53 protein-coding genes and 1 tRNA gene (2 of these 54 only partly in view) are annotated in these 56,514 nt (G+C 69.2%); 32 read left to right on the top strand and 22 right to left on the bottom strand.

What is annotated here, in order from left to right; genetic code table 11:
- The 3 genes in view from ACRWNM_RS01230 to ACRWNM_RS01240 are tightly spaced (at most 20 nt apart) and all read left to right on the top strand, a layout consistent with a single transcriptional unit that may run on beyond the window.
- Positions 1-847 carry the 3' portion of a ferredoxin reductase gene (locus tag ACRWNM_RS01230; protein WP_431962541.1) on the top strand. Its footprint begins 212 nt before the window's first position, so the window shows 847 of its 1,059 coding nt (coding positions 213-1,059); its start codon lies beyond the left edge, outside the window; it ends in the stop codon at positions 845-847.
- A gap of 20 nt (positions 848-867) precedes the next feature.
- On the top strand, positions 868-2,016 hold the full coding sequence (locus tag ACRWNM_RS01235; RefSeq protein WP_431962543.1) for a fatty acid desaturase family protein: 1,149 nt from the start codon (positions 868-870) through the stop codon (positions 2,014-2,016).
- Positions 2,017-2,325 (top strand): hypothetical protein, encoded by a 309-nt coding sequence (locus ACRWNM_RS01240; protein WP_431962545.1) that lies wholly within the window; start codon positions 2,017-2,019, stop codon positions 2,323-2,325.
- On the opposite strand, the gene ACRWNM_RS01245 is transcribed toward ACRWNM_RS01240, so the two are convergent.
- Complete coding sequence (locus ACRWNM_RS01245) at positions 2,326-2,856, bottom strand: DUF4254 domain-containing protein (RefSeq protein WP_431962547.1); 531 nt, start codon at positions 2,854-2,856, stop codon at positions 2,326-2,328.
- A 437-nt stretch (positions 2,857-3,293) separates the two neighbouring features.
- Between ACRWNM_RS01245 and ACRWNM_RS01250 the strand changes: the two genes are divergently transcribed.
- Positions 3,294-3,572: a hypothetical protein gene (locus tag ACRWNM_RS01250; protein WP_431962549.1), complete on the top strand. Its 279-nt coding sequence runs from the start codon at positions 3,294-3,296 to the stop codon at positions 3,570-3,572.
- Positions 3,573-3,607: 35 nt separating this feature from the next.
- Here ACRWNM_RS01250 and ACRWNM_RS01255 read toward each other — a convergent pair whose 3' ends face one another.
- The 4 genes from ACRWNM_RS01255 to ACRWNM_RS01270 all read right to left on the bottom strand — a co-directional run bounded on the left by ACRWNM_RS01255 (position 3,608) and on the right by ACRWNM_RS01270 (position 7,303).
- Complete coding sequence (locus ACRWNM_RS01255) at positions 3,608-4,864, bottom strand: MFS transporter (protein WP_431962551.1); 1,257 nt, start codon at positions 4,862-4,864, stop codon at positions 3,608-3,610.
- Complete coding sequence (locus ACRWNM_RS01260) at positions 4,861-6,117, bottom strand: PLP-dependent cysteine synthase family protein (protein WP_431962553.1); 1,257 nt, start codon at positions 6,115-6,117, stop codon at positions 4,861-4,863. Before ACRWNM_RS01260 ends, ACRWNM_RS01255 begins: the two co-directional genes overlap by 4 nt.
- 104 nt (positions 6,118-6,221) lie before the next feature.
- Positions 6,222-6,611 carry a hypothetical protein gene (locus ACRWNM_RS01265; protein ID WP_431962555.1) on the bottom strand — a complete coding sequence of 130 codons (390 nt, stop codon included), beginning with the start codon at positions 6,609-6,611 and terminating at the stop codon, positions 6,222-6,224.
- Between the two features lie 395 nt (positions 6,612-7,006).
- Entirely contained in the window at positions 7,007-7,303 is a 297-nt protein-coding gene (locus tag ACRWNM_RS01270; RefSeq protein ID WP_431962557.1) for an excalibur calcium-binding domain-containing protein, read from the bottom strand.
- A 205-nt stretch (positions 7,304-7,508) separates the two neighbouring features.
- Between ACRWNM_RS01270 and ACRWNM_RS01275 the strand changes: the two genes are divergently transcribed.
- Positions 7,509-8,198: a DUF4389 domain-containing protein gene (locus ACRWNM_RS01275; RefSeq protein ID WP_431962559.1), complete on the top strand. Its 690-nt coding sequence runs from the start codon at positions 7,509-7,511 to the stop codon at positions 8,196-8,198.
- Positions 8,199-8,240: 42 nt separating this feature from the next.
- On the opposite strand, the gene ACRWNM_RS01280 is transcribed toward ACRWNM_RS01275, so the two are convergent.
- From ACRWNM_RS01280 to ACRWNM_RS01290, 3 genes are all read right to left on the bottom strand, one after another.
- On the bottom strand, positions 8,241-9,107 hold the full coding sequence (locus ACRWNM_RS01280; protein ID WP_431963555.1) for an ABC transporter ATP-binding protein: 867 nt from the start codon (positions 9,105-9,107) through the stop codon (positions 8,241-8,243).
- A 128-nt stretch (positions 9,108-9,235) separates the two neighbouring features.
- Entirely contained in the window at positions 9,236-10,069 is an 834-nt protein-coding gene (locus tag ACRWNM_RS01285; protein ID WP_431962561.1) for an ABC transporter permease, read from the bottom strand.
- Positions 10,062-10,916, bottom strand: coding sequence for an ABC transporter permease (locus ACRWNM_RS01290; protein WP_431962563.1), 855 nt, complete (start codon positions 10,914-10,916; stop codon positions 10,062-10,064). The genes ACRWNM_RS01285 and ACRWNM_RS01290 overlap by 8 nt, the downstream gene beginning before the upstream one ends.
- Positions 10,917-11,063: 147 nt before the next feature.
- On the opposite strand from ACRWNM_RS01290, the gene ectB reads away from it, so the two are divergent.
- A complete protein-coding gene (ectB, locus tag ACRWNM_RS01295; protein WP_431962565.1) occupies positions 11,064-12,320 on the top strand; it encodes a diaminobutyrate--2-oxoglutarate transaminase in 1,257 nt (418 codons plus the stop codon).
- Between the two features lie 101 nt (positions 12,321-12,421).
- On the opposite strand, the gene hutG is transcribed toward ectB, so the two are convergent.
- Complete coding sequence (gene hutG / locus ACRWNM_RS01300) at positions 12,422-13,387, bottom strand: formimidoylglutamase (RefSeq protein WP_431962567.1); 966 nt, start codon at positions 13,385-13,387, stop codon at positions 12,422-12,424.
- Positions 13,384-14,583, bottom strand: coding sequence for an imidazolonepropionase (gene hutI, locus ACRWNM_RS01305; protein WP_431963557.1), 1,200 nt, complete (start codon positions 14,581-14,583; stop codon positions 13,384-13,386). Before hutI ends, hutG begins: the two co-directional genes overlap by 4 nt.
- Before the next feature lie 185 nt (positions 14,584-14,768).
- On the opposite strand from hutI, the gene ACRWNM_RS01310 reads away from it, so the two are divergent.
- The 4 genes from ACRWNM_RS01310 (at position 14,769) to ACRWNM_RS01325 (ending at position 19,295) form a co-directional block, all read left to right on the top strand.
- Positions 14,769-15,167 carry an NUDIX hydrolase gene (locus ACRWNM_RS01310; RefSeq protein WP_431962569.1) on the top strand — a complete coding sequence of 133 codons (399 nt, stop codon included), beginning with the start codon at positions 14,769-14,771 and terminating at the stop codon, positions 15,165-15,167.
- 345 nt (positions 15,168-15,512) lie between these two features.
- Positions 15,513-16,910, top strand: coding sequence for a lytic murein transglycosylase (locus tag ACRWNM_RS01315; protein ID WP_431962571.1), 1,398 nt, complete (start codon positions 15,513-15,515; stop codon positions 16,908-16,910).
- Between the two features lie 322 nt (positions 16,911-17,232).
- Positions 17,233-18,111, top strand: coding sequence for an ABC transporter ATP-binding protein (locus tag ACRWNM_RS01320; RefSeq protein ID WP_431962573.1), 879 nt, complete (start codon positions 17,233-17,235; stop codon positions 18,109-18,111).
- Positions 18,108-19,295, top strand: a complete 1,188-nt coding sequence (locus ACRWNM_RS01325) for an ABC transporter permease (RefSeq protein ID WP_431962575.1) — start codon at positions 18,108-18,110, stop codon at positions 19,293-19,295. The genes ACRWNM_RS01320 and ACRWNM_RS01325 overlap by 4 nt, the downstream gene beginning before the upstream one ends.
- Before the next feature lie 9 nt (positions 19,296-19,304).
- Here the strand turns inward: ACRWNM_RS01325 and ACRWNM_RS01330 are convergent, their stop codons facing one another.
- Positions 19,305-19,760, bottom strand: a complete 456-nt coding sequence (locus ACRWNM_RS01330; RefSeq protein WP_431962576.1) for a lytic transglycosylase domain-containing protein — start codon at positions 19,758-19,760, stop codon at positions 19,305-19,307.
- A 190-nt stretch (positions 19,761-19,950) separates the two neighbouring features.
- Here ACRWNM_RS01330 and ACRWNM_RS01335 point away from each other — a divergent pair, with 190 nt between their 5' ends.
- Positions 19,951-20,520 (top strand): TetR family transcriptional regulator, encoded by a 570-nt coding sequence (locus ACRWNM_RS01335; protein WP_431962578.1) that lies wholly within the window; start codon positions 19,951-19,953, stop codon positions 20,518-20,520.
- Positions 20,517-21,719 carry an NADH:flavin oxidoreductase gene (locus tag ACRWNM_RS01340; protein ID WP_431962580.1) on the top strand — a complete coding sequence of 401 codons (1,203 nt, stop codon included), beginning with the start codon at positions 20,517-20,519 and terminating at the stop codon, positions 21,717-21,719. The genes ACRWNM_RS01335 and ACRWNM_RS01340 overlap by 4 nt, the downstream gene beginning before the upstream one ends.
- 173 nt (positions 21,720-21,892) lie before the next feature.
- Here ACRWNM_RS01340 and ACRWNM_RS01345 read toward each other — a convergent pair.
- A tRNA-Arg gene (locus ACRWNM_RS01345) sits at positions 21,893-21,966 on the bottom strand.
- 102 nt (positions 21,967-22,068) lie between these two features.
- Positions 22,069-22,443 carry a DUF4345 family protein gene (locus ACRWNM_RS01350; RefSeq protein WP_431962582.1) on the bottom strand — a complete coding sequence of 125 codons (375 nt, stop codon included), beginning with the start codon at positions 22,441-22,443 and terminating at the stop codon, positions 22,069-22,071.
- Positions 22,444-22,534: 91 nt separating this feature from the next.
- Between ACRWNM_RS01350 and ACRWNM_RS01355 the strand changes: the two genes are divergently transcribed.
- The 8 genes from ACRWNM_RS01355 (at position 22,535) to ACRWNM_RS01390 (ending at position 37,705) form a co-directional block, all read left to right on the top strand.
- Positions 22,535-24,577 carry a cytochrome c oxidase assembly protein gene (locus tag ACRWNM_RS01355; RefSeq protein WP_431962584.1) on the top strand — a complete coding sequence of 681 codons (2,043 nt, stop codon included), beginning with the start codon at positions 22,535-22,537 and terminating at the stop codon, positions 24,575-24,577.
- A gap of 52 nt (positions 24,578-24,629) precedes the next feature.
- A complete protein-coding gene (locus ACRWNM_RS01360; protein WP_431962586.1) occupies positions 24,630-25,607 on the top strand; it encodes a serine/threonine dehydratase in 978 nt (325 codons plus the stop codon).
- Positions 25,608-25,713: 106 nt separating this feature from the next.
- Complete coding sequence (locus ACRWNM_RS01365) at positions 25,714-28,266, top strand: beta-glucosidase (RefSeq protein WP_431962588.1); 2,553 nt, start codon at positions 25,714-25,716, stop codon at positions 28,264-28,266.
- Between the two features lie 183 nt (positions 28,267-28,449).
- On the top strand, positions 28,450-28,965 hold the full coding sequence (locus ACRWNM_RS01370; RefSeq protein ID WP_431963559.1) for a single-stranded DNA-binding protein: 516 nt from the start codon (positions 28,450-28,452) through the stop codon (positions 28,963-28,965).
- Positions 28,966-29,078: 113 nt separating this feature from the next.
- Entirely contained in the window at positions 29,079-30,755 is a 1,677-nt protein-coding gene (gene ettA, locus ACRWNM_RS01375; RefSeq protein ID WP_431962590.1) for an energy-dependent translational throttle protein EttA, read from the top strand.
- Positions 30,756-31,217: 462 nt separating this feature from the next.
- Positions 31,218-36,167, top strand: coding sequence for an NAD-glutamate dehydrogenase (locus ACRWNM_RS01380; protein ID WP_431962592.1), 4,950 nt, complete (start codon positions 31,218-31,220; stop codon positions 36,165-36,167).
- A 401-nt stretch (positions 36,168-36,568) separates the two neighbouring features.
- Positions 36,569-36,994 carry an acyl-CoA thioesterase gene (locus tag ACRWNM_RS01385; RefSeq protein WP_431963561.1) on the top strand — a complete coding sequence of 142 codons (426 nt, stop codon included), beginning with the start codon at positions 36,569-36,571 and terminating at the stop codon, positions 36,992-36,994.
- Positions 36,995-37,039: 45 nt separating this feature from the next.
- On the top strand, positions 37,040-37,705 hold the full coding sequence (locus tag ACRWNM_RS01390; RefSeq protein WP_431962594.1) for a hypothetical protein: 666 nt from the start codon (positions 37,040-37,042) through the stop codon (positions 37,703-37,705).
- Between the two features lie 224 nt (positions 37,706-37,929).
- Here the strand turns inward: ACRWNM_RS01390 and ACRWNM_RS01395 are convergent, their stop codons facing one another.
- Complete coding sequence (locus tag ACRWNM_RS01395; RefSeq protein ID WP_431962596.1) at positions 37,930-38,241, bottom strand: AzlD domain-containing protein; 312 nt, start codon at positions 38,239-38,241, stop codon at positions 37,930-37,932.
- The gene (locus ACRWNM_RS01400; RefSeq protein WP_431962598.1) at positions 38,238-39,062 is read right to left on the bottom strand and encodes an AzlC family ABC transporter permease; all 825 of its coding nucleotides are present in this window, start codon (positions 39,060-39,062) and stop codon (positions 38,238-38,240) included. The genes ACRWNM_RS01395 and ACRWNM_RS01400 overlap by 4 nt, the downstream gene beginning before the upstream one ends.
- A gap of 80 nt (positions 39,063-39,142) precedes the next feature.
- Here ACRWNM_RS01400 and ACRWNM_RS01405 point away from each other — a divergent pair, with 80 nt between their 5' ends.
- Positions 39,143-39,709: a helix-turn-helix domain-containing protein gene (locus ACRWNM_RS01405; protein ID WP_431962600.1), complete on the top strand. Its 567-nt coding sequence runs from the start codon at positions 39,143-39,145 to the stop codon at positions 39,707-39,709.
- A 3-nt stretch (positions 39,710-39,712) separates the two neighbouring features.
- On the opposite strand, the gene ACRWNM_RS01410 is transcribed toward ACRWNM_RS01405, so the two are convergent.
- On the bottom strand, positions 39,713-40,429 hold the full coding sequence (locus tag ACRWNM_RS01410) for an HNH endonuclease (protein WP_431963563.1): 717 nt from the start codon (positions 40,427-40,429) through the stop codon (positions 39,713-39,715).
- A gap of 238 nt (positions 40,430-40,667) precedes the next feature.
- Here ACRWNM_RS01410 and ACRWNM_RS01415 point away from each other — a divergent pair, with 238 nt between their 5' ends.
- The 7 genes from ACRWNM_RS01415 (at position 40,668) to ACRWNM_RS01445 (ending at position 45,432) form a co-directional block, all read left to right on the top strand.
- Complete coding sequence (locus tag ACRWNM_RS01415) at positions 40,668-41,072, top strand: globin (RefSeq protein WP_431962602.1); 405 nt, start codon at positions 40,668-40,670, stop codon at positions 41,070-41,072.
- 85 nt (positions 41,073-41,157) lie between these two features.
- Complete coding sequence (locus tag ACRWNM_RS01420; protein WP_431962604.1) at positions 41,158-42,789, top strand: glycoside hydrolase family 13 protein; 1,632 nt, start codon at positions 41,158-41,160, stop codon at positions 42,787-42,789.
- A gap of 103 nt (positions 42,790-42,892) precedes the next feature.
- Positions 42,893-43,171 (top strand): aa3-type cytochrome oxidase subunit CtaJ, encoded by a 279-nt coding sequence (gene ctaJ, locus ACRWNM_RS01425; RefSeq protein ID WP_431962606.1) that lies wholly within the window; start codon positions 42,893-42,895, stop codon positions 43,169-43,171.
- The gene (locus ACRWNM_RS01430) at positions 43,158-43,622 is read left to right on the top strand and encodes a DUF5130 domain-containing protein (protein WP_431962608.1); all 465 of its coding nucleotides are present in this window, start codon (positions 43,158-43,160) and stop codon (positions 43,620-43,622) included. The genes ctaJ and ACRWNM_RS01430 overlap by 14 nt, the downstream gene beginning before the upstream one ends.
- 143 nt (positions 43,623-43,765) lie before the next feature.
- The gene (locus ACRWNM_RS01435) at positions 43,766-44,569 is read left to right on the top strand and encodes an NAD(P)H-binding protein (protein WP_431962610.1); all 804 of its coding nucleotides are present in this window, start codon (positions 43,766-43,768) and stop codon (positions 44,567-44,569) included.
- Between the two features lie 249 nt (positions 44,570-44,818).
- Positions 44,819-45,235, top strand: coding sequence for a hypothetical protein (locus tag ACRWNM_RS01440; RefSeq protein WP_431962612.1), 417 nt, complete (start codon positions 44,819-44,821; stop codon positions 45,233-45,235).
- Positions 45,232-45,432 (top strand): DUF6186 family protein, encoded by a 201-nt coding sequence (locus tag ACRWNM_RS01445; protein WP_431962614.1) that lies wholly within the window; start codon positions 45,232-45,234, stop codon positions 45,430-45,432. The genes ACRWNM_RS01440 and ACRWNM_RS01445 overlap by 4 nt, the downstream gene beginning before the upstream one ends.
- A 265-nt stretch (positions 45,433-45,697) precedes the next feature.
- On the opposite strand, the gene pepN is transcribed toward ACRWNM_RS01445, so the two are convergent.
- A complete protein-coding gene (gene pepN / locus ACRWNM_RS01450; RefSeq protein WP_431962616.1) occupies positions 45,698-48,304 on the bottom strand; it encodes an aminopeptidase N in 2,607 nt (868 codons plus the stop codon).
- A 632-nt stretch (positions 48,305-48,936) separates the two neighbouring features.
- Here pepN and ACRWNM_RS01455 point away from each other — a divergent pair.
- The gene (locus tag ACRWNM_RS01455) at positions 48,937-49,767 is read left to right on the top strand and encodes a phosphoribosylaminoimidazolesuccinocarboxamide synthase (RefSeq protein WP_431962618.1); all 831 of its coding nucleotides are present in this window, start codon (positions 48,937-48,939) and stop codon (positions 49,765-49,767) included.
- A gap of 31 nt (positions 49,768-49,798) precedes the next feature.
- Here the strand turns inward: ACRWNM_RS01455 and ACRWNM_RS01460 are convergent, their stop codons facing one another.
- From ACRWNM_RS01460 to ACRWNM_RS01475, 4 genes are all read right to left on the bottom strand, one after another.
- Positions 49,799-50,338: an NUDIX domain-containing protein gene (locus ACRWNM_RS01460; RefSeq protein WP_431963565.1), complete on the bottom strand. Its 540-nt coding sequence runs from the start codon at positions 50,336-50,338 to the stop codon at positions 49,799-49,801.
- 190 nt (positions 50,339-50,528) lie between these two features.
- Positions 50,529-51,761 carry an RNA polymerase sigma factor gene (locus ACRWNM_RS01465; protein ID WP_431962620.1) on the bottom strand — a complete coding sequence of 411 codons (1,233 nt, stop codon included), beginning with the start codon at positions 51,759-51,761 and terminating at the stop codon, positions 50,529-50,531.
- A complete protein-coding gene (locus ACRWNM_RS01470; RefSeq protein WP_431962622.1) occupies positions 51,758-52,159 on the bottom strand; it encodes a YciI family protein in 402 nt (133 codons plus the stop codon). The genes ACRWNM_RS01465 and ACRWNM_RS01470 overlap by 4 nt, the downstream gene beginning before the upstream one ends.
- A gap of 106 nt (positions 52,160-52,265) precedes the next feature.
- Positions 52,266-53,498, bottom strand: a complete 1,233-nt coding sequence (locus ACRWNM_RS01475) for an NAD(P)/FAD-dependent oxidoreductase (RefSeq protein ID WP_431962624.1) — start codon at positions 53,496-53,498, stop codon at positions 52,266-52,268.
- A gap of 180 nt (positions 53,499-53,678) precedes the next feature.
- On the opposite strand from ACRWNM_RS01475, the gene ACRWNM_RS01480 reads away from it, so the two are divergent.
- Positions 53,679-54,320, top strand: a complete 642-nt coding sequence (locus ACRWNM_RS01480; protein ID WP_431962626.1) for a DsbA family protein — start codon at positions 53,679-53,681, stop codon at positions 54,318-54,320.
- A 44-nt stretch (positions 54,321-54,364) separates the two neighbouring features.
- Here ACRWNM_RS01480 and ACRWNM_RS01485 read toward each other — a convergent pair whose 3' ends face one another.
- On the bottom strand, positions 54,365-55,303 hold the full coding sequence (locus ACRWNM_RS01485) for a M48 family metallopeptidase (protein ID WP_431962628.1): 939 nt from the start codon (positions 55,301-55,303) through the stop codon (positions 54,365-54,367).
- 533 nt (positions 55,304-55,836) lie between these two features.
- Here ACRWNM_RS01485 and ACRWNM_RS01490 point away from each other — a divergent pair.
- Positions 55,837-56,310 (top strand): ribose-5-phosphate isomerase, encoded by a 474-nt coding sequence (locus ACRWNM_RS01490; RefSeq protein ID WP_431962630.1) that lies wholly within the window; start codon positions 55,837-55,839, stop codon positions 56,308-56,310.
- A gap of 14 nt (positions 56,311-56,324) precedes the next feature.
- A protein-coding gene (locus ACRWNM_RS01495; RefSeq protein ID WP_431962632.1) for an Fpg/Nei family DNA glycosylase crosses the window boundary here: on the top strand, positions 56,325-56,514 show its 5' portion. The gene runs 611 nt beyond the window's last position; the window shows 190 of its 801 coding nt (coding positions 1-190); it begins with the start codon at positions 56,325-56,327; its stop codon lies beyond the right edge, outside the window.

The following is a 56,514-nucleotide window of genomic DNA, read 5'->3' on the forward strand; positions in this document are numbered from 1 at the left end:
GGTGATCGACGGCGTACGGCACACCAGGTGCTATTCGCCGGTGAATCCGGAGCGCAGACGCGACCGGCACATTCAGCTCACCGTCAAGGTGCATCCGGGCGGCCTGGTCTCGCAGTACCTGCACGACAAGGCCGTGCCGGGCATGGTGGTGGACCTGAGTCCCGCGGCCGGTGTCTTCCGGTTGCCCGAGGTCCGTCCCGACCGGGTGCTGCTGATCAGCGGCGGCAGCGGCATCACGCCGGTGCTGTCGATGATGCGAACCCTCGCCGACGAGGGTTATCCCGGCGAGCTGACCTTCCTGCACTACGCCCGTTCACCGGAGGCGGTGCCGCACCGGGCCGAGCTGGAAACCATAGCGGAGCGGAACCCGCATTTCCGCATCGAGATGCGCTATCCGGAACAGGGCGGCGGCCCGTTCGACTACGACGAGCTCGAGCGCGTCGCGCCGTGGTTCGCCGACGCGCAGACCTACGTGTGCGGCCCGCCGCCGCTGATGGATGCGGTGCGCAAGGTATACGAGGCCGAGGAACTGGCCGACCGGCTGCACTCCGAGGAGTTCACGCTCTCGGTCGTCCCCGTCGACGCGGACGAGGCGTACGGCGCGACCACCTTCTCGGCCAGCGGGGTGAGCGCCGAGAACACCGGGGCCAGCCTGCTGGAACAGGCCGAGGCCGCGGGCCTGACCCCGGAGTACGGCTGCCGCATGGGTATCTGCTTCTCCTGCACCGCCGTTCGCCGCTCCGGCTGCACCCGCAACCTGCGCACCGGCGAGACCGGCAGCGATCCCGATCAGCCCATCCAGCTGTGCGTCAGCGCCGCGGTGGGTGACGTCGACATCGAAATCTAGCCAGACGAAGGGGACCGACGATGACCATATTGACCGAAACCGAGAACGGACCGCTGATCCTGACGCCGGATCAGGTCGAGGAACTCGGCAAGGCGCTCGACGAACTGCGCGACCGCGTCGTCGCCGATCTCGGCGACCGCGACCGTGCATACATCTACTCGATCATCAAGGCACAGCGCGGTTTCGAGATCGCCGGCCGCGGACTGATGTACCTGGGCTTCCTGCCACCGGTGTGGCTGGCCGCGGTGGCGGCGCTGAGCGTGTCGAAGATCCTGGACAACATGGAGATCGGCCACAACGTCATGCACGGCCAGTACGACTGGATGCGTGAGCCCGGCCTGAATTCCCGTGAGTTCGAGTGGGATACGGTCTGCCCGGCGGACCAGTGGAAGCACTCGCACAACTACATGCACCACACCTACACCAACATCCACGGCATGGACCGCGACATCGGTTACGGCATCCTGCGCATCGACGAGGGCCAGAAATGGAACCCTTACTACCTGGGCAACCCGCTGTGGGCGTTCCTGCTGATGGTGTTCTTCGAGTGGGGCGTGATGATGCACGACGCCGAGGCCGAGAACATCATTCAGGGCAAGCGCAAGTGGTCCGACCTCAAACCGCTGGTCAAGGGCTGGTGGCGTAAGGCGGGCAAGCAGGCGCTGAAGGACTACGTGGCGTTCCCCGCGCTGACCGGTCCGCTGTTCCTCAGCACGCTGGCCGGGAACGCCGCCGCCAACCTGGTGCGCAACGTCTGGGCCTACTCGATCATCTTCTGCGGCCACTTCCCTTCCGGCGTACAGACGTTCACCGAGGAGGAGACCGCCGAGGAGACCCGCGGCGAGTGGTACGTCCGGCAGATGCTGGGTTCGGCGAACATCTCCGGCGGCAAGCTGTTCCACATCATGAGCGGTAACCTGTCGCATCAGATCGAACACCACCTGTTCCCCGACATCCCCGCCAACCGTTATCCGGAGATCGCGCCGGAAGTGCGGGCGCTGTGCGAGAAGTATGGATTGCCGTACCACACCGGGCGGTTGAGCAAGCAGATCGGCGATGTGTGGCTGAAGATTCTCGAGCTCGCGCTGCCGCCGCGCTTCACGAAGAACCCGTCATCTCCCGGTGTTATCGTGATGCGTCAGCGGAAGGCGACCGAAGTGGGCGTGTGAATGATCGGGAAATTCGAAAGCAACAAGGATTTGATTCAGGAATTGACGGCCTCCGGTGCCAAGCACGTCGGAAATATTGCGACGATCATCACCGGAACCGTCCAGGAGGTCACTCGGGAGATCGGTGAGTGGATCACCGATGCGATCGAGATGAACGAGGCGGCAGCGGCGGCTCGCAAGGATGCCGCCGCCCATCGGGAGACGCTGCCGGACGAGGTCCCCGACGAGCCCGAGCCCGAGCCGCCTGCCGCGGGCTCCGCCTTCGTCGAGGCCGAGGTCGTCGAGACCGACCTCGACGACCGTCGCTGATCACCACACCGGCAGCCTGCGCCGGTGCTCGGTGACATCGGTGATCAGGTCCTGATAGCCATCAGCCAGCTCGGCGAGCCGCGTCCACAGCAGGTGGGCTTCCCCGTCCACCTGCGGTGGCTGCGTCGCCGGGCCGGTCTTGCCCAAAGCTAGTTGCGCCGCAGTCCATTTCGCCGCCATACGGTCGATGACGGCGCCGAGCGTCTCGGTGTGCAGCGAGGCGCCGGAGCGGTGCGCGACGTTGGTCGCCACCCAGTCGTTGATGCGGCCGACCAGCTCGGCGCGGCGCTCGTCGATGTCGTCCACCAGCTGACTGCACGCCGCGACCCTGCCGTTGGTGACGTCCGGTGCGTGCGCCGCGGCGAGCGCCCGATGCCTGCGCTCATGGCATTCGACCAGCTCGCGTGCCGCGGCGAGGACTCGGTGTTTCTTTCGATTCGGGTCGTCGGGTTCGCGAAACGCGCGTAACAGCGCCGATCGCGGTGGCAGCTCGCCGGCTCCGATACGGTTCCCGGCGTATTCGGTAGGCATGATGCACGCCCCTGCTTGTAACGATCCGATCGTGGATACGCCAGGGCCGAGGGGGATTTCGGGGAGGGGCACCCCTCGGCTCCGGCGCAGCCCCGAGCCCGAGACGCCCCCCACACAGTCCACCAGCACGGCAAAGTAACCGGGAAATCCGCGACGATGCGATGAGGAAGACGGCCCGACAAATCGGGACACTTTCAGGAAAGCGCGATAGTCGAATCGGCGCAACAGTATGGTGTAAAAATCCATGCGCCAGTTGGAAATCGTTACCGTCCGTTACGGTGCGGTCACCCGAAATCCACCTTTGCCCAAAGTGAACTGATCCATTGGCGCATCTCCAGTTATCGTTGCGGCGCGGCGGCTGCGCGCCCCGGTGCGATGGACTAGCCTCGATGTTCGTGCCCGCCTATGTGTCATCGCCGGAGCTCACATTCGGCTTCATGTTCGCGCTGGAAGATCCCGAGCGAATTGCTGAAGTCGTGCGCAACCTCATCGTCCGCAAGACGGTCTCGGTGTTCCGGCTCGCACGGCTGTCCGACGACGACGGTCCACCGGAGCGCTACGTGGTGAACTGGGCCGTGATCCCGCAGATCTCCATCACCACCAGCGCGCCCGATCCCGAGGAGCTGCGGATCAACCGGATCATGCTGGTCAACGCGTTCCTCGGCGAGGAAGGCGAGGTCAGCCTGTACTCCGCCCAGGGGGAGGCGCCCAGCTGAGGGCGGACCTCCACTTCCCGGGGGAGCCGAAACCGCTACGTCGTGGCCGCGAGAGTCGCCGGGGTCGGTGCGTTCAGCCGGCCGGAGCGGGCGAGTCCGTACAGTCCCGCGGCGGAGGCCGCGCCGATGGCGATCAGCGCGGCCCAGGCCAGCGAGCTCAGTCCCGCCGAGCGGGCCGCGTCCAGAACCGTGCCGGTGCCCAGATTGCCCAGCAGGATGCCGGTGCCGACGACGGTGTTGTACAGGCCGTAGTGCGTGGCGACCAGGCGGTCGCCGCAGAGCGCGACGACGGTGTCCATCTCGAACGGAAAGACCGCCGCCGCACCGACACCCAGCACCGCGGCCGTGAGCAGCAGCGCGCCCACCGCGGCGGGGACGCCCAGTGCGACGCCGGGGACCAGCAGCAGCGGGACGAACGCCGCCGCCAGGATCGCCATGCCGAACACCAGGCTGCGCGGGCGGCCCCAGCGGGCGGAGAACCAGCGGGTGATGCGCAGTTGCCCCGCGATGGCGATCACGCCCGAGACCACGAACACCGCCGTCATGAGGGCAGTGGCCGACCCGTTGCCGACGATGCGGGCGGCCTGCATGGGCAGCGCGAGGTACACCTGGAACGAGAGCACGTAGCAGCCGATCATCGCCGCGGAGAACAGCAGGAAGGGGCGGTTGGCCAGCACCACTCGCCAATCGTCCAGCACCGAGGCGGTTTTCGGTTCGGCCCGGTGCTGCGGCAGCGCGCGCAGCTGGGCGATGGTGAGCAGGCCGAACACCGCGGCCGCGCCCGCGGCGGTGGCGCGGAAATCGAAGGCCATCAACGCCAGTCCGAGGATCGGGCCGAACAGGATGCCCGCCTGATAGAAGATGTTGAACACCGCGAACGCCTCGACCCGTCGCTCGCCGGAGTCGACGGCGAGGTACGCGCGCACCGCCGGATTGAACAGCGCTCCCGCGAAACCGGTTGCGGCCGAGGCGATCAGTAGCGCGGGCAGCGTGTCGGCGAAGGCGAGCAGCGCGAAACCGCCGGTGCGCAGCAGACATCCGGCCACGATCAGCGGTTTGTACCCCAGCCGGTCGGCCAGGGTGCCGCCGACCAGGAACATGCCCTGCTGGGAGAAGTTCCTGATGCCGAGCACCAGCCCGATCGCCCACGCGGCGAGTCCGAGCGGGCCCGCCATATAACCGGCCAGGTAAGGCATGAGCATGAAGAAACCGGTGTTGATGGCGAATTGGTTGACCATCAGCATCCGGCTCGGCCTGCCGAAACCGCGATAGGTCGCGTAGACATCCCTCATCGCGCGGCCCCCGGCGCGGTGGTGTCGGGCCGACGGGCGGCCACCGGGTTGTCGCTGGGCACGGTGAGCTCCTGGAGGTGTGAATCGGATCGGTGCTGGGTGGGATCAGGTGCGTGCTGCTTCGGATCGAGGACAGTCGTGCACCGGGTCCACGAGTCGACCACCTCGGCGTAGGGGTGTCCGATCGTGGCGGGGTCGGTCGGCGGTTCGATGCCGAGCAGACCGTGCTCCCGGCAATACGCGTCGTTGTAGACGGTGTCGAAGTAGCGCAGCGGTCCATCCGGGAAGACGGCGGCGATGCGCGCGTCCGGCTCGCCGGTGCGGGCCAGCCACCCGGCGACCAGCGCGACGGCGCCGACGCTCCACCCGCCGCTGGCGTGGTGGGTGGCGGCCAGCGCGCGGCAGGCCCACACCGCCTCGGCGGGCGCGATCCAGTGGACCTCGTCGAACGCTGGATAGTCGACGTTGTCGGGGTGGATGCTCGAACCGAGTCCGCGCATCAGCCGCGGTCCGGCGGGCTGGCCGAAGATGGTGGACGCGACGGTGTCCACGCCGACCAGCCGCAGGTGCGGGAAGTAGCGGCGCAGCGCGCGTGCGACGCCCGAGGAGTGGCCGCCGGTGCCGACCGAGCAGACCAGCACGTCGACGCGGCCGAGTTGCGCGACGAGTTCCATGGCCAGCGATTCGTACGCGGCGCGGTTGTCGGGGTTGCGGTACTGGTCGGGGCACCAGGCGCGCGGATCGGCGGCGAGCAGTTCGGCGACGCGATCGCGGCGTGCCTGCTGCCAGCCGCCGACGGGGTGCGGTTCGGTCACCGTCTCCACTCGCGCGCCGTAGGCCGCCAGCATGTGGTGCATGATCGGCTCCAAGCCCGGATCGGTGACCACCGTGACCGGGTGGCGGTGCACCATCCCGGCCAGGGCGAGGCCGAGGCCGAGGGTGCCGCTGGTGGACTCGACGATCGGCGCGCCCGGTGTCAGCTCGCCGCGGGCGGCGGCGCGTTCGACCATGTGCAGCGCGGGCCGGTCCTTCATGCCGCCCGGGTTGGCGCCTTCCAATTTGGCCCAGAATCCGCGACCCGTCGGCGCGAGCGGTTCGGTGATCCAGAGGACGGGGGTGTTGCCGACCATGGTGGCCGGGCGCGGGCAGCGGCCCGCGGTGGTGAGCAGACTCGCAGGGCTGGGCAGTGGTTCCGAATTCGCTTCGAGCAGAGCGGGATTCAACACGGCATCGTTCCGCAGTGCAGCAGTCATGAGGAATCATCGATTCTGTGCGGTCGCTGTGGCAGCGAGGGTGTGGTGCGGGAACGCACGAACACCGGCCGGGCCCCGGCAGGCCACGACCTGACGCTGACCGATCAGTTCCGATCGATGCCGAATCGAGTGAGCAGATCCCGGCCGCGACGGACCGGAAGGGTGGCGACGGGCGGCGCACGCGGACCGACGCCGAGCCCGGCGGTCAAGGGCAGCACGAGCAGCAGCGCGAGGCCGACGAGCAGCAGTTCCTGGAGTGACGGACCGGACCGGGGGAGCGCCGCGATCACCGCGTCGGTGGGCAGGTGCCGGTCCGGTTCGGCGACATGCTGGTGCGGGTCGGCGCCCGCCCACGGCACCACCTGCGACGCGACGCCGGGACCGGAGGATTCGATGTGCGCGTGAATGGTGGCGGCGGGTGTGAACAGGTGACAGTCCGGCAGCGCCATGGCGAGCGCCCACGCGGCGAAGACGCAGGCGATCACTGCCCGCATACCGGGGCCCCGTATCGCACCGAACATCACGTCTGCCGATAGTACAAGCCCCGGACGGTCCGCCGGTCCAGCCGCGGTCGGCGCGGTATTTGCGGCGGGACAGTCGGCGCGCTCAGCCGCCGCCCTGTGGTGGCGATGGGGACCTGCGCAGGTGGATGATCGCTCGTTCAGCTTCTGGCGTACCGCGGATTCCGCGCCGAGGCGTTGTCATCTATCGATCGTCGCGCGGAATCGGAGCCGCTACTCGACCGTCGACGCGGCACCGGCTGATGGCGTCGCATGATGGCCGGGCCCGTCGATTCGGCTCGGGCGTGCGGCGTCGCATCAGCGCTGGCGTGCGGCGTCGCATCAGCGCCGGGGCGCGGCGTCAATCGACTCCGGCGTACGGCGTCGAATCAGCGCTGGGGCGCGGTGGTGGAGCGCACCAGGCAGGCGACGCCGTCCTCCTTGCCGTCCAGGCGATCCAGTTGCGCCGAGTAGCCGGGGTCATGGCGGCGCAGCGGAGCCCTACCCGCCGCCCAGGCGTCCTCGCAGGTGCGGAAGGCATCTGCCGCGGCGGTGGTCGCCGTGGCCACCGGCCCGGAGGACGAGTGGCGCCGTTTCTTGCTCGAGCCGCAGCCGCTCACCGAGATCGCGAGCACCGCGATCAGCAGCAGGCCGGCGACGAACACGAGGCGACGAGAGTTTCGCATGATCGGATTCCCCCCAAACACAACGGTTTTCGATCCAAACGCCAGCAAGTATCGCGGCCGCGCTTGCCTTTCGCAACGTACTCGTCAGGCTGGTCGGTCGTTTTTGTTGGCGTGTCGGTATCGCATCGTGGCCTAACCGCTCAGGGGGTGCTGGACAATTATGAGATACCTCACAGTGGCCCTGTGAAATTAAGGAGCGTCGATCATGGAAATGGAACCCGAGAAGCCGGTGGTCGCAGCGAATCCGATTCGCGTCCGCGGGGATCTCGATCCCGGTCTGTCGCGATGGATGTGGCTGGTGAAGTGGATACTGGCCATCCCGCACTACATCGTGCTGTTCTTCCTGCACATCGCGTACTTCGTGGTTTCGGTGATCGCGTTCTTCGCGATCTTGTTCACCGGAAAGTATCCGCGCGGCCTGTTCGACTTCAATGTCGGTGTGATGCGGTGGAATTGGCGGGTCAGCTTCTACGCGCTGACCGTGCTCGGCACCGACAAGTATCCGCCGTTCCATTTGCGGCAGGACGCGGACTATCCGGCCGATCTCGAGGTCGACTATCCTGAAACCCTGCATCGCGGCCTGGTTTTGATCAAATGGTGGCTGCTCGCCATCCCGCACTATCTGATCATCGGCGCGCTGATGAGCGGTGCGATCGGCAACGCGGTGCAGGACGACGGCTCCCAGGCCTGGGATCTGGTGGTGACCTGGCCGGTGATCTACCTCCTGCTGGCGGTGGCGCTGATCGCGCTGCTGTTCACCGCTCGCTACCCGCAGGGCCTGTACGACTTCGTCGTCGGCATCAACCGGTGGGCGATCCGGTTGCAGGCATACGCCTCGCTGATGCGTGACGAGTACCCGCCGTTCCGGCTCGACCAGGGATCGCGCGAGCCGTAACCCCCGATCGAACCGATCACCGCGAATCCGCCCGCCGACTCGTCAGCGGGCGGATTCGTATATGCGGCGGACCACGTCTTCGATGCCGGGCTCCTCGATCGACAGATCTCGTACCTCGACCCGATCCGACACGGCGGCGAGCAGCTGTGCGGCGGTGATGGATTCGGCGTCGAAGGCCAGGCGCTGGCGCATGCCGTCGGCCTCGCTGGTGAGCAGTTCCGCGCCCGGCGGCAGCTCGCGCAGATCCGCGGCGGGCTCGGTGAGATCCACCACCAGCACGCGGCGCGCGCCCACCGTCGCCCCGAGTCCGGCGAGCGAACCGTCGTAGACCAGCCTGCCGTGGTCGACGACGAGCACGCGGTCGCAGAGCCTTTCGATATCGCCCATATCGTGGGTGGTGAGCAGCAATGTGGTGCCGCGGTCGGCCCGCTCGGCGCGCAGGAACTCCCGCAGCCGTTGTTTGGACAGCACGTCGAGGCCGATCGTCGGTTCGTCCAGGATCACCAGCTCAGGGGAGTGCAGCAGCGCCGCGGCGACCTCGGCGCGCATCCGCTGCCCCAGCGAGAGTTGACGCACCGGCGTGTCCAGCGTCTCGGCCATCTCCAGTTGCTCGACCAGTTCGTAGGTGCGCTTGCGGGTGATGTCGGGTTCCAGCCGGTGGATGGCGGCCAGGATCGTGAACGATTCGCGCAGTGGCAGATCCCACCACAGCTGGGACCGCTGGCCGAACACCACCCCGATGCGGCTCGCCAGCTGGCGCCGCTGCCGGACCGGATCCAGGCCGCAGGTGCGCACCCGCCCGGTGGAGGGGACCAGAATGCCGGTGAGCATTTTGATGGTGGTGGATTTCCCCGCCCCGTTCGCCCCGATGTAACCGACGGCCGCGCCGCGTTCGATTCGGAAGGTCATCCCGTCGACCGCGGTGAGGATGTCGCGCTGCCTGCGCCATCGGCGACCGTGCTTGCGATACAGCGTGAATTGCCTTGTCAGATTCTCGATATCGATGATCGCGTCAGATAAGTCGCTGTCCGCCACGCTTACCCCCCGCCTCCCTGGTAGTGCCTCGTCCCGAGCCGCCACAAACCGAGTGCCAGCAGCCATATCCACAGCGTCGCCAGCGGAGTCAGCCAGGCCAGCCAGGACGGCAGCAGTGGCGGGCCGGGCAACCCGAGCAGGGCGATGGTGGGCAGGTACGCCGTGAACGCGACCGGGACGGCGAATCCGAACAACAGTTTCAGCGGCAGCGGAAATACCGAGGCAGGCTGCATCGCGGCGAACGACCCGCCGTAGGTGAAACTGTTGGTGAGCTCGGAACCGTCGATCAGGAAGAACTGCAACCCGGCCGCGCAGACGAAGATCCCGCCGAACAGCAGAATACCGCAGCAGAGCGTCATCACCACGAGGACGAATGCGGACGCGTCCCAATCGATGTCGTTCTGTAGCAACCCGATGATCAGCACCGCGATGGCGACTGCGGCGCGGGCGAATCGGCGCATCGAGACGTCACCGGTGATCAGTTGCAGCAACAGCGGCTGCGGGCGCAAGTGGTAGGCGTCGAGTGTGCCCATCCTGATCAGCGTCGGCAGGGTGTCCAGATGCCCGACCAGCACCTGGGCCAGCGCGAACGTGGTGTTGCTCAGCCCGAACAGCAGCAGCGCCGCGTGCAGATCGAGCCCGCCGAGCACCCGCACGTTGTGGAAGATGACCCACACCTCGGCGAATTCGACGACACCGATGAGGAAGGCGCTGAACACCTCGCTGGCGAAGGACAGCCGGTAGGCGCGCTGGGATCGGATGCGCGAGTGCAACACCGCGGCATACGGTGTGAACCATCGGCCCGAGGGCACGGCGATCGGCGACGCGTCAGCCACCCTGCACCTCCAGCTTGCGACGGCCCGCGGTCAGCATCAGCCGGCCGACCACGGCGATCGCGAGCACCCAGAAGAGCTGTGCGCCAACCACGGTCACGCTGTCCATGCCGGTGATTCGCCCCGAGAGCACGTCGATCGGGGCTTGCAGGATGGAGGGGAACGGGGTGGCGTTCGCGAGTGTGCGCAGCCAGTCCGGAAACATGTGCACCGGCACGAAGAGGCCGGCGAGGAAGGTGCCGCAGATCTGGTACAGCACCCGGATGCCCCGGGTCTCCACTACCCAGAAGCCGATCAGTCCGATGGCGAACAGCAGCAGGAACGACAGTGCGACGGCCAGTAGCACCGAAATCGTCCCGAGTACATAGGGTCCGGGCGTGGTGGGCATCGCGAGCCCGACGGTCAGGAAACCGAACAGCACGCTCGGCAGGAAGCGCGGCACGATGGTGCACGTCGCGCGCCCGAGATCGGCCGCGAGATAGCCGAATTGAATGTCGACCGGGCGCAGGAAGTCGATCGCGATGTCGCCGTTCTTGACCCGTTCCGCCAACTCCGTTGGCGGACCCATGAATTGCATGGCGCCGAGCAGTCCCTGCGAGAGCCAGACGTAGGCGCCGATGGTGCCTTCGTCGTACCCGCCGAATTCGCCTGCGCCACGCACCGCCGCGAGCATCACCGCGGCGCGCACCAACCCGAACACGCAGTTGGTGAACAGCCCCGCGAACATCGCCAGCTTGTACTGCGACTGCCGCCGGAACCCCGCCACCGCGAGCCGCCAATACAGCGTCGCCTCGCGTCGCGCCTGGGTTGCTGCGGCCAGCCGCTCCTCCCCTCCCGCACTCCAGCGCACAAGAAGTCAACGTTACTGTCCGCTCGTCGACGCGCGGTAGGTTACCGCGCGATTTCGCCGAAAGTGCGACGAACCTGACGCGCCAATGTTAGAAACACAGTCACTTCAGATTTTGTGGAGTGCTCGCGCACGACAGGAAGGATCGTGATGACTGTCGCCGAGTCGACCATTTTCGAGGCCCTCGAATCGAATGTCCGTGGGTACTGCCGATCCTGGCCGACGGTGTTCGACACGGCCAGCGGCGCCTGGCTGCGCGACGAGCAGGGCCGCGACTACCTGGACTTCTTCGCAGGCGCGGGCGCGCTGAACTACGGTCACAACAATCCGGTTCTCAAACGCGCCCTGATCGATTACCTCGTCGGCGACGGCATCACCCACGGACTGGACATGTCGACCGTGGCCAAGCGCAGGCTTCTGGAAACCCTGCGCGACACCGTGCTCGCTCCGCGCGGCCTGGACTACAAGGTGCAGTTCCCTGGCCCGACCGGAGCGAACGCCGTGGAGGCCGCGCTCAAACTGGCTCGCAAGGTCACCGGAAGACAGCCGGTGCTGAACTTCACCAACGCCTTCCACGGCATGTCGCTCGGCGCGCTGTCGGTGACCGGCAACGCCGCCAAGCGGGCGGGCGCGGGAGTGCCGCTGGTGCACGTCACGCCGATGCCCTACGACGGTTACCTCGGCGCGGGCGACGACCTGCACTGGATGCGGCGGGCGCTCGACGATCCCTCCTCGGGAGTGGACAAGCCCGCGGCGGTGATCGTGGAAACCGTGCAGGGCGAGGGCGGGGTGAACGTGGCGCGCGTGCAGTGGCTGCGCGAGCTGGCCGAGCTGTGCCGGGCGCGCGGCATTCTGCTGATCGTCGACGACGTGCAAATGGGCTGCGGCCGGACCGGTCCGTTCTTCTCCTTCGAGGTCGCCGGGATCACCCCCGACATCGTGACGCTGTCCAAGTCGATCGGCGGCTACGGATTGCCCATGGCGCTGGTGCTTTTCAAGTCCGAGCTGGACCAGTGGGCGCCCGGCGAGCACAACGGCACCTTCCGCGGCAACAACCCCGCCTTCGTCACGGCCGAGGTCGCGCTGCGGCACTACTGGTCCGACGACGCGCTCGAGCGGGCCACTCTGGCCAAGGGCGAGCGGATCGAGAAGGCGCTCGCCCGAGTCGCCGCCGCGTATCCCGGCGTCTCGACTCGCGGGCGGGGGCTGGTGCACGGCATCGTCTTCGAGGACCCGTCGCTGGCGGGCAAGGTCTGCCAGGTGGCCTTCGATCGCGGACTGCTGGTGGAGACGTCCGGCTCCGTCGACGAGGTGGTGAAGTTGTTGCCGCCGTTGACGATCGGTGAGGACGAGCTCGACCGCGGCCTGGATCTGCTCATCGCCGCCGTGGCGGCCGTCTGCGGCTGACGGACCGAGGCGACTCGACCGGTCCCGGGCGCGTACCCGGCTTCACCTCCCGCCGTCGGTGCGGCGTCGGGTGGTCCGGTTCGGTCAGTGGGCAACGCCTCTCAGTGCACAGCTCGGTGGCCGGTGACGATCCGGTGGATGAGCCGCGCGGCCGTGCGAGCGGTGCGGTCGTCGATGTCGAAGACCGGCGCGAGTTCGGCGACGTCGGCGGCGACGAGTTTCCCGCTGGCCGTGACCCGGTCGCACACCCGCTGCACGGTCTCCACCGGTACGCCGTAGCCCGCGGGCGCGCTGACGCCCGGGGCCACGGCGGCGGGGAGGACGTCGAGGTCGATGGTGAGATAGACCAGGTCGACGTCGTTCAGGAAGGCATCGACGAACTCGTCCACGGCCGCGCGGTCCCCTACGCCGCACCGGTCGTCGGGCAGATGGCGGACGCCGAGCCCGCGCGCCGTCTCGAACAGTGCGACGGTGTTGCCGGGTTGGCTGATGCCCAGCACGTCGTAGCGGTAGGACGCCCCTGCCGCGCGCTCGGCCTCGGCGATCTGCCGGAAGGGGGTGCCCGAGCTCGGCGCCGGATCGGCGCGAAGATCGAAGTGGGCGTCCAGGTTCAGGATGCCCAACCGCAGCGCGCCGCGCCGCTGGGCCGCCGCGATGCCGGAATAGGTGCCGAAGGCGACCTCGTGACCGCCGCCGAGCACCACCGGAAAGCGGCCCGCGTCGAGTGCGGCCGCCACGGCAAGGCCCAGCCGTCGCTGACCCGACTCCAGATCCGAGCCGGTGACCGCGACGGTGCCCGCGTCCTCCAGATCGAGCGGTTCGGGGAGCGCCAACGACGCCAGCGCGCCGCGCAGCGCGTCCGGACCCGCGGCCGCCCCCGGACGGCCCTTGTTCCTGCGGACGCCCTCGTCGCTGGCGAAACCGATCAGCACACAACCTTTTCCGACCGTTCGCGCCGGATCGTAGGGCCGGATCAGCTGATGCCAGCGCGCGTGCTCCGGCGCGTCGCCGTCGACCCGGCCGGTCCACGGCCGCGGCGCGATATCGACCGTGCGGCGCGGATTCACGCGGCGTCCGATCCGGCGACGCGGACTCCGCCGCGCCACACCGAACGCACGAGCGGCACGCCGGGCCGGTAGGCCAGGTGCAGATAGGACGGGGCGTCGAGCGCGAGCGCGTCGGCGCGCGCCCCGACGCGCAGGCTGCCGACATCGTCGCGGCGCAGCGCCCGCGCGCCGCCCGCAGTGGCCGACCACACCGCCTCTTCCGGTGTCATCCGCAGCTCGCGCACCGCCAGCGCGATGCAGAACGGCAGGCTCGTGGTGTACGACGTGCCGGGATTGCAGTCCGCGCCCAGCGCGACGGTGATGCCCGCGTCGAGCAGGGCGCGGGCGTCGGGATAGCTGTTGCGGGTGCAGAAGTCGGCGGCGGGCAGCAGTGTCGCCACCGTGGCGCTGCCCGCCAGCGCGTCGATATCGGTGGCGGTGACGTAGCTGACGTGGTCGACAGAGGCCGCGCCGAGTTCGACGGCCAAGCCCACGCCGGGGCCGGGACCGAGCTGGTTGCCGTGCACCCGGGGAATCAGCCCGTGCGCCATGCCCGCCCGCAGCACGGCCTCCGATTGCTCCCGGGTGAACGCGCCCCGCTCGCAGAACACATCGATCCACTTCGCGTGCGGCGCGCACACCGGAATCATGTCCCGGCACACCATCTCCACGTACTCGTCCGCTCGCCCGGCGTACTCCGGCGGTGGCACGTGCGCGGCCAGCAAGGTCACCTCGTCGGTGAAGCGTCCGGCCACCAGCGCGCTGCGCAATTCGTCCTCGGTGGTCTGGCCGTAGCCGGTCTTGCATTCGACCGTCGTGCTTCCCGAGCGCACCGACTCGTCCATCAGCCGCCGGACGTTGGCGGCGAGCCGATCGTCGTCGGCCGCTCGCGTCGCCGCGATGGTCCTGCGGATGCCGCCCGCCGCGTAGGCGGTACCGGACATCCTGGCCGCGAACTCCTCGGCTCGTTCCCCGGCGAACACCAGGTGCGCATGGCTTTCCACGAATCCGGGCAGCACCGCCCGGCCCGCCATGTCCACGCGTACGTCGGCGACGGGGGCCTCGTGCGCGTCACCCACCCAGGCGACCAGCCCGTCCGCGAACACCACCGCCGCGTCGCGCCGCACGCCGAGCCGGCCGACGCCCGAGCCCGGGTCGTTGGTGACCAGCGTGCCGATATTCGTCAGGACGGTGGACCGTGAACCGTCGGACACGATTCCTCCTCGCGCCGTGTCGGCCGGATGCGGATCGGTGTGAGGCGACTGTAGAACACCGCGCGCCGTCGTCGGACGCACTCGGGGTTTCGTGCCACCCGTTCCGACACCTGGCCGACCAGCCCGCACCGGCGGGCGGCTGCCTATTCGGTTGACCGGCGGCCCGGGCCGGTCAGTAGGGTGGGCCGGTGATTCGCACAGCTGCGTTGGCTCATGTCCGGGATCGGCGTCTGCTGCAGGCGCGATCCCTCGGCAAGGACGTCTTCTACATGGCGGGCGGCAAGATCGACGCGGGGGAGACGCCCGTCGCGGCGCTGCACCGCGAGGTGCGGGAGGAACTCGGCGTCGGCGTCGCCTCCTGCGCCGAACTCGGCGTCTTCCAGGCCGAGGCGTACGGCCACGCGCCGGGCACGCGGCTGCACATGACCTGCTTCACCGCCGAACTCGACGGCGACCCGCACCCCAGCGGCGAGATCGCCGAACTCCGGTATTTCACCGTGCGCGAGTACGCCGCCATGGACCATGTCGCTCCCGGTTCCATGCTCGTCTTCCGCAAGCTGCACGAGCTGGGCCTCGTCGACTGGTGACCATGCCGGGGATGCCCTGCGGTGCAACGTATTCCGGTCGGCGGCGGATGCTTCCCCGGCGAGGGTCCGGCCGTCGCGTATCGCCGTGTCCGGAGCTGGATGCCGAGGGGCTCTCGATGATCGAGCAGCGTCGGACTTGGGATAAGTAATCGCTAAGTCTTTTCGAGGTATCGCCTCGGCGTCGGTAAATCATCGTGTATGTTAATGGAAGTTCCTCTTCTGGAGGTGGGGGGTTGAGGAACTTCGGTGCGGCACCCGGTGGGGAGACGCGTAGCAGCGACCCCATTGGGGCGCGCCGAGGAAGCACAGCCGCTCTCCGATGACGTAGAGGATGGGTCGAGCCGAATGCGTGTATCCGCAGCACTGACCGCATCGGCGCTGGCCGTCGCCGGACTGGTGGTCACGGGTTCGGCCGTGCACCAAGCCGGTTCCAGCGCCCCGCCCGAAGTTTCCGAAGCGCTGTCGGCCGCGGGGGACGGCACAGAAGACATCGCCGGTGCGGGTCTGTCACGGGCCGTCGGGTTGCTTCCTGTCGCACCGGATTCGCCGCGCACGCTCCGCGCCGTGTCTCCGGCGAGGTCACCCGCGTTCGCGGGCGCGGTGCCGTTGCACGACATCTCGCTGCCGAATACCGGCGGCCCCTTGGGCATTCCGGAGATCGTGCTGGCGGCGTATCGCAATGCCGAGCTGGCGCTGGAGTCTTCGATGCCCGGATGCGGCTTGACGTGGAATCTGCTCGCCGGGATCGGCCGGATCGAATCCGGCCACGCCGCGAGCGGACGTACCGACGCGGCGGGGACGACACTCGGGCCGATCTTCGGCCCCGCCCTGGACGGGACCCTGCCGGGCAACGAGATCATCCAGGCCGCAGGCGGCGGATTCGTCCGCGCGATAGGGCCCATGCAATTCCTGCCGAGTACCTGGAGCGCGTATGCCGCTGACGGCAACGGTGACGGAGTAGCCGACCCGCACAACGTGTTCGACGCGTCGCTGGCCGCCGGAAAGTATCTGTGTTCGGGCGGGACGAACCTGCTGGATTCGGCGCAGGAGTTGCGGGCGGTGTTGCGCTACAACAATTCGGTGTCCTATGCGCGCGACGTGCTGAGCTGGTCGGCGGCGTATCGCACGGGCGGCGCTCCGGCTCGCGTCGAGATCGGCCCTGATCTGGTTCCGCCGGGTTCGGCGCCCGTGATCCAGGCCGGTCCGGAGCTGTCCGCTCGCGATACCGCCCTGCCGTCGACGCCGTCCCCGGCGGAACCGCCGCCGGTCGCGACCGTTCCCTCTCCGCCCGCACCGGCGCAGGTGATGATCACCATCCCCGGTCTGCCGCCGATTCCGTGCGGGATCTTCTGCCCACCGCCGCAAACCGATCCGTGCGCGCAGGCGGTTCCGGCTCCGATGCCGCGACCGGGCGCACCCGGAGAACTGCCGATCGCGCCGGGCCGGTCCTACGGCGGTCGTGCCGGAGAGCCCGAAGTCGCGACCGCCCAGCCGGATCCGGCGTGCGGGACCGGGAGCCCGCAGCCCGGTGGATCGCTGCCGTACTCGGAGCCGAAAGCCGAAGCGCCGATGGTGAACTCCGAACCCGAGCCAGAGCCAGAGCACGTACCGGCCCCGGCTCCCGATGACACGGCAGAGCCCGCTCGCGATCCGGAACTTGTTGTGCCCCAGCCTCCAGTGCCTCAGCCCGGCATCATCCTGCCGTTCGGCATCGTCATCCCGCTGCCCGCGCTGCAGGGCTGACGCGATATCCGCGATGGAAAGCCTCATGTCCTCGGTCGATGCGCCGAGGCGTACCGGCATTGCACGGGCCAATACCGAGCCGAAATGCCCGGGGGTGCCTGCGAATCCACGCGATGCTCGAGTACAGCGGCAAATCGGCTGAAGCGTCGTGCGGCCCGCGCCGGATCGATGTCACCGCGCGCTTGCACATCATGGCGAGCTGCGATCTGCCGCGTGATTGTTCGGGCTCGGCGCCGTTCGGCCGAAGACTGTGCGCAGGCCGGTCCATACTCGCCCGTGCCGCACTAGGGTGGGTGGAACAGCTGAGGACAAGGGGAGTTCGATGTTGGAAGTCGCGCACCTGGTGCGCCGGTTCGGGGGCGTCGTCGCGGTAAACGACGTGTCCTTCACCGTGGAGCCCGGTGCTCTGACCGGATTCGTCGGCGGCAATGGAGCGGGCAAGACCACGACCATGCGCATGATCATGGGCGTGCTCGCGGTGCACGGCGGGGAACTGCGCTGGCAGGGCGGGCCGGTGAGCGCCGCCGACCGCAGGTCGTTCGGCTACATGCCCGAGGAACGCGGCCTGTATCCGAAGCAGCCGGTGCTCGAGCAGCTCGTCTACCTGGCCAGGCTGCGCGGGCGCACGGCTGCCGACGCCCGGCTGCGCGCGCGAGAGTTGCTGGACCGCTTCGACCTCGGCGACCGCGCCAGGGACAAGCTGGAATCCCTCTCGCTGGGTAACCAGCAGCGGGTGCAGATCGCCGCGGCGGTGATCGCGCAGCCGTCGCTGCTGATCCTGGACGAGCCGTTCTCCGGTCTCGACCCGTCCGCCGTCGATTCGATGGCCGAACTGTTGCGCGAATACGCGACCGCGGGCGTGCCCGTGCTCTTCTCCTCGCACCAGCTCGATCTGGTGGAGCGGCTGTGCGATCGGCTGGTGATTCTCGCCGCGGGACGGGTCGTCGGGCAGGGCTCGGTGGACGAGCTCCGCTCCACCGGTGCGACCCGCTATCGGCTCGCGCTCGGCGGCGACCCGGCCTGGCTGCACGCCTTCGCCGGCGTGCGGGTGCTGCAGACCAACGGTTCCAGCGTGCTGCTCGAACTCGACGGCGCGACCACCGAAGCGCTGCTCGGCGAAGCGCTGTCCCGCGGCCCGGTGCGCGAACTCGCCGAGGTCCGGCCCTCGGTGTCGGAGATCTACCGCGAGGTGACGGCATGAGTACGGATTTCGCTCCGCGCGGCGTGTGGCGGATCGTAGCGGCCCGCGAGATCGCGGTGAAGCTGCGCGATCGAAACTTCCTGGTGTCCACGGTGATCACGATCGTGGCGATCGTCGCGTCCCTGGCCATCACCGGTTTCATGAGCAACCGCACCGACGAGATCGACGTCGCCGTCGCGGGCGCGGGAGCGGACCAGATCGTCGCGACCGCCAATGATTTGGCGGCGAGCGCCGACAAGAAGGTCACCTTCACCGCTCGCCCACAGCCCGATGTGGCGGCAGTCGAACAGCGGGTGCGCGACGAGGAGGTCGAGGTCGGCTTGACGCCCGCCGAGCCGGGCGGCTGGCGGCTCATCGGTGATTCCGCCCAGAACGACGACGCCGCAACGTATCTCACCGCCGCCGTGCAGCAGCTCGCGGTGCAGCGCAATGCCGCCGCCGCGGGCCTGAGCCTTGCGCAGTTGGGTAGCGGCGGCGCGGTGACCTATGACCTGCTCGATCGGTCCGCGATCGAACCGGGTTTGGCCAGGATCGTGAGCTTCGTCTTCGCGTTCCTCTTCTACGCCGCGTCGATCCTGTTCGGCATGAGCATTGCGCAGAGCGTGGTCGAGGAGAAGCAGAACCGGATCGTGGAGATCCTGGCGAGCGCCATCCCGTTGCGGCAGTTGCTGATCGGCAAGGTGCTCGGCAACACCGTGATGGCCTTCGCCCAGCTCGCGCTGTTCGTCGGGGCGGGCCTGATCGGATTGGCCGCCACCGGAAGGGGCGATCAGGTCGCGACGATCGCGGGCGCGGCGGGCTGGTTCGTCGTCTTCTTCGTGGTGGGCTTCCTCGCCCTGGCCAGTCTGTGGGCGGTCGCGGGCGCGCTCGCGACGCGCAGCGAGGACCTGCAATCCACCTCGATGCCCATGTCGATGCTCATCATGATCGTGCTGTTCGCGGGCATCTTCCTCACGGACACGTGGCTGGTGATCGCCTCCTATGTCCCGCTCGTATCGATCGTCGCCATGCCCGCCAGGCTGGCCGAGGGCACCGCGGCGTGGTGGGAGCCTGTCGTCGCGCTGATCCTGATGGCGGTGGGGACCTATGGCACCGTCTTGATCGCGGAGAAGATGTACCGGCGCTCGCTGATGCAGACGCAGGGACGTCTGACGATGCGACAGGCGCTCGCCGTCGAGGACTGACGCGCCGCGTCAGTACCAGTGGTTCTGCTGCCAGAACACCCAGGCCGCGTCGGGACTGCCGTAGCGGTCGACCATGTAGTCGTAGGTCCAGCGGAGCTGGGTGACGGGGTTGAACCGCCAATCGAGGCCGTGGGTGGACATCTTCTCCGGCGGGAGCGCCTGGCCGAGGCCGTAGGCGCCGCTGGTCGGGTTGACCGCGAACATATTCCAGCCGCTCTCCCGCGTGATGATCGCATCGAACGACGGGAAATAGTGGATCGGAACGATGGTCAGCGCTATGGCTTTCGCGCCGAGGCGGGCCGAGGTCAAAAACAGGTCGACGCCCGCGGAGAGTGCCGGATTCACTGCCTCCGTGCCGCGCGCGTCGTTGGGGTCCTCGGGCGATGGCGCCGCGTTCGCTGCGGGGGCCAGGGCGATCGTCGCCGCGCAGCAGACCGCGGCGGCGGAGTAGATATATCGAAGCATCGACTCGCTCCCTTCGCATCAGATGGTCTGATTCCGGAACCAGATCGTGCGAAGTCAGCAAACCATCGGTAACCGTATGGATCGGGTTGCCACACCGAGGGCGAGGGGTTCTTCACGGGCCGTGCCGTCGCCGCGGTAGCGATTTCAATCAGTGATTGAATCGATGTTTGAAACGTGTTTTACTTCACCCATGGCTCAGAAAGTTTCGGCGGTCACCCGCGAGCGGCTGCTCGCCGCGGCCGAGCGGTTGTTGCTGACCGACCGCTACGAGGACGTCTCCGTGCGGGCGATCTGCGCGGAGGCCGGCGCCAACCCGGCCGCCGTGCACTACCACTTCGGATCGAAGGAAGCGCTGGTCGCGGCGCTGCTGGAGGACCGACTCGGACCGCTGTGGGCCGACCGCCTCGCGGCGGTGAGCGCCGAGCGTGGTTCGGTGCCCGAGATCGTCGACGCGGTGATCGAGCCGTTCGTCGAACTGTCCGCCGACCCGGCGGGCCGCCTGCATCTGCGGCTGCTCGCGCAACTGGTGCTCGGGCGTCACCCGCTGCTGTGGCAGCAGCGCTGGTTCCGGATGGACTCCTGGGTCGGTCTGCTCCCCGAGCTCGCGGAGCCGGAGAGCAGGCGGCGCTGGTCGTTTGCCTTCGACCTCGTCATCATGTCGTTCGGGGCCGGCGACCGAGACCTGTCGGAGCCCGCCGTCGCCACCTTGCGCGACTTCGTGATCGCCGGACTCTCCGCGCCGGAAGGCGGTGCGCGATGACCGATGTTTTCGCACCGGCGGCACTGGGCCCGATCACCCTGCGCAACAGGGTGATCAAGGCGGCGACCTTCGAGGGCTGCACACCCGACGCGCTGGTCACCGACGAACTGATCGAATTCCACCGCGAGACCGCGGCGGGCGGCGTCGGCATGACCACCGTCGCCTACTGCGCGGTCGCGCCGGGCGGGCGCACCGATCGGCATCAGATCTGGATGCGCGAGGAGGCGCTGCCCGGCCTGCGCAGGCTGACCGATGCCGTGCACGCCGAAGGCGCGGCGGCCAGCGCGCAGATCGGACACGCCGGACCTGTGGCCAATGCCGCCTCCAACCGGCTGCCCGCGCTCGCGCCGAGCCGCATGTTCAGTCCGCTCGGTATGCGGTCGATGAAGGTGCCCGGCGAGTCCGAGATCCGCGGGCTGGTCGCCGCGCACGCAGACGCCGCGAAGCTCGCCGAACAGGCCGGCTTCGACGCGGTGGAGATCCACTTCGGGCACAACTACCTGGCCAGTTCGTTTCTCAGCCCGCTACTGAACCGTCGCACCGACCGCTACGGCGGGTCGACGGCCAACCGGGCCAGATTCGTCCGCGAAATCGCCCGCGCGGTGGGCGAAGCCGTGGGCGGCAGGCTGGCGGTGACGGCGAAGCTGAACATGGAAGACGGCGTGCGCGGCGGGCTCACGGTGCCGGAATCGCTCCAGGTCGCCGCGTGGCTGGAGGAGGACGGTGCGCTGGACGCCCTCGAACTGACGGCGGGAAGCTCGCTGCTGAACCCGATGCTGCTGTTCCACGGCGACGCCCCACGCCGCGAGTTCGCGAAAGTCCTTCCTGGACCGGCTCGCTGGGGTTTCCGGTTGGTCGGCCGCGGGTTCCTGCGCGAGTACCCGTACCACGAGGCGTACCTGCTCGAACGGGCCCGCCAGTTCCGCCGCGAGCTGTCCATGCCGCTGATCCTGCTCGGCGGCATCACCAACCTCGACACCATGCGCCAGGCGATGGCCGAGGGCTTCGAGTTCGTCGCCATGGGCCGAGCCCTGCTACGCGAGCCGAACCTGCTGCTCCGCATCCAATCCGACGAAGCGACTCGATCGGCCTGCACACACTGCAACCTGTGCATGCCGAGCATCTACACCGGAACGAAGTGCGTGTTCCGGCTCGATCAGCGTTCCGATGTCGCCGATCGAGTCGGCGGCTCCGCCTGAGGCCCGAGGTCTGGGCCGCGGTGACTTCTTCCGCCGGCGTGCCCGGCCGAGGGGTTGCGCGGTGCCGGAGATCGCGACGATTCCTGGCTGTGTGGTGTTTGAGCGCTCCCCGGTTCGGGTAACAAACCCTGTGACCCGCATCGACGTGCGGGCCACAGGGTTGCCCATGTGTGCGCCCCCGGCAGGAATCGAACCTGCGACCTAGGGATTAGAAGGCCCTTGCTCTATCCAACTGAGCTACGGAGGCAGCGGTTTCCACCATGGCCGATATCGGCGGTGGTGTCCAGCGCGGAAATTATAGCGACTGTCCAGAAACTAGATTCTTAGCGTCAGCAATATTCCCTATACCTCAGTCGAGCAGGACAGCGAGAGTCAGCAGGGTGGCCAAGGTCACTTCGACGATGAAGTAGAACCAGACTGGGTAGAAAGCGGACGCGGGCTCGGTGAACGAGGACCAGATCCGGCCGAACGCCATCCCGCCCAACGCGGCGGCCACCGCGATGCACACCCCGAATCTGAGGTCGCCGACATCGGCGGCAGCCAGCCCGAGGACAACGGCCACGGCGATGCCGAAGCCGCCGTAGACCGCGCGGACTTCGGCGTGCGCGTCGGCTCGATCGGCGAGCATGCCGACCGTGTCGGCGAGCTGGCCCGGGCGAAACAGTCCGTAAATGCCCATGGCGGCGAAGAACAGCGCCACGACGGCAATCAGCACGACCGACATCCCACCTCCGTGATTCGCGCCTACCTTATCTCCATCGAGCGGCTCGAGCCCGCTCCGCCCACGCCCGACCGACACAACTACGCTGAGTCGTATGTCGTCACCGCAGGACCCGCCCCTCGCAACCGCTGAGCCGGACGTCCAGCGGGCGGCTTCCGCGGGCAACTTCGCCGTCGTGACCGCATTCGCGGGAGCCCTCGCCGCCGTCGTCGCGGCGCTGGTGGTCGGCCTCTCCGCGGCGCAGGCGTTGAGCCTGCTCGGCATCCCGGATCCGGGTCCGCTGACCACCTACGGGCTGCCCGCGATTCGCGCGCTGGCCGATCTCGCCGCGGCGCTGACCGTCGGCTCGCTGCTGTTCGCCGCGTTCCTGGTGCCGCCACAGGCGGACGGACTGTTGGACGTAGGCGGATACCGCGCGCTGCGGCGGGCCTCGAATTTCGCGGTGCTCTGGGCGTGTTGCGCCGCGCTGCTGGTCCCGCTGACGGTGTCGGACACCACGGGCCAGCCCGTCTCCGACGTCTGGCGTCCGGAACAGCTGTGGCGGGCGATCGGGCAGGTGGATCTGGCCGAGGCCTGGCGCACCACGGTGATCTTGGCGCTGATCGTGGCGATCGGCTGCCGTCTCGCGCTGCGCTGGGGCTGGACGCCGCTGCTGCTGGGCGGCGCGATCGTGACCATGATGCCGCTGGCGCTGACCGGGCATTCGTCCTCGGGCGGCTCGCACGACATCGCGACCAACAGCCTCATCCTGCACCTGGTGTCGGCGGCGGTCTGGGTGGGCGGCTTGTTCGCCGTGCTCGCGCACGCGCTGCGCGGCGGCGCGCACACCGACGTCGCGGTCCGCAGGTTCTCGCTCACCGCGACCATCGCGTTCGTGGTGATCGGCGTCAGCGGCGTGATCAACTCGTGGGTGCGCGTGCCCTTCGACGAACTGTTCACCAGCACCTACGGGCGTCTGGTGCTCGCGAAAGCGGTGGCGTTGATCGTCCTCGGCGTCATCGGCTACTTCCAGCGCCGCGCCGCCGTGCCCGCACTAGCGGCGAACCCGAGCGATCGCGCCGCCCTCATTCGTTTCGGCGCGGTCGAGGCGCTGGTGTTCGCGGCGACCATGGGTTTGGCGGTCGGGCTCGGCCGCACGCCGCCGCCACCGCCGACGACCGTGCCGTCGCCCGCCGAGGTGGAACTCGGCTACGACCTCGCGGGCCCGCCGACGGTCGCGCGGCTGCTGTTCGACTGGCGCTTCGACCTGATCTTCGGCACGGCGGCGATCGTGCTGGCGGTGCTGTATCTGCTCGGCGTCCGGCGGCTGCGCTCGCGCGGCGATTCGTGGCCGGTCGGCAGGACCATCGCGTGGCTGTCCGGCTGCGCGCTGCTGCTGCTCGCGACGTCGTCGGGGATCGGGCGGTATTCGCCCGCGGTGTTCAGCGTGCACATGGGTCAGCACATGGCGCTGTCCATGCTCGCGCCGATCCTGCTGGCCCTCGGCGGCGCGGTGACGCTGGCGTTGCGTGCGCTGCCGCCCGCGGGACGCGCCGGCGCACCCGGTCCCCGGGAGTGGATCATGGCCGCCGTGCACAATCCGGTGTCGCGCTTCCTGACCCATCCGATCGTGGCCTCGGTGATCTTCGTCGCCGGTTTCTACGCGCTGTACATGGGCGGCATCTACGACACCTTCGTCGACTCGCACGCGGCCCATCTGCTGATGAACATCCACTTCCTGCTCAGCGGCTACCTCTTCTACTGGGTGGTGATCGGCATCGATCCCAAGCCGCGCCAGGTGGAACCGCTCACCAAACTGGGCATGGTGTTCGGCTCGCTGCCCTTCCACGCGTTCTTCGGCGTCGCGTTGATGAGCATGACGACGGTCATGGGCGGCTGGTTCTTCCGCAGCCTGGATCTGGGCTGGAACAGCGACCTGCTCGGAGATCAGCGCACCGGCGGTAGCCTTGCCTGGGCGAGCGGCGAAGTGCCGTTGGTCGTGGTGATGCTTGCACTGCTCATCCAGTGGTCGCGCAGCGACGAACGGATGGCGAAGCGCATCGACCGCGCCGCCGACCGCGACAACGACGCGGACCTGGCCGCCCACAACGCCATGTTCGCCGAACTGGCGAAACGTGACGGAGAGGTACGCAAGTGAGTGAGACCGCGCCGCCGGGGCTGCCCCGGCCGTGCGACCGCGGGGTGCGGTCTTGAATCCGAGTGAGAACGGTGAGGGCGGCGTGGCGGTCGCCGAGCACTGCAGGCAGGTGTATCGCTCCGATGTGCGCGCGGCGCGGCGGCGGTTGGCGGGACGGATCAGGAAGACGCCGGTCTTCCACACCTCGGTGGCCGGGCCCGACGGTCCGGTCCCGGTCACGCTGAAACTCGAATCCCTGCAGCACGGTGGCACTTTCAAGGTGCGCGGCTGCCTCAACGCGCTGCTCTCCGCGACGACGCGGACCGACCAGGTGATCATCGCGTCGGCGGGCAACGCGGGGATCGCCGCCGCGCTGTCGGCGGCCTGGCTCGGCAAGGCGTGCACGGTGGTCGTTCCCGAGTCCGCGCCGCACACCAAGGTGGCCGCGATGTGGTCGCACGGCGCCGAGGTGCTCTGGCACGGAACGACCTACGCGGAGGCGGCCCGCTACGCCACCGAGCTGGCGGCCGAGCGCGGCGCGCTGCAGTTGCACGCCTACGACCTGCCCGCGGTGGTCGCGGGCGCCGGAGTGGTCGGTCTGGAGCTCGAGGATCAGGTGCGCGGCAAACCGCCGGTGCTGGTCGCGGTCGGCGGGGGCGGGCTGGTCGCCGGGATCGCGGCGGCGGTGGGGCGCCGTCAGCAGGTGGTGGGCGTCGAGCCGGTCGGCATGCCCGCACTGCACGCCGCGCTGCTCGCCAACCGGCCGGTGGATGTCGGCAGGCCGGGCATCGGTCTCGACGCGCTCGGCGCGACCAGGGTCGGGGAGATCGCCCTCGACATCGCGCGGCGCTACGACGTGCCCTCGCTGCTGGTCGCCGAGGAGGCGATCGCCACGGCACGCGAGTATCTGTGGCGCGAATTCCGGATCGTCGTCGAGCTGGCGGGCGCGAGCGCGCTGGCCGCGATCATGAGCGGCGCGTACACACCCGCGCCGGGAGAACGGCCGGTCGTCGTGCTGTGCGGCGGCAACACCGACCTCGCCGCCCTCTGACCCCGTCCTCGCGCGGTGTCGCGAAGCCGGGTCGCCCACGGCCCTGACGCGTAGATTTGGCGAAAGGTGCAGGTAGGCCCGGCCGACGATCCGAGGAGGAGCCCTGATGCTCGACACGGTGGACGAAGCCCTGCGCGCGCTGGTCGGCGCGTTGAACCTGGAACAGAAGGTGCGGCTGCTGACCGGCGCCGACCTCTGGTCGACCGTGGCGGAGCCCGCGATCGGGCTGCGGTCGATGATGCTCTCCGACGGGCCTTCGGGCGTGCGCGGCCCGATTTGGGACGAGCGCGACCCTTCGCTGAACCTCCCCTCGGCGACAGCGCTCGCGGCGACCTGGGATCTGGACCTGGCCCGCCGCTACGGCGCCGCCTCGGCGAGCGAGGCCAAGCGCAAGGGCGTCGACGTGGTGCTCGGCCCGACGATCAATCTGCAGCGCAGCCCCCTGGGCGGCAGGCACTTCGAGGCGTACTCCGAAGACCCGCTGCTCACCGGCGAACTGGCCGCGGCCTACGTGCGCGCGGTGCAGGAACACCGCGTCGCCGCGACGCCGAAACACTACGTGGCCAACGACTTCGAGACCGAGCGCTACACGGCCGACGTCGCGCTGGACGATCGCGCGCTGCACGAGCTGTATCTCGCGCCGTTCGAGGCGGCGGTACGGGCGGGCGCGTGGCTGGTGATGTCGGCGTACAACTCCGTTCGCGGCGTCACCATGTCGGAGAACCCGCTGCTGACAACGCCGTTGCGCACCGCGTGGGGTTTCGACGGCGTCGTGGTGTCGGACTGGACGGCGGTGCGCAGCACCGAGGCCGCGGCCAAGGCCGACCAGGACCTGGTGATGCCGGGCCCGGTGGGGCCGTGGGGCGCGAAGCTGGTCGCGGCGGTGCTGTCCGGTGCGGTGCCGGAGGCCGCGATCGATGCGAAGGCGCTGCGCCTGCTGCGGCTGGCGCAGCGGGTCGGCGCGCTCGATCTGTCGGATTCCGCCCTGCGCGACAACGGCTTCGACACCGCCGCTGTGGCGTCGCACGGTGGTGTCGCCCTGCGGAATATCCCCGCGCGGGAACCGAATTCGGTTCCGAACGGGCCTGCGGGCGCGGACGTCTCGGACCGCGAGGGGCGCGAACTCGCCCGCGAAGTCGCGGCCGCGGGCATGGTGCTGCTGCGCAACACCGGCGAATTGCCCTGGCCGAGTTCGGGTCCCGGTTCCCTCGCGGTGATCGGTGAGGCGGCGATCTGGCCGCGCACGCAGGGCGGCGGCAGCGCGACGGTGGTCCCCGCCGAGGTGATCGGTCCGGTGGACGGGCTGCGCGCCGCGCTGCCGGACGCGTCCGTCACGGTGCATCCCGGCGTGCCCGCGCAGACCGGCATTCACGCGCTCCCGCTCGGGTCGATGACCGATCCGCAGACCGGCGAACCCGGGTTGCGCGCCCGCTTCCTCGATGCCGACGGCGGCGAGCTGCTGAGCGAGCAGCGGTACGCGGCGCAGCTGGTCTACCTGGGCACGGTGCCCGCGGGTGCGGCCACGCTCGAGCTGAGCACGGTGTACCGGCCCGGCCCCGACGAACCCGCCGCGGTCCGGCTCGGCATCGCCGGGGTGGGCCGGATACGCATGGAGATCAACGGCGCCGAGGTCATCGACACCGTGCTCGTCGGCAGCGGCGAACCACTCGGCGCCGCGCTGCTCAGCCCTGGTGTCGCCGCGGTGCCGGTAGCCGCCGACCGTGCACGGCCGCTCACCGTCACCGTGCGCCAGCAGCTCGAAAACGATGCCGTGGCATCGGGTCTGGTCGCGATCACGCTGGGCACCGAGGCGGCGCAGATCGATCCAGGGGACGCGATCGCCGACGCGGCCGCGCTGGCGGGCGCCGCCGACACCGCCGTCGTCGTGGTCGGCACCGGCTCGCAGACCGAGAGCGAGGGTTACGACCGCAGTACGCTCGCGCTCCCTGGCGCGCAGGACGATCTGGTGCGCGCGGTGGCGCGGGCCAACCCGCGCACCGTGGTGGTGGTGAATTCCGGCGGACCGGTGCTGCTGCCCTGGCGCGACGAGGTGTCGGCGGTGTTGCTCACCTGGTTCGGCGGCCAGGAAGCGGGCCACGCGCTGGCCGACGTGCTGCTCGGCCGGACCGAACCGGGCGGCAGGCTGCCCACCACCTGGCCCGCCGCCGAGGCCGACGTGCCCGTCCTCTCGACCACGCCGGAGGACGGGGTGCTGCGCTACACCGAAGGCATCCACATCGGCTACCGCGCCTGGCTGCGCGCCGGCGTGACTCCGGCCTACCCGTTCGGGCACGGGCTCGGTTACAGCACTTGGGAACTCGCCGATCTCGCGGCGTCCGCGCCGCAGCAGGACGGGACGGTGGCGGTGACGCTCACCGCACGCAACACCAGCGGGCGGGCCGGGAAACAGGTTGTCCAGGTGTACCTGTCCCGTCCCGATTCCGCGATCGAGCGGCCCGTGCGGTGGCTGGCGGGGTTCGCCACCGTGTCCGCGGCGGCGGGAGCGTCGGTGCCGGTGCGAATCGCCCTGCCACCGCGGGTGTTCGCGCACTGGGACGGGGGCTGGCGGACCGAGCCGGGTGCGTTCACCGTGCACGCGGGGACGAGCGTGGTGGATCTCCCGTTGCGCGCGTCGGCGGTGGTCGGCGCGGACCGGTAGCCGGTGCCGGTGCGGCGGCACGAGCGAAGCGCCGGATGTCCACACACGGGTGAGTTGTCCACAGGCGCGAAACAGGGGGTTCCTTCACACCCTGTGCCGGGGCGAGGCTGGATACGCCCTCGCGGAGGGGGAGGAGACACCCGGAGCATCCGCACCGGGTCCGACAGGTGAAGGGGCGTGATCATGTACGAAGCGATGGCGACGGTGGTCGGTACCGTGGTGACCCACCCGGTCAAGCGGGACCTGAGCAATGGCGAACAGGTGCTCACCTTCCGGATGGCCAGCAACTCGCGCAGGCTCGACTTCGCGACGGGGGAATGGGTCGACAACGGGACCCTGTTCCTCACGGTGACCTGCTGGCGTCGCCTGGTCGGCGGCGTGGACGCGTCGCTGCGCCGCGGCGACCCGGTGCTCGTCTACGGGCAGCTGCGTTCGCATGAGTACCGGACCAAGGAGGGTATCGAGCGGCGCGATCTGGAGATGCGGGCCACCGCGGTCGGCCCCGATCTGTCCCGCTGCACCGCGCGGGTCAGCCGTCGATCGGAGACCGGCGGCGGGCCCGGCTCGCTGATGCGGAATACTTGTGTCGGATCCAGCGCTGAAGACCGTGCACGCGTCGGCGAGGAATTGGGGGAGAGTGCCGCGACCGTGGCTTCCGCACCTTCCGGAAGCGCCGCACCCGAGCCCGTCGACGCCTGATCCCGCCCGTAGAACGTCGGGTGCGAGCACGGTGAATCCGGCGCGAGGATGCCCGCGTGCCGTGAGTGGCTCTGCTTCGTTCCACTGTTCCCGAGACCGATAGGCTTCCGCGTATGGCTGAGTTCATCTACCAAATGAAGAAGGTTCGCAAGGCGCACGGCGACAAAGTCGTGCTCGACGATGTCACCTTGAACTTCCTTCCGGGCGCCAAGATCGGCGTCGTCGGCCCCAACGGCGCCGGTAAATCCAGCGTGCTGAAGATCATGGCCGGACTGGACCAGCCGAACAACGGCGACGCGTTCCTCGCGCCGGGCGCGACGGTCGGCATCCTCCAGCAGGAGCCGCCGCTGAACGAGGAGAAGACCGTCCGCGGCAACGTCGAGGAGGGCCTCGGCGAGGTCAAGGTGAAGCTCGATCGCTTCAACGAGATCGCCGAGCTCATGGCCACCGATTACTCCGACGAGCTCATGGACGAGATGGGCAAGCTCCAGGAGTACCTGGACCACGCCGATGCGTGGGACGTGGACTCCCAGCTCGAGCAGGCCATGGACGCGCTGCGCTGCCCGCCGCCGGACGAGCCGGTCACCAACCTCTCCGGTGGTGAGCGCCGCCGCGTCGCGCTGTGCAAGCTGCTGCTGAGCAAGCCCGACCTGCTGCTGCTCGACGAGCCGACCAACCACCTCGACGCGGAGTCGGTGCTGTGGCTCGAGCAGCACCTGTCCCAGTACTCGGGCGCGGTTCTCGCCGTCACCCACGACCGGTACTTCCTGGACAACGTCGCGGGCTGGATCCTCGAGCTCGACCGCGGCCGGGCCCACGGCTACGAGGGCAACTACTCCGTGTACCTGGAGAAGAAGGCCGAGCGCCTGGAGGTGCAGGGCAAGAAGGACCAGAAGCTGCAGAAGCGGCTGAAGGAAGAGCTCGCGTGGGTGCGTTCCGGCGCCAAGGCTCGCCAGGCCAAGAACAAGGCTCGTCTCGGCAGGTACGAGGAGATGGCGGCCGAGGCCGAGAAGATGCGGAAGTTGGACTTCGAGGAGATCCAAATCCCGCACGGTCCCCGTCTGGGCAGTGTGGTCGTCGAGGTCTCGCACTTGGACAAGGGCTTCGGCGATCGCCAGCTCATCAAGGATCTGTCGTTCACCTTGCCGCGCAACGGAATTGTCGGCGTCATCGGTCCGAACGGTGTCGGTAAGACCACCCTGTTCAAAACCATCGTCGGACTCGAGCAGCCCGACAGCGGTGAGGTGAAGGTCGGCGAGACGGTCAAGCTGAGCTACGTCGACCAGAACCGCGCGGGCATCGACCCGACGAAGAACGTGTGGCAGGTGGTCTCCGAGGGCCTGGACTTCATCCAGGTCGGCAACCAGGAGATGCCCTCGCGCGCCTACGTCAGCGCGTTCGGCTTCAAGGGACCGGATCAGCAGAAGCCGGCCGGCGTGCTCTCCGGCGGTGAGCGCAACCGCCTGAACCTGGCGATGACGCTCAAGCAGGGCGGCAACCTGATCCTGCTCGACGAGCCGACCAACGACCTCGACGTGGAAACTCTCGGTTCGCTGGAGAACGCGCTGGAACAGTTCCCCGGCTGCGCCGTGGTCATTTCCCACGACCGCTGGTTCCTGGACCGCACCTGCACGCACATCCTGGCGTGGGAGGGCGACTCGGACAACGAGGCCAAGTGGTTCTGGTTCGAGGGCAACTTCGAGGCGTACGAGGCCAACAAGATCGAGCGTCTCGGCCCGGAGGCGGCCCGCCCGCACCGGGTGACGCACCGCAAGCTCACCCGCGACTGACACCCGTCGTCGGGGCGATCGCCGCGCGCATCGCCCCGACGCACGGCCGCTTCATCGAAGAAACTGCGGAGTAATAACCCGCGGGCCCGCGCTCGATCGAAGGAAATTCGGTCCTCTCCCTCTCGCCCGCGAAACCGGCTGCGGCGCACTTTCGTCTCGGCTTCGACCATGCGCGATTTCAGAAGGACTTAGTCCGCTGACGCGTATAGGGTAGGAACCGTGCATGCGCAGGCGCTGTCCGGGCAATGGGTCCTTCCCACCGCGATCGCGTCTACGTGACGTTGCCGGTCCGATCGGGTGCTGTGCCGAGATCATCGACCTCGGCAATTCAGCGGCGAACGCTCGGTATCGGTGAACACCCTGCAATTGGAAGGGAATTCACCCCCGCGCCAGCACGGCACAGTTACCCTCGGACCGGCGTCACTTTGTTGCGGAACCGAATCCGAGGGAGTTGGCGAAAAAATGACGGTCTCGTCCGAATTGTCCGGTGCGGCGTGGGTCGCGAGTTTGCCGCAGGCGCTGCGCGGTGATCTCGCTCCCCTCGAGGAGGCGTATTTCCGCCACGTCGACGCGGGCGATGTGGACTGTGCGATCACTGGCATCACCCAGATTTTCCGGCGACACCTGGAATTGGCCATGACGCGCCAGTCCGGGCGCGCCTTGGTCCGGGTCTATCACCCGGACGACGGGTCCGGGCTCGGCGCCGCGGTCCAGGTCGTGACCGACGATATGGCGCTGCTGGTCGAATCGATCACCTCGTCGCTGAGCCGGATCGGGGTGAGCGTCAGCGAGGTCATCCATCCGATGTTCGAGGTGGAGCGCGACGCGGACGGCCGGTTGACAAGGGCGGTGCCGCACGAGGTCGACGCCAACGGCTCGATGCCGCTGCGCGAGTCCTGGATGCACCTGCAATTGCACCCGTCGACCAGCCGCGCTCAGCTCGAGCGGATCGAAGACTCCATGCCGGACGTGGTCGCCGACGTCCGGCAGGTGATCGGTGACACCGAGGCCATCGAAACTGTCCAGCGCGCCTTGGCCGACGACCTGGAGAAGGCGGCGAAATCCGGTGTCGCGCCGTTCCCCGCGACCGATCTGGTCGATTGCGCCAATCTGTTGCGCTGGCTCGGCGAGGGTAATTTCACGGTGCTCGGCTACGCCCGGTACCGCCTCAGCACCGAGGGCGAGAAGACGGTGTCGAATCCGCTGCCCGGCACCTGCCTCGGCGTGCTGCGCCCGGACGTCGGCACCGATTTCCGGGTACCGGTCAACGGCGCCGATCGACCGTTGCTGACCCTGATCCAGGGTCTGGTGCCCGCCACCGTGCATCGTTCGGTGTACCCGTATTTCGTCGGGGTCGCCGATTTCGACGGGTCCGGCGCGATCATCGGCGAGCACCTGTTCATCGGTGTGTTCACCGTGACGGCTATGCACGAGAACGTGCTCGACATCCCGATGATCGGTCGCCGGGTGCGCGCGGTGATCGAGGAGAGCGGTTTCGATCTGGACTCCTTCTCCGGCCAGGCCATGCTCGAGGTCATCCAGAGTTTCCCGCGCACCGAGCTGTTCTCCTCCGACAACGAGACGATGCGGCGCACCGCCACCGCGGTGCTCAACGTGGGCCTGCGCCGCCAGGTCCGGCTCTTCCTGCGCCTGGACACCTACGGCCGTTTCGTGGCCTGCATGGTGTACCTGCCGCGCGACCGCTACACCACCCGGGTGCGGCTGGAGATGCAGGAGATCCTGGTCCGCGAATTGGGCGGCGTCTCCATCGACTATTCCGCGCGGGTGAGCGAAAGCGAGCTCGCCAGTGTGTATTTCACGGTGCGGATGCCCGACGCCGAGTTCACCGCGCCCGCCGTGCCCAGCGAGGCGCCCGTCGTCGCTGACACCTCCGAAGCCAACCGGTTGCGCATCCAGCGCCTGCTCGCCGAGGCGAGCAACACGTGGGACGACCATCTCAACGACGAGGTGAGCACCTCGACGGTGCTCGACCCGGCCGTGGTGCAGCGCTACGCCGCGGCCTTCCCCGAGGGGTACAAGCAGGACTTCAGCCCCGGCCGCGCCCTGCGCGACATCGGCAGGCTGGAGCGCTTGGCGGAGGGCGCCATCGCCCAGCACCTCTACCGCAAGCCGGAGTCGGAGCCCGGCTCGTGGCGCTTCACCCTCTACATCGGCGGCACCGGCATCTCGCTGAGCCAGGTGCTTCCGGTGTTGCAGAGCCTCGGCGTCGAGGTGGTCGACGAGCGGCCCTACCAGATTCAGCTGGAGCCGACCGCGCCCGGCGGCGCGAGCGTGGAGCGCTGGATCTACGATTTCGGCCTGCTGGCCCGCCCCGAACTGCTGCGCAGCTCCTTGGACCGCGATCTGGACGCGGAACTGCTGGAGTCCCCGGCGCGCGCCGACGCGCTGGAGGCGGAGGTGCGCGGGCTGCGTGAACGCTTCACCGATGCCTTCGAGGCGGTCTGGTACGGCCGCGCCGAGGCCGACGGGCTCAACGAGCTGGTGCTGCGGGCGCGGCTGCCGTGGCGAGCGGTGTCGATCCTGCGCACCTACGCGAAATACCTTCAGCAGGCCGGCTTTCCGTACAGTCAGGCCAACATCGCCCGGGTGCTGCTGACCTCGCCGGATGTGGCGCGGTTGTTCGTCGACCTGTTCACCGCGCGGTTCGATCCGGACATCGTCTCGGCCGAGCACGCCGCCGAGCTGGAGACCCAGCTGCGCGCGCGCATCGATGAAGTGGTGAGCCTGGACGCCGACCGGATCCTGCGCGCGATCCTCGGCCTCGTCAAGGCGACGCTGCGCACCAACTACTATGTGACCGACGCCGAGGGCATGTCGCGCGACTACGTCTCGATGAAGGTCGAGCCGCGTGAGATCGCCGAATTGCCCAAGCCGCGACCGCAATTCGAGATCTTCGTGTACTCGCCCCGGGTCGAGGGCGTGCACCTGCGGTTCGGTCCCGTGGCGCGCGGCGGCCTGCGCTGGTCGGACCGCCTGGAGGATTTCCGCACCGAGATCCTGGGCCTGGTGAAGGCGCAGGCGGTGAAGAACGCGGTGATCGTCCCGGTCGGCGCCAAGGGCGGATTCGTGGTGAAGCAGCCGCCCGCGGCGACCGGCGACCCGGTCGCCGACCGGCAGGCGCTCGGCTCGGAAGGCGTCGCCTGCTACCGCACCTTCATCTCCGGCCTGCTCGACCTCACCGACAACGTCGACCTGACCACCGGCCGGGTGCTGCCGCCCGCCCGGGTGATCCGCCGCGACGCCGACGACACCTACCTGGTGGTCGCCGCCGACAAAGGCACCGCGACCTTCTCCGACATCGCCAACGACGTGGCCCAGAGCTACGGATTCTGGCTCGGCGACGCGTTCGCCTCCGGCGGCTCGGCGGGCTACGACCACAAGGCCATGGGCATCACCGCCAAGGGTGCGTGGGAGAGCGTGAAGCGCCACTGCCGCGAGATGGACATCGATACCCAGACCGAGGATTTCACCGTGGTCGGCATCGGCGACATGAGCGGCGACGTGTTCGGCAACGGCATGCTGCTCTCCGAGCACATCCGCCTGGTCGCGGCGTTCGACCACCGGCACATCTTCCTCGATCCGAATCCCGATGCCGCGCGGTCGTACCGGGAGCGGCAGCGCATGTTCGCCTTGCCGCGGTCCTCGTGGGCGGACTACGACGCCTCGCTGATCAGCGCGGGCGGCGGCGTCTGGGATCGCACGGTGAAGTCCGTGCCGATCAGCCCGCAGGCCCGGGCGGCGCTCGGCCTCGGCGACGAGGTCGAATCGCTCGCCCCGCCGGAGCTGGTGCGCGCGATCCTGCTCGCGCCCGCGCAACTGCTGTGGAACGGCGGCATCGGCACCTACATCAAGGCGAGCACCGAATCCAACGCCGACGTGGGCGACAAGTCCAACGACGCGGTGCGCGTCAACGGAAACCAGTTGCGGGTCAGGGTGATCGGCGAGGGCGGCAACCTGGGCGCCACCGCGCTCGGTCGCATCGAGTTCACCAGCCACGGCGGCAAGATGAACACCGACGCGCTGGACAACTCCGCGGGCGTGGATTGCTCCGACCACGAGGTCAATATCAAGGTCCTGCTCGACGGCGTGGTCAGCGGCGGGCTGTTGCGGGAAGAGGAGCGCAATCCGCTGCTGGCGTCGATGACCGACGAGGTCGCCAGGATGGTGTTGCGGGACAACGTGTCCCAGAACTTCCTGATGGGCATGTCGCGCTTCGAGGCGCCGCGCATGATGAACGTCAACATGCGGCTCGTCGACGAACTGGAACAGCGCCGCGGCCTGGATCGCGAGCTCGAGGCGCTGCCCTCCGACGCGGAGATGAAACGGCGGCAAGAGGACGGCGGGGGCCTGTGCTCGCCGGAACTGGCCAATCTCATGGCGCACGTGAAGCTTTCGCTCAAGGTCGACCTGCTCGACTCGGATCTGCCGGACATGGCCCACTTCGCGGCGCGGCTGCCGGAGTACTTCCCGACGCCGCTGCGGGCCCGTTTCGGCGGCGCCATCAAGAAGCACCGGCTGCGCCGGGAGATCGTCACCACCATGATCGCCAACGAGGTGGTGGACTACGGCGGGATCAGTTACGTGTTCCGGCTGACCGAAGAGGTCGGGGCGACGACCATCGACGCGGTGCGCGCCTTCGCCGCGACCACCGAGATCTTCGATCTGCACACCATGTGGGCGCGGATCCGTTCGGCCGACATCCCGATCTCGGTGCGCGACGAACTGGAGCTGGAGACCAAGCGCACCCTCGACCGGGCCTCGCGCTGGCTGCTCAGCAACCGTCCGCAGCCGGTCGCGGTCGGCGCCGAGATCAACCGGTACAGCCGGGGCGTGCGCGAGCTGGCCTCGAAGGTGCCCGGCTGGTTGCGCGGCCACCACGTGGCGACGCTGACCGATCAGTCCGCCGAGTTGATCGCGCGCGGCGCGCCGACCGACCTGGCCACCGAGGTGTTCGACCTGCTGAACATGTTCCCGCTGCTCGACGTGCTCGACATCGCCGACATCACCGACCGCGACGGCGAGGAGGTCGGCGCGCTGTACTACGCGCTGAACGACCACCTCAAGATCGACTGGTTGCTCCAGGCGGTGAGTCACCTGGAGCGCGGCGATCGCTGGCACGCGCTGGCCAGGCTGGCGCTGCGCGACGACATGTACGGTTCGCTGCGCTCGCTCACCCTCGACGTGCTGTCCGCCGGTGAACCGGAGGAGACCGCCGACGAGAAGATCGCCTACTGGGAGTCGAAGAACCAGTCCAGGCTGGGGCGCGCCCGGGCGGCGCTGTCGGAACTGTTCGAATCCGGCGCGCACGACCTGGCGACGCTGTCGGTGGCGGCGCGGCAGGTGCGCAGCATGGTCAGCGGTGTCGGCGCGCAGTCGGAGGTGCCGCGCTAGGCGTACTTCCGCCTTCGCCGCGGCCGCGCACGGACGGGCGTCCGGCGGCGTCGATCACGTAGGTTCCGGGCCGTGCGCGGACCGGGAACGGGTGGTGTCCGGCCGCATCGACACGGGCACGCGGCGGGGGTCGCGCCGAGACGGTGAGACCCCCGCCGACCGCCCCCGGCAGGACTCGTCCGGCCGAGATTGCGATACTGGTTGTCGAAGATCGGTCTCGGTCCGGGCGCGCCCCGGGTCGCAGTGTCGGAGTTGTCGGATTTTCCAGACCCACGATCTCGCCTCGTCTGCCTGTTGCGGCGCCGCAGCGTGTGCGTCCTGGTGAGTGACTGGGCGTCCACCGGAGGTACCACACAGTGACGAATTCGTTGAACGGTGACAGGAAGGCCCACGGTGGTTCCGTGCTGCTGCCCAAGCGTTTTCACGCCAAGGTAGAGATCCGGTGGTCCGATATGGACGTGTTCCAGCACGTCAACCACGCCAGGATGGTGACGCTGCTGGAAGAGGCGCGGATCCCGTGGCTGTTCGAGGACGGCCGCCCGACCGCCGCGATGCGGTCCGGTTGCGTCCTCGCCGACCTGCACGTGCGCTACCGCGGACAGCTGCGCCACGAGGACACCCCGCTCGACATCGCGATGTGGATCGAGCGGCTGCGCGCGGTCGATTTCACGGTCGGCTACGAAGTGCGGGCCAACGGCGCGGCGCCGGATTCGCCGCCCGCCGTGGTCGCCACCACCCAGCTCGCCGCGTTCGACATCGACACCCAGCGCCTGCGCCGCCTCACCGAGCCGGAGCGCGAATACCTCGCCGAGTGGATGGACAAGTGACCGCGACGTGCTGAGCGCCGGTCCGCTGACGACAGAACGGTTGTGATGGCAGAGCAGCGGGTGCTGCACGTTTCCGATCCGGCCGAACGGGAGAACCTCGCTACCTTCCTGAGCAGGGTGGTGCGGCTCGACCCCGCCGCGGTGGTGCGGCTGCGCCGCCGCGGCGAGCGCTATGTATCCGCCTGGGTGGCTACGGGTTTCGAGGCGCTCGCGGTGCGCACGGTGATCGCCGAACTCGGCGTGGACGATGTGACCGTCGGCGCCGACTCGGTGCTGGCCGGGCTGAGTACGGGCAGCCCGATCGACCTGGGGTACTCGATGGACTCGGCCTGGCGCGGTGCGCTGCCGCCGGTCGCCGGATTCGCGCACGTCGACGATGTGCCCGCTCGCACGCTCGTCGAATTGGCCGAGCGCGGTGCGGAATTGGCCAAGAAGCACGGCAGCCAGCACGGGCCGCCCGCCTCGCTGCTCGACCAGACCGTGCTCACGGTCTCGGCCGCCGATACGGCGGTGGAGGTGCCGATGCGCGTCGTCTTCGCGCTCACCGCCATGGATTTCATCCCGCACTCCGGTGACAAGGCCGAGTCCCGCCGCATCCCGCCCGCCGAGATCGTCCGCGTGCGCGCGACCGCCACCTGGTTGCGTCTCGACGCGCGCTACGGTTCGGTCGCCCGCCGCCGCGCGGGCAGTATCCCGCTGCTGCCCAGCTGAACGCCCGCGAACGAGGACAGCGCCGTCGGCGAGACGGCCGCGGGAGCAATGGGCAGCGGGCCGGTAGCGTCTCGGCCGTCGCCGCGGCCGCCAGGATGGCGACCAGCAGCAGTGCGCCGCCACGCGGGGACCCCGCCGACCCTTGCCCGCCGGGCCGGGCTGGTGTCGGCTGCGCCTCTAGTGCTGCGGCGTGGCAGGCGTGGTCGCCGAGCCTGTGCGGCAGATTAGGAAACTCCGACGAGCCGCAGCACGGCGGTAGTGGCCGCGGCTGCCAAGATGACGACAAGCAGCGGACTGCGCCGCCACGCGAGTACACCACCGACGACCACCCCGGCGGGCAGCGCGACGCCGACGTGCCCGGTGCCGAACGGCAGCGTCGTCACGGCCACCAGCGCGGCGAGCAGCACGACCGCGCCGATCTCGAGCAGTTGGCGCGCGCGTTCCGGGAAGCGCACGCGGCTGCGCAGCGCGGGTCCAGCCCAGCGGAACGCGTAGGTGCCCGCGGCGAGGGCGATCACTCCGGCGGCCAGCATCATCGGGATTCCCTCGCTCCGCAGTCGCACGGGTCGTCGTTCGGCATATCGGTCTCGTTGTCGGCCCGCTCGTCGTCCGGGGCGCGCGGCACTGGCGTTGGCCCAGCGCATGCCGGGCTGCCGGTGCTCACGGAACCCGGCGCGTCCCTGGCGGTTCGTCCGAGATCGATCGCGGCGACGACCACTCCGGAGAGCGCGAGCAGCACCGGCAGACCCGCGGGCAGGAACGGCGCGCTGAGCACCGCGACGGCGGTGCCTGCGCACACCGCGCCGCAGGTGGTCCGATCGCGCAGCGCGGGAACGACCAAGGCAAGCAGCACCGCCGGAAACACCGCGTCCAGGCCGAACACCGAGGTGTCGGGCACCACCGTGCCGATGAACGCGCCGAGCGCCGCGCCACCCGGCCAGGCGAGCAGGACGCCGAGCCCGCAGGTCCAGTAGACGGCGCGGCGGCGGTCGGGCGCGGATTCGGCGAGCGCCATCGCGACCGCCTCGTCGTTCATCACGTGCACGCCGATCAGGCGCCGCCACCCGGTGCCGACCACGTCGGGCACCGACAACCCGTAGGGCAGATGCCTCGCGTTGACCAGCAGCCCGGCCAGGGTGGCGGCGATCGGATTGCCGCCCGCGGCGACGATGCCGATGAACAGGAATTCCGCGCCGCCCGCCAGCACGACGGTGCCGAGCAGAACGGGCAGCCACACCGGGAAACCCTCGGCCACCGCAGTCGTACCGTAGGACACGCCGATGACGCCGACCGCGAGGCAGACCGCCGCGATGCCGGACAACGTGTCCCGATCCAGTGTTCGCCATATCGAACGCATGTAGCTTATAGTGAACATGGCAGGCCGGTTCGTCAATATGGTTTTCTGTTGGGCGGTTCGGACTCGACGGGAGCTGGGGAATGGCGCAGAACCACACGACGACGACGCCGCAGGCGGTCATCGCCGCCTCGCTGCGCCGCGAGCGCACCCGTGCCGGGCTCTCCCTCAGCGAGGTGGCCAACCGGGCGGGTATCGCGAAATCGACGCTGTCGCAACTGGAATCGGGGAGCGGCAATCCGAGCCTCGAGACGCTGTGGGCGCTGTGCGTCGCGCTGGACATGCCGTTCTCGCGGCTGCTGGACCCGCCGCGGCCCGCCGTTCACGTCATCCGCGCGGGCGAGGGCCCCGTCGTCGCGGCCGAGCAGTCGGAGTACCGGGCGACGCTGCTCGCGTCCGGTACGCCGAACGCCCGCCGCGACCTCTTCCGCATCACCGCCGAACCCGGCCACTCCCGCGAATCGGATCCGCACATCCCCGGCGTCGTCGAGCATGTGCTGCTGGCGACGGGCCGGGCGCTGGTGGGGCCGATCGAGGCTCCGGTGGAGCTGGGACCGGGCGACTACATCGCGTACCCGGGTGACGCGCCGCACGTCTTCGAGGCGCTCGAACCCGGAACCTGGGCGACGCTCGTCATCGAGTACGGCTGAACCTCAGGCGGCCCCTTCGCCGAGGTACTGCAACCAGAGCGGATCCAGGTCGGAAGTCGTGGACAGCAGCCGCCAGTGCGGGCCCTGCGGGGAGATCAACGGCGAACGCAGCGTCCAGCCGAGCTCGCTGAGCAACTTGTCGGCCTTGCGGTGGTTGCACGGCGCGCAGCTGGCCACGCAGTTCTCCCACGAGTGCTCGCCGCCGCGGCTGCGCGGGATGACGTGGTCGATGGTCTCGGCCTTGCCGCCGCAGTATCCGCAGCGATAGCGGTCGCGGTGCATGAGCGCGGCCCTGGTCATCGGGACGCGGGCGCGATAGGGAACGCGCACGTAGGTGCGCAGTCGGATGACGGAGGGAACAGCCACCTCGGCCCCGGCGGAATGGACTACCGGTCCTTCGGGATTGTGGTGCACGGCGTCGGCTTTGTCGCAGATGAGCAGGACGACGGCACGGCGGGCGGACAGCGCGGTGAGCGGCTCGTAGGTGGCGTTCAGAAGCAACACCCGGCGCTTCAACCAGTTGGCGGTCTCGGACTGGACCGGCGTGAGGTGGTGGCCGTGATCGGCGCGAGGAGGCTCACCGGGGCGATGCGGCGTTCCCGGATGATGGTCGGACAAGATGTGCAGCGGAGTAGCCCCCGACCCACGATTGTGGACGTCGGCGGGCTTTAGTTGTCGGTGGGTCCTGGCCTCGTGTGACCGGCCATGCCGCTGCTTCATGTGGGTGACCCCGATTTCGTCAGCTTCAAGATCATGTGATATCTCCGCGGAGACTGCCACCAATATGACCATGGAACCCGCCTCATTGCACGGTGATTTCGCACAATGTTGGGTTAACTGCCGCTGAAGAGCCGCCGCTCCGCTATCTGGACCGCCGTCGCGTGGTCCGTCCTGCCGTGGCGGCTCGCTTCGCGACGGGCACAATGGAGTGCGGGATTCGACCAATCGAGAGGACCTGATGAGTTCGGGCGAGCAGACCACGACGTCGTTCTACGAGGCGGTCGGCGGCGCGGAGACCTTCCGGCGGATCGTGGCGGTGTTCTATCGCGAGGTGGCCGCCGACGAGATCCTGCGCCCGCTCTACCCGGAGGAGGACCTCGGCCCCGCCGAGCGCAGGCTGCGCATGTTCCTCGAACAGTACTGGGGCGGTCCGCGCACCTACTCCGACGAACGCGGCCACCCGCGACTGCGCATGCGGCACATGCCGTTCACCATCGGCCCGCTCGAACGCGACGCCTGGCTGCGCTGCATGCGGATCGCCGTCGCCGAGATCGAGCCGGACGTCCTCGACGACCTGCGCCGCAAGGCACTGCTCGAATACCTGGAGATGGCGGCGTATTCGCTGGTGAACGCGCCGATGTGAGCCGCTGCGCGGCCCCGGGGCGCGGAGATCGATTCGCTGTGAATTAGCCAGATAGTGGGACATGCCCTCGCCCGAGGGGAATTCGATGATTCTCTTTGGCACTATTGCGAACGTGACAGCTACACCCGCCGCGCAGGCGCCTGCGGATCGCAGTGACCGAGAGTGGTGGCGATCCGCCGTGTTCTACCAGGTCTACCCGAGGTCCTTCGCCGATTCCGACGGCGACGGCATCGGTGATCTCGGTGGCGTCCGCGAGAAGCTCGGCTATCTGGAACTGCTCGGCATCGACGCGCTGTGGATCTGCCCGGTGATGCGTTCGCCGATGGCCGACGGTGGCTACGACGTCGCCGACCCGCGCGACATCGACGCGCTCTTCGGTGGCATGGCCGCCTTCGACCAGCTCGTCACCGAGGCGCACGCCCGGAAACTCAAGGTCACCATGGATTTGGTGCCGAACCACACCAGCCGCGAGCACCCCTGGTTCCACGCGGCGCTTGCCGCCGCGCCGGGCAGCGCGGAACGGGCGCGCTACATCTTCCGCGACGGGCGCGGACCCCACGGCGACGAACCACCCAACAACTGGCCGAGCATTTTCCGCGGCCCCGCGTGGACCAGGGTCACCGAGCCCGACGGCACGCCAGGCCAGTGGTACCTGCACCTGTTCGCGCCCGAACAGCCCGACCTGAACTGGGAAAACCCCGAGGTCGTCGCGGATTTCGAGCACACGCTGCGCTTCTGGCTCGACCGCGGGGTGGACGGGTTCCGCATCGACGTGGCGCACGGCATGGCCAAACCGCCTGGCCTGCCGGACCTGGAGACCGTCTCCACCAAGATGCTGATCCACGACGACAGCGACCCGCGCTTCAACAACCCCGGCGTGCACGACATCCACCGGCGCATCCGCAAGGTGATCGACGAATACCCGCACGCGGTGTCCATCGGGGAGGTCTGGGTCGACGACAACGCCCGCTTCGGCGAGTACGTGCGACCCGACGAACTGCACCTGGCCTTCAACTTCCGTCTGGCCGAGACCCCGTTCAGCGCCGACGCGGTGCGCCACGCCATCGACAACTCGCTGGCCGCGGTGGCCCCCGTCGGAGCCGCGCCCACCTGGACGTTGTCCAATCACGACGTCGAACGCGAGGTCACCAGGTACGGCGGCGGCGCGACCGGATTGGCGCGGGCCAAGGCGATGATCCTTGTCGAGCTGGCCCTGCCCGGGTCGGTGTTCGTCTACAACGGCGCCGAACTGGGCCTGCCGAACGTGGACGATCTACCCGAGGACGTTTTGCAGGACCCCCTATGGGAGCGGTCCGGGCACACCGAACGCGGGCGCGACGGCTGCCGAGTGCCGATCCCGTGGGAGGGCGAGCGGCCGCCGTTCGGGTTCACCGCGGCCGAGCGCTCCTGGCTGCCGATCCCGCCGGAGTGGGCCGGGCTGAGCGTGGAGGCACAGTTGGAGGAACTCGGGTCGACCCTCTCGCTGTACCGGATGGCGATCGAATTGCGCGGTCTGCGACCGGAATTCGCGGGTCCACGGATCGAGTGGTACGGCAGCCCTGCGGGGTGCCTCGCCTTCCGCCGCCCCGGCGGGCTGGTCTGCGTGCTCAACGCGAGCGCGGCGCCGATCCCGCTGCCGCCCGGCGAACTGCTGTTGGCCAGCGCACCGCTGACGAACGGGCAGCTGCCGCCCGACGCGACGGCCTGGCTGGTCTGAGGCAGGGTCGAGCGGTGAACGGGAGGCCGCGGCCGGGTTTCGACACGGGGCGAGTGGACGACCGGTCGAGCGTCTACTACACAGCATCGTCTACCGTAAGGCCGTGAGCATTCTCGAGACAGTGCTGATCTTCGTCGGCATCCCGCTGGTGATCTACGCGGCGATCGCCGGATTGTCGTTTCTCGGTAAGCCGCTGCCCGGCGAGAAGCCGGTTCACTTCGAACTGGGTCAGAAGTGGACCGCGGCGCCGGTGCTGTGGAGTGCGACCGACGAGGTGACCGGACACGGCCACCACGACACCACTCAGTCGCATGGCAGCCATGCGGCTATCGAATCTGCCCAGGTTGAGCTGATCGGAGGCCGGGCAAGTGGCAAGTTCTAATTGGCCCGCGGTGGTCGAGGCCGACCTCCCGCACGGGTACGCCCTCACCAGCAGCGGACGCGTGTCCGGTGTGCACGAGGCAGGCGACGTCTTCAAGGAAGCCCCGTTCAGCGATGAAGAGCGGCTCGCCATGGACAACGTGCTGACCGAGGCGACCAGGGCGACCAAGGTGCGCTTCAACGTCTACGTCGGCGATCTCGGCGCCGACACGGCCGCGGGCGCGGACGCGCTCTTCCCCTCGACCCCCGAGGCGGCGCGTTCGGTGCTCATCGCCGTCTCGCCCAACGAGAAGGCGATCGAGGTCCGCTCCGGCCACGAGGTGGCCGACCGCGCGAACGATCGCGTCTGCCAGCTCGGCCTCACCGCCGCGCTCAGCTCGATCCGGCAGGGTCAGCTGATCGACGGTCTGATCTCCGCGGTTCGCGTGATGGCCGCCGCCATCGGTCGCTGACCCACACGTCACCAGCGTGCTCGCGGCGCGCTCATCCGAATTCGGGTGAGCGCGCCGCAGGCGTTTCCGGGTGTGCTTGCGGCGCTGAAGGATTCGTGAATTGGGGGTTGTCGGGAACTCCGGGGCGCAGGCACGGTGGATGCATGAAGATTCTTGTCACGGGAGCCACCGGCAACATCGGCCGGAAGGTGGTCGATCACCTGCTCGCGGGCGGCGCCACCGACGTCAGGGCGTTGTCGAATCACCCCGAGCGAGCCGGACTGCCCGCGGGCGTCGAGGTCGCGCACGGCTATCTGCGGCGGCTGTCCTCGCTGCCCGCCGCGTTCGACGGCGTCGACCGCCTGTATCTCGCGCCGGTGCTGGAGACGGTGGACGAGGTCGTCGCGCTGGCGAAGGCGGCGGGCATCCGGCACATCGTCGACCTGTCCGGTGACGCGGACACCGACTGGCAGCCGATCGCAAAGGCCGTCGAGAGCTCCGGCCTGGACTGGACCCACCTGTACGCGGGCGAGTTCAGCGAGAACGCCGCCCAATGGGTCGAACAGATCAAGGTCTCCGGCGAGATCCGCGATCCCCACCCGGCGGCCGCGAACGCGCCGATCGCCATGGACGACATCGCCCGCGTCGCGGCGAAGGTGCTGCTCTCCGACGGGCACGCGGGCAACACCTACGAGCTGACCGGCCCGGAGACGCTCACCAGGGCCGACAAGATCCGCAGCATCGGCGCTGCCCTCGGGCGGGACCTCACCGTCGTGCAGGCCTCGCGCGACGAGGCCATCCGCCTGCTCGAACCGGCGATGGGGCCCTACGCGGAGTGGTACGTCGACGGGATAGCAAGCATGGTCGAGCATCCCCAGCGGCCCACGACCACCGTCGCGGACGTCACCGGCGCACCGGCCACCACCTTCGCGCAGTGGGCGCGGGACAACGTCGAACTGTTCCGTTGAGGGCGGCGCGATCACGGTCGCGCCCATGTCGCGGTCGGTCTCCACGGCACCCGCTTTCGACCGGTGAAGTGCTGTTCTGCCGCCGAGATCCTCCCGGGGTCGGGCGCCCCGCAACGAGAGGGCGGCGTCGTCCCCTTCTTGCCGGGTCGCGCCCTCTCGACGGGCACGGCCACGCTCGGGCGGTCGGCGAGATCGTTCATTTCCGCTGACCCGCGCACTCGGCCACCGACGCGGTCGTATTCTGCGACGGTGGCAGCGGAGTCGACGTCCGCCGCGCCTCCGTCGAGCGGAAGGCGCGCCCTGCTGGCGGTCTGCTCGATCGTGCTGGCGGCGGGCGGAGCGCTGACCCGGCCGTTCGGTTGGCCTGCGACCGTCCTGGTGCTCCTCGCGGGCGCGGTTGTGTTGGTCCGGGCGATACGGTGCCCGACCTCTGCCGAGCCGAAGGACGCTGCGGTGCGCCGGGGTACGGCGGTCTGGTCCGCGCTGCTGCTCGCGGCCGCCGGTTGGGAGGCGTACGCGTTTGTGCGCCAACCGGATTGGACGAAACCGAGCGACCAGCACCCGACCCTCTCGACGCTGCTCGACCCGGCACTCGAACAGGGCCCGCTGCGCTTCGCGGGCTGGCTGATCTGGCTGGCCGTCGGCTGGTGGCTGGTGACGCGATGACCGAACGCGCCGTCGTCGTCACGGGTTTCGCCGTCCTGCTCGCGCTGGCCCTCGGCCTGACCGCGCTCGCGCACCTGCGCCGCGACCTGATCGCCCCGCTGACCGAAGTGGCCACCGCAGCCCTTGCCCGCCGACCAGTGCGGATCATCGCCGCACTCTGCTGGGCATGGCTCGGCTGGCACTTCCTGGCGCGCTGAGCAGGTCGGTCGCACAGAGGCATCACACGCCTCACACAGGTGTCGACGGTGTGACGCGTCGACAAGATGTGTGGGTGTCGATTCGGCTCCGAGCAAGGGCTCGTCGTGGCGGATGAACGCACTGCCGCCAGGTGGTTTCACATGCGGATCAAGCGCCTCACAGGTGTCGATGCTGTGAGGTGTCGGAACGGTGTGTGCGGTCGATTTCGGGGCGGGCGGGTTTCGTCCGGTGGGGATGCGCGGCATCCCCACCGGACGACCGGGGCTACCTGGCGTCGAAGGCGCGGGCGCGCAGCGAGCGTTCGATGCCCGCCTTGCCCTCGGAGACCAAGCGGCGCAGGGCGGGCGGGTGGTTCTCGGCGAGGAACTTGTCCGCCACCGCGACCGCGTCGTCGGTGATCTCCCACGCCGGGTAGAGGCCGACGACGACGGTCTGCGCGACCTCGCTGGAACGGCGCTCCCACACGGCCGGGACCTCGGCGAAGTAGCGTTCCACGAACGAGCCGAGCAGCCCGCCCTGGCCCGCCGGGGCGAACCCGCCGACGATCGCGCGCGCGGTGATGTTGGGGACCGAATCGTCGTTCATCACCGTGTTCCACGCCTGTTCCTTGACCTCGGCGATCGGCCGCGCGGCCGACGCGGCCGCGGCTTGGCGCTTGCCCGCGGCGGTCGGGTCGTTGGCGAGCTCACGGTCGATGGCCGGGGTGGCCACGCCCTCGGCGTCGATCTCGCCCGCCGCGGCGAGCGCGGTGACGAGGCGCCAGCGCAGATCGGTGTCGACCGTGAGCCCGGCCAAGCCGAGCGCGGCCGGGTCGCCGTCGAGCAGTTCGCGCAGCACCTCGGTGTGCCAGGCCGACAGCCGCGCGCCGGTCAGCGCGTTGACGAAGGCGAGCTGGTGATCCGAGCCCGGCTCGGCCTCCCGCGCCAACTCCAGCAGCCGGTCGGCGAATGCGGGCCAGCCGACCGAGTCCGCCCACGCCGGGTCGGCGTAGCTGCCGATCGCGGTGTGCGCCTGCATGAGCAGCCGCTGCACCACGCCGATCTCGGATTCCGCGCCGACCCCGCGCTGGACGAGGGCGACGAAATCGCGGGCCTTGAGCTCGGCCTGCCTGGTCATCTCCCACGCCGCCGACCAGGCCAGCGTGCGGGGGAGCGGTTCGGCGATGTCGGCGATCCGGTTGACGAGCACGTCGAGCGAGTCGGCGTCCAAGCGCACCGAGCAGTAGGTCAGGTCGTCGTCGTTGACCAGCACGAACTTGCCGCGCGGCACGCCGGCCAACTCGGCTACCTCGGTGCGCTCGGCGGCGTCGAGGTCCAGCTCGACGCGGTGGGTGCGGACCAGCTTGCCGTCCTGATCGTCGTAGACGCCGACCGCCAGCCGGTGCACACGCCGCTCGCCCGCGCCGGGAGCCGCGCCCTCCTGGATCACCGCGAAGGAAGCGAACTTCCCGTCGGCATCGACCTGGAAATCGGGCCGCACGATGTTCAGGCCGGTGGTCTTGAGCCACTGGGCGCCCCAGGTGGACAGGTCGCGTCCGGAGGACTTCTCCAGTGCGCTCAGCAGGTCGTCGAACGTCGCGTTGCCGTAGGCGTGTTCGGCGAAGTAGTCGCGCAGACCGGCGAGGAACGGTTCCAGCCCGACGTAGGCCACCAGCTGCTTGAGCACGCTCGCGCCCTTGGCGTAGGTGATGCCGTCGAAGTTGACCTCCACCGCCGCCAGGTCCGGGATGTCGGCGGCGATCGGGTGCGTGGAAGGCAGCTGATCCTGCCGGTACGCCCAGGACTTCTCCACGTTCGCGAAGGTGGTCCACGCGTTGGTGTACTCGGTGGCCTCGGACTGGCACAGCACCGAGGCGAAGGTGGCGAACGACTCGTTCAGCCACAGGTCGTCCCACCACCGCATGGTGACCAGGTCGCCGAACCACATGTGCGCCATCTCGTGCAGCACGGTCTCGGCCCTGCGCTCGTAGGACGCGCGGGTCACCTTGGACCGGAAGACGTAGTCCTCGAGGAAGGTCACCGCGCCCGCGTTCTCCATCGCGCCCGCGTTGAACTCCGGCACGAACAGCTGGTCGTACTTGCCGAACGCGTAGGGCACGCCGAAGTTGCGGTGGTAGAAGCCGAAACCCTGCTTGGTCTCGGTGAAGAGGCGCTCGGCGTCCATGTGCTCGGCCAGCGAGGCGCGGCAGAAGATGCCGAGCGGGATCGAGCCGTGCTCGTCGGTGTAGGAGTCGGTCCACTTCGCGTAGGGGCCCGCGATCATCGCGACCAGGTAGGTGCTCATCCGCGGCGTGGTGGCGAAGGTGTGCACAGCGACGGAGGGCCCGGACGAACCAGCGCCGACCTCCTCGCGGCTGCCCGCTCCGTTGGAGACGACCTCCCAGTCGGCCGGCGCGGTGGCGGTGATGTCGAAGGTGGCCTTCAGGTCCGGCTGGTCGAAGCAGGCGAACATGCGCTTGGCGTCGGCGGTCTCGAACTGCGAGTACAGATAGACCTTGTCGTCGGTGGGGTCGACGAATCGGTGCAGGCCCTCGCCGGTGTGTGAGTACACGCAGTCGGCTTCGACGACCAGCTCGTTGCGTTCGGCCAGGGCGGTGAGCGCGATGCCCTTGGACTCGTCGTAGTCGGAGACGTCGAGCGCGACGCCGTTGAGCACCGCCGAGCGCACGCCCGCCGCGACGATGTCGATGAAGGTGCTCGCACCCGGTGTCGCGGTGAAGGTCACGGTGGTCTTCGAGCCGAACGTCTCGTCGACCGCGGCGTCGGCGCTGGTCGCCCGGTCGGTGAGATCGAGTTCGATGCGGTAGTTCTCGACGACGACCGTGGCGGCACGCTCGATCGCCTGGTCGCGGGTGAGATTCGGGGCAGACATGGAACTCCTTCGCTCTTCGACGAACACGGCACGGTGCGGGCTCGCGGCGGGATCGCCCACCGGGAGCGCGACAGCGTCCACAATGCCACCGGGCGAGTCCGCCCGCGCGGAACTTTCTCGCCAACCCTAGTGCGCGCGGCCGGACGCGTAGTCCGTCCTCGGACCGCGCGGGCCGTGGCGAATGCGGAGGTGCGTCTGATGTGCGCAGGCGGACGCCTTCGTCCTCGAACCGTGCACGGCCGGAGCGTATGCGGAGGTGCGTCTGATGTGCGCAGGCGGGCGCGGTCCCGTTCTCGAACCGTGTATGGCCGGAGCGCATGCGGAGGTGTGGCTAGTGGGCGCAGGCGGGCGCGGTCCGTTCTCGAACCGTGTATGGCCGGAGCGCATGCGGAGGTGTGGCTAGTGGGCGCAGGCGGGCGCGGTCCCGTTCTCGAACCGTGTATGGCCGCAGGGAATGCGGCGGTGTGGCTAGTGGGCGCAGGCGGGCGCGGTCCGTTCTCGAACCGTGCACGGCCGCAGCGCATGCGGAGGTACGGCTGGTCGGCGCAGGCGGCGGCACCGGCCCGCGTGGAGCGCGGCGGTATCGTTCCTGTGCAGCGCAGACACACATCGAGGGATTCGGAGGCTCCACGTTGAAGCATGTGCACGCCGGTAAGGTGCGCGACCTGTACGAGGACGGCGACACGTTGCTGCTCGTAGCCTCCGATCGGGTCTCGGTGTACGACGTGGTGCTGCCGACGCCGATCCCGGAGAAGGGCGCGCTGCTGACGCAGCTGTCGAACTGGTGGTTCCGTTTCTTCTCCGACGTGCCCAACCACGTGCTGTCCACCACCGACGTCCCGGCGGAATTCGCGGGCCGCGGCGTCCGGGTGAAGCCGCTGAAGATGGTGCACGTGGAGTGCATCGCCCGCGGCTACCTCACCGGATCGGGCCTGAAGGAGTACGAGCGCAGCGGCACCGTGTCCGGCGTCGCGCTGCCGCCCGGCCTGCGCGACGGCGACAAGCTGCCCGAGCCGATCTTCACGCCCACCAGCAAGGCGTCCGAGGGTCACGACGAGCCGATCACCTTCGCCGACGTGGTGAACCAGGAGGGCCGCGAGGTCGCCGAGCAGCTGCGCGCCCGCACCCTCGACATCTACCTGCGCGGGGCCGAGCACGCTGCGGGCAAGGGCGTCATCATCGCGGACACGAAGGTCGAATTCGGCTGGGACGGCGACGTTCTCACCCTGGGCGACGAGGTGCTCACCTCCGACTCCTCACGGTTCTGGCCCGCCGACCAGTGGCAGCCGGGTCGCCCGCAGCCCTCGTTCGACAAGCAGTTCGTCCGGGACTGGTCCACCTCGACCGGATGGGACAAGGAGCCTCCCGGCCCGGAGATTCCGGCCGACATCGTGGACGCCACCCGGCGCAAGTACCAGGAGGCGTACGAGCTCATCACCGGCGAGAAGTGGGTGTCCGCCTGAGCGTCGCCAGGCACGCGCCGGTCCTGCGTGCTCAGGGCCGCGCGTCGTGGGGCCGGTCCGGGTCTCGGTCGCGCAGATGCTCGGCGAGGCGGTCGAGGTAGGGCCGTTGCCCGCTGACCAGTTTGTCGCGGGCGGCGGCCAGATCGAACCACTCGGCGCGATCGATCTCGGGGAAGGCGACGAGTCGGCCGGAGTGCGGCGGCCATTCCATCTCGAAGGTGCCCGGGTTCACCTCGGCCGGGTCGAGGTCGCCTTCGACCGCCCAGGCCAGCAGCCGCTTGCGGCCGCTGCTGTAGTGCACCTCGCCCATCGGGACCCATTCGCCTTCCGGCGCGGGTAGACCCAGCTCCTCGGTGAACTCGCGGCGAGCCGCCAGCGCCGCGTCTTCGGCGTCCGGTACGTATTCGCCCTTCGGGATCGACCAGGCGCCATTGTCCTTGCGCGCCCAGAACGGCCCGCCCATGTGGCCGAGCAGGACCTCGGGATCACCCGCTTCCGTGCGGCGGAACAGCAGGACGCCCGCGCTGAATGTCGCTGTCACACCAGCAGTCTGCCCGCCGGATCGCAGCATGCGGTCTTCGACCCGCGAGAATCGTGCCGCAGTACAGCGCATTTAGGCTCCGCCGGGATCGCCCACGTCGGTGCCGACCAGTCCGGAGGTCACGTTCGTCCGCGATCGTTGATGTTTGTGCCGCGCCGCTGACCAGCTCGGAGGACACGTTCGTCACGCCCTGCCCGATCGGTTCGCGGGGCGGCCGCGATCAGCGCCGCGCCGCCGACGCTTGGTGCAGTCGCGCCGCGCGCAGCGTCAGATAGTCGCGCTCCGGCAGGCTCGTGGTGCGCCCGGCCGCCGCGGTGTAGTGCGCGATGGCGGCCGCGTGGTCGCCGGCCATCTCGTACAGGTGCCCGCGCACGGCGTCCAGCCGGTGCCCGGCCGCGCCGAGTGAGTCGTCCAGGGCGTCGACCAGTTCGAGCCCCCCGGACGGACCGTGCACCATCGCGACCGCGACCGCACGGTTGAGACTGACCATCGGATTCGGCGCGATGCGTTCGAGCAGGTTGTAGAGGGCCAGGATGCGCGGCCAGTCGGTGTCCTCGGCGCGCAGCGCCTGCCCGTGCACTGCCGCGATGGCCGCCTGCACCTGGTAGGAGCCGGTGAGTCCGTGCGACAGGGTGCCCGTGATCAGCCGCACGCCCTCGGTGATCATGGCCCGGTCCCAGCGGCCGCGCTGCTGTTCGGCCAGCGGGATCAGCTCGCCGTGCGGTCCGACGCGGGCGGCCCGGCGGGCATCGGTGAGCAGCATGAGCGCCAGCAGGCCGGTGACCTCGACATCGTCGGGCAGCAGACGGTGCACGGCGCGGGTCAGCCGGATCGCCTCGCCGGAGAGGTCGGTGCGCTGCAATTCGGCGCCGGAGGTGGTGGTGTGTCCCTCGGTGAAGATCAGATACAGCACGTGCAGCACCGAGCCGAGGCGCTCCCGCCATTCGGCATCGCCGGGCCGGGCGAACGGACGATCCAGCCCCGCGAGGCGCTTCTTGGCCCGCGCGATGCGCTGGGCAATGGTCGGTTCCGGCAGCAGGAAGGCGCGCGCGATCTCCGCGGTGGTGAGTCCGCCGACCGCCCGCAGCGTCAGCGCGATCGCGCTCGCCGAGGACAGTGCCGGGTGGCAGCACAGGAAGAACATCGCCAGCGTGTCGTCCCGGTCGACGGTCTCGGCGCCCGGCGCCTCGCGATCGAAAACCGCTGTCTCCCTGCGTCGCCGGGACACCTCGGCGCGCACCGCGTCCGCCATTCTGCGCTGTGCGACCTGGACCAGCCAGCCGCGCGGATTGTCCGGCAGTCCCTCGGCGGGCCACTGGGTCGCCGCCGCCAGCATGGCCTCCTGCACCGCGTCCTCGGCGGCGTCGAAGTCGCCGAACCGGCGCACCAAGACGCCGAGGACCCGGGGTGCGAGTTCGCGCAGCAGGGCCTCGGCGCCGGGCGTGATCGTCACTGTTCGGCGGCGGGAGCGCTCATCACCGCGCGCACTTCGATGTACTCGCCGATCGGCTTGCCGCCGGGGCCGGGCGCGGCCGAGGCCTGGGCGGCGATCTGCAACGCGCGTTCGGGGCTGTCCACATCGACGATCCAGTACCCGGCCAGGAATTCCTTGGTCTCGGGGAACGGGCCGTCGGTGATCACCGGGGCGGAGCGGCCGTCGGCGCTGACCACCCGCGCCTCCTGCGGTCCGGCCAAGCCCTGCGCGTCGACCAGTTCGCCCGACTTGGCCAGTTCTTCGCCCAGCGCGCGCTGGAAGTCGATGTGCGCCTCGATGTCCTCTGGAGCCCACTCCGAGATCGGGGTGTCGCAGAAGGCGGCTTCGCTGTAGGTCTTGAGCAACATGTACTTCACGGTCGGCTCCTCGCGTATCGGCGCGCCCCTTCGGCGCTCTCGCAGGTAGGTCGGAACGGAGCGCCGCGCTTCGACACGTCACGCGCGCGGTCCTCGGTGATCTGGATCACAGGGGAGTCGAGGTGTCCGCGAGACGGTCGGGATCGACCGGTTCGCCCGCGGTGATCAGCTCCTTGATCCGGTCGGTCACGTCCCACACGTTGACGTTCATGCCCGCCAGCACCCGGTTCTGCGAGTCCAGCCAGAACGCGACGAACTCGCGCCCGTCCAGATCGCCGCGCACCACCACGTGGTCGTACCCGCCCGGCGCGGCGTAGCCGGTGTACTCCATGCCCAGGTCGTACTGATCGGTGAAGAAATAAGGCAGCCGGTCGTAGGTCGCGGATTTGCCGAGCATGGTCGCGGCCGCGACAGCGGGCTGGTTGAGCGCGTTGGCCCAGTGCTCCACCCGGATGCGGCGGTCGAGTCCGGGATGCTGCTGTTCGGCGATGTCGCCGACGGCGACGATGTCCGGATCGCTGGTGACCAGGCTCGCGTCGACGAGCACGCCCTTGTCCACCTCGAGCCCCGCCGCCGCGGCGATCTCGATATTCGGCTTGGCGCCCACCGCGACGAGCACTGCATCGGCGGCGACGGTCGTCCCGTCGGCCAGCCGCAGCCCGTCGGCGATGTCCGTCGCGATGCCCTCGTGCGTGGTGATCGCCTCGACCTGGGCGCCGAGGCGGAGATCGACGCCGTGCGCGCGGTGCAGATCGGCGAAGACCGAGCCCATCTCGGGCCCGAGCGCGCCGAGCAGTGGCTGTTCGGCGGTCTCCACCACGGTGACCTCGACCCCGGCGGCGCGTGCCGCCGCCGCCACCTCGAGACCGATCCAGCCCGCGCCGATGATGGCGAGCCGATCGCTCTGGCCGAACAGCTCGATGAGAGTGTCGGAGTCCTCGATGAAGCGCAGCGTGTAGACGTTGGGGGCGTCGGCGCCCGGCAGTGGCAGGGTGCGCGGTGTCGATCCGGTGGCCAGCGCCAGCTTGTCGTAGGCGAGGGTGGAGTCGTCCGGCAGCGTGATCGTCTTCGCGTCTCGATCGATCCCGGTGACAGTGGTGCCGAGCAGCAGCTCCACGTGGTGATCGCGGTACCACTGGGCCGGATCGACGGTGAAATCGGCGAGCCGCTTCTTGCCGAACAGGTGTTCCTTGGACAGCGGAGGTCGTTCGTAGGGCAGATGTTCCTCGGCGCTGACGAGGGTGATCGTCCCGTCGAAGTCGTTGTCGCGCAGGGCTTCCGCCAGCTTGGCCGCGGCGAGCCCGCCGCCGACGATCACGAAACGCCGATCCGAGGTCATGGCGGACTCCTTCTCAGGGGAGGGAACGCGTGCCCACTCGAGCCTACTGTCGGCGGGGGTTTCGCAACGCGGTATCCGGACATGATCCGGACCGGGAACGAATCGCCGGGCGCCGTGGTTGGTTCCGGATAACGGCGCTCGCGCGCCGTGCTTCTTGCATGCGATCGAGAGGAACGACCCGTGACCGACACGGCCGAGAAGAACGTCGCCGATTTCTGGTTCGACCCGCTGTGCCCCTGGTGTTGGATCACTTCCCGCTGGATCTTGGAGGTCGAGCAGGTCCGCGACATCGAGGCGCGTTTCCACGTGATGAGCCTGGCGGTGCTGAACGAGGGCCGCGATCTGCCCGAGCAGTACCGCGAGCTGATGAACAGTGCCTGGGGCCCGGTGCGCGTCGCCATCGCCGCCGCCAAGGATCACGGTGACAAGGTGCTCGCGCCGCTCTACACCGCGATGGGCAGCCGCATCCACGACCGCAAGGCCGAATACGAGCGCCCGACCCGCACGGAGAGCCTGGCCGCGGTGATCGCCGACGCGCTCGCGGAGGTGGGCCTGCCCGCCGAGCTCGCGCAGGCCGCCGAGAGCACCGAGTACGACGAGGCGTTGCGCAAGAGCCACCACGAGGGCATGGACAAGGTCGGCAAGGACGTCGGCACCCCGACCATTCATGTCAACGGCGTGGCGTTCTTCGGTCCCGTGCTCTCGCGCATTCCGCGCGGAGAGGACGCGGGCAAGGTCTGGGACGGCGTCGTCGCGCTGGCCTCCTACCCGCACTTCTTCGAGCTCAAGCGGACCAGGACCGAAGACCCCGTCTTCGACTGAACGCGAAACCGGGCGCCGCGTACTCGCGGCGCCCGGTCGTCGGCTCAGGGCACCGGCTTCGGCGGCAGGCTCGGCACCTCGCCGTACGGGCCGTACGGCGCGGCGCCCATCGGGGGCTGCGGGTTGGGGCGCAGGAAGAGCCTGCCGTGCCTGCTGCGATCACGCAGCGCCCACATCCGCCAGGTCAGCACCGGGTGCGAGGACAGGGCGTTGACGAACCAGACGAATCCGCCCTTCTCGGTGGCGGCGCGATCGGCCATCTCGTCGAAGCCGACCAAGGTGTTCATGTACTTGCCCGCCGCCAGCGTGCCCATCGCGGCGGCCGCGCCGGTGTGCCGGTTGCAGTAGCCGTGGTTGTCGGCGGTGTACTCCTGCGAGCGGATCAGCGAACTGCCCAGGATCGGCAGGAACGGCACGAGGAACATGCCCAGCTGTCGCCAGTACGAGGTGTGCCCGGCGGCGATGTGGCCGACCTCGTGGCCGATGATGAACGCGAGCGCGTCGGGTTCGCGTGCCTTGCCGCCGATTTCGAACAGGTCGCTGTAGACCACCACGAAGCGCCGGAAGCCGTGCCCGGAGGCGAAGGCGTTGATCTGGCCGTTGCCGAGCACCACATAGGCGTCGGGCACCTTCGCCATGCCGAATCTGGCGGCCGCGTCGACCACCATCTGATAGCCCTCGGGGAATTGCGTCGGCGACATCCGCACGCCGTTCACCCGCTGTGTCGCGTAGTTGAAACCGCGCCCCGCCCAGACCAGCAGCGGCGCGAACACCAGCAGCAGCAGATAGTCGCTCGGCACCGCGCCGTCGGCGAGTGTGACGACGAGCATGAGGATGGCGATCAGGTACGCGACCACCGTGCACACCACCACGACGACGAGCAGCGGGATCTCCCAGCTGTGCCGGGCGGGCATCCCGAACGGGGAGAGGCCACGCGGCATGCTCTGCGGCGGTACGGGCGGCGGAGCGCCGTACGGCGTCATCGGCGCGGATCCGTAGGGCGTCGAGGGCACACCGCCGTAGGGCGTCGGCGACCCAACGCCGTAGGGCGTCGGAGACCCAGCGCCGTAAGGTGCCGAAGACCCAGTGCCGTAGGGCGTCGAGGACCCAGTTGTGTAGGGCGCCGAAGGCGCGTCGTTGTAGGGCGACGTCGGTGTGGCGCCATGAGATGACGTGCCGTAGGTCGGGTGGGCGCCGGTGTGCTGTGGCGTCGCCGTGCCGTGCTGCGACGGTTGCTGCGTGTGCCCCCACCCGCTCGGCGGCGCGTTCGGTGGCTCCGGCTGGTCGGCTCGGTCCGGCGGCGTCGGTTCGTGCGGCTGCATGAGGTGCACTCTATTCATCGGTGGGGACGGGTTTCTCGCGTCCGAGGGGCCAGCGACGCTGTGCAGTCGGACACACCTGGTCGGCGCCCGCGGACACCTCCCGTGTCAGCAGATTCGCGCAGCGCGGCCCCGGTGTTAATCGCGGACGGTGCCCTCTCGGATTCGCCGTCGCGTGGCCTGACACAATCGCAGCCATGCGCGTATACCTGGGTGCCGACCATGCCGGTTTCGAACTGAAGAATCACGTCAAGGCCCATCTCCAGCAGGCGGGCCACGAGGTCGTCGACTGCGGCGCCCTCGAGTACGACGCCCTGGACGACTACCCCGCCTTCTGCATCGAGGCGGCGCGCCGCACCGTCGCCGACCCGGGCAGCCTCGGCCTGGTCTTCGGCGGCAGCGGCAACGGCGAGCAGATCGCCGCGAACAAGGTGCCCGGCGCCCGCTGTGCCCTCGCCTGGAGCGTGGAGACCGCGAAGCTGGCCCGCGAGCACAACAACGCGCAGCTGATCGGCATCGGCGGCCGCATGCACTCCACCGAGGAGGCGCTGGCCATCGTCGACGCGTTCGTCGCCACCGCGTGGTCCGAGGAGGAGCGTCACCAGCGCCGCATCGACATCCTGGCCGAGTACGAGAAGACCGGTGTCGCCCCCGCCGTCCCGGCGTACTGAGGTCGCGTCGGCAGATGCCTGAAGGGCATACGCTGCACCGCCTGGCGAGCCAGCATCAGCAGGTGTTCGCGGGCGGTGTGGTGCGGGTGTCGAGTCCACAGGGCCGGTTCGCCGACGGCGCCGCCCTGGTGGACGGGCAACGGCTCGTGCGCTCGGAGGCGCATGGCAAACACCTGCTCCATCACTACGAATCCGGGCTCGCGG

It is taken from the genome of Nocardia sp. bgisy134 (assembly GCF_965341865.1).
Classification (GTDB): domain Bacteria; phylum Actinomycetota; class Actinomycetes; order Mycobacteriales; family Mycobacteriaceae; genus Nocardia.

Bases quoted from the DNA above. Each gene is read 5' to 3' on its own strand.
- ACRWNM_RS01235 (WP_431962543.1), top strand. From the start codon at position 868: ATGACCATATTGACCGAAACCGAGAACGGACCGCTGATCCTGACGCCG.
- ACRWNM_RS01240 (WP_431962545.1), top strand. From the start codon at position 2,017: ATGATCGGGAAATTCGAAAGCAACAAGGATTTGATTCAGGAATTGACG.
- ACRWNM_RS01245 (WP_431962547.1), bottom strand. From the start codon at position 2,856: ATGCCTACCGAATACGCCGGGAACCGTATCGGAGCCGGCGAGCTGCCA.
- ACRWNM_RS01250 (WP_431962549.1), top strand. From the start codon at position 3,294: ATGTTCGCGCTGGAAGATCCCGAGCGAATTGCTGAAGTCGTGCGCAAC.
- ACRWNM_RS01255 (WP_431962551.1), bottom strand. From the start codon at position 4,864: ATGAGGGATGTCTACGCGACCTATCGCGGTTTCGGCAGGCCGAGCCGG.
- ACRWNM_RS01260 (WP_431962553.1), bottom strand. From the start codon at position 6,117: ATGACTGCTGCACTGCGGAACGATGCCGTGTTGAATCCCGCTCTGCTC.
- ACRWNM_RS01265 (WP_431962555.1), bottom strand. From the start codon at position 6,611: ATGCGGGCAGTGATCGCCTGCGTCTTCGCCGCGTGGGCGCTCGCCATG.
- ACRWNM_RS01270 (WP_431962557.1), bottom strand. From the start codon at position 7,303: ATGCGAAACTCTCGTCGCCTCGTGTTCGTCGCCGGCCTGCTGCTGATC.
- ACRWNM_RS01275 (WP_431962559.1), top strand. From the start codon at position 7,509: ATGGAAATGGAACCCGAGAAGCCGGTGGTCGCAGCGAATCCGATTCGC.
- ACRWNM_RS01280 (WP_431963555.1), bottom strand. From the start codon at position 9,107: ATGACCTTCCGAATCGAACGCGGCGCGGCCGTCGGTTACATCGGGGCG.
- ectB (WP_431962565.1), top strand. From the start codon at position 11,064: ATGACTGTCGCCGAGTCGACCATTTTCGAGGCCCTCGAATCGAATGTC.
- ACRWNM_RS01315 (WP_431962571.1), top strand. From the start codon at position 15,513: ATGCGTGTATCCGCAGCACTGACCGCATCGGCGCTGGCCGTCGCCGGA.
- ACRWNM_RS01320 (WP_431962573.1), top strand. From the start codon at position 17,233: ATGTTGGAAGTCGCGCACCTGGTGCGCCGGTTCGGGGGCGTCGTCGCG.
- ACRWNM_RS01325 (WP_431962575.1), top strand. From the start codon at position 18,108: ATGAGTACGGATTTCGCTCCGCGCGGCGTGTGGCGGATCGTAGCGGCC.
- ACRWNM_RS01330 (WP_431962576.1), bottom strand. From the start codon at position 19,760: ATGCTTCGATATATCTACTCCGCCGCCGCGGTCTGCTGCGCGGCGACG.
- ACRWNM_RS01335 (WP_431962578.1), top strand. From the start codon at position 19,951: ATGGCTCAGAAAGTTTCGGCGGTCACCCGCGAGCGGCTGCTCGCCGCG.
- ACRWNM_RS01340 (WP_431962580.1), top strand. From the start codon at position 20,517: ATGACCGATGTTTTCGCACCGGCGGCACTGGGCCCGATCACCCTGCGC.
- ACRWNM_RS01350 (WP_431962582.1), bottom strand. From the start codon at position 22,443: ATGTCGGTCGTGCTGATTGCCGTCGTGGCGCTGTTCTTCGCCGCCATG.
- ACRWNM_RS01355 (WP_431962584.1), top strand. From the start codon at position 22,535: ATGTCGTCACCGCAGGACCCGCCCCTCGCAACCGCTGAGCCGGACGTC.
- ACRWNM_RS01365 (WP_431962588.1), top strand. From the start codon at position 25,714: ATGCTCGACACGGTGGACGAAGCCCTGCGCGCGCTGGTCGGCGCGTTG.
- ACRWNM_RS01370 (WP_431963559.1), top strand. From the start codon at position 28,450: ATGTACGAAGCGATGGCGACGGTGGTCGGTACCGTGGTGACCCACCCG.
- ettA (WP_431962590.1), top strand. From the start codon at position 29,079: ATGGCTGAGTTCATCTACCAAATGAAGAAGGTTCGCAAGGCGCACGGC.
- ACRWNM_RS01380 (WP_431962592.1), top strand. From the start codon at position 31,218: ATGACGGTCTCGTCCGAATTGTCCGGTGCGGCGTGGGTCGCGAGTTTG.
- ACRWNM_RS01390 (WP_431962594.1), top strand. From the start codon at position 37,040: ATGGCAGAGCAGCGGGTGCTGCACGTTTCCGATCCGGCCGAACGGGAG.
- ACRWNM_RS01395 (WP_431962596.1), bottom strand. From the start codon at position 38,241: ATGATGCTGGCCGCCGGAGTGATCGCCCTCGCCGCGGGCACCTACGCG.
- ACRWNM_RS01400 (WP_431962598.1), bottom strand. From the start codon at position 39,062: ATGCGTTCGATATGGCGAACACTGGATCGGGACACGTTGTCCGGCATC.
- ACRWNM_RS01405 (WP_431962600.1), top strand. From the start codon at position 39,143: ATGGCGCAGAACCACACGACGACGACGCCGCAGGCGGTCATCGCCGCC.
- ACRWNM_RS01410 (WP_431963563.1), bottom strand. From the start codon at position 40,429: ATGAAGCAGCGGCATGGCCGGTCACACGAGGCCAGGACCCACCGACAA.
- ACRWNM_RS01415 (WP_431962602.1), top strand. From the start codon at position 40,668: ATGAGTTCGGGCGAGCAGACCACGACGTCGTTCTACGAGGCGGTCGGC.
- ACRWNM_RS01420 (WP_431962604.1), top strand. From the start codon at position 41,158: ATGATTCTCTTTGGCACTATTGCGAACGTGACAGCTACACCCGCCGCG.
- ACRWNM_RS01435 (WP_431962610.1), top strand. From the start codon at position 43,766: ATGAAGATTCTTGTCACGGGAGCCACCGGCAACATCGGCCGGAAGGTG.
- ACRWNM_RS01445 (WP_431962614.1), top strand. From the start codon at position 45,232: ATGACCGAACGCGCCGTCGTCGTCACGGGTTTCGCCGTCCTGCTCGCG.
- pepN (WP_431962616.1), bottom strand. From the start codon at position 48,304: ATGTCTGCCCCGAATCTCACCCGCGACCAGGCGATCGAGCGTGCCGCC.
- ACRWNM_RS01460 (WP_431963565.1), bottom strand. From the start codon at position 50,338: ATGCTGCGATCCGGCGGGCAGACTGCTGGTGTGACAGCGACATTCAGC.
- ACRWNM_RS01475 (WP_431962624.1), bottom strand. From the start codon at position 53,498: ATGACCTCGGATCGGCGTTTCGTGATCGTCGGCGGCGGGCTCGCCGCG.
- ACRWNM_RS01485 (WP_431962628.1), bottom strand. From the start codon at position 55,303: ATGACGCCGTACGGCGCTCCGCCGCCCGTACCGCCGCAGAGCATGCCG.
- ACRWNM_RS01490 (WP_431962630.1), top strand. From the start codon at position 55,837: ATGCGCGTATACCTGGGTGCCGACCATGCCGGTTTCGAACTGAAGAAT.